This window comes from Micromonospora andamanensis, from assembly GCF_016863495.1.
In the GTDB taxonomy this organism is placed as follows: domain Bacteria; phylum Actinomycetota; class Actinomycetes; order Mycobacteriales; family Micromonosporaceae; genus Micromonospora; species Micromonospora andamanensis.
This window is the reverse complement of sequence record NZ_BOOZ01000010.1, coordinates 1-54,663: the sequence shown is the minus strand read 5'-3', so window position 1 is coordinate 54,663 and position 54,663 is coordinate 1. Positions and strand designations below refer to the sequence as shown.

At 72.0% G+C, this 54,663-nt stretch carries 62 protein-coding genes and 2 pseudogenes (1 of these 64 only partly in view); 38 read left to right on the top strand and 26 right to left on the bottom strand.

The features are described 5' to 3' along the window. Positions 1-335, top strand: partial view of a hypothetical protein gene (locus Van01_RS11235; RefSeq protein WP_239098997.1) — the 3' portion only. The gene continues 256 nt to the left of window position 1, outside the view; only the last 335 of its 591 coding nucleotides appear in the window; the start codon falls outside the window, past its left edge; its stop codon occupies positions 333-335. Between the two features lie 121 nt (positions 336-456). Here Van01_RS11235 and Van01_RS11230 read toward each other — a convergent pair whose 3' ends face one another. Both Van01_RS11230 and Van01_RS11225 read right to left on the bottom strand, forming a co-directional pair. Continuing rightward, a complete protein-coding gene (locus tag Van01_RS11230) occupies positions 457-1,044 on the bottom strand; it encodes a ClpP family protease (protein ID WP_099847697.1) in 588 nt (195 codons plus the stop codon). 177 nt (positions 1,045-1,221) lie between these two features. Next, on the bottom strand, positions 1,222-1,962 hold the full coding sequence (locus Van01_RS11225; RefSeq protein WP_204005445.1) for a helix-turn-helix domain-containing protein: 741 nt from the start codon (positions 1,960-1,962) through the stop codon (positions 1,222-1,224). A 163-nt stretch (positions 1,963-2,125) separates the two neighbouring features. On the opposite strand from Van01_RS11225, the gene Van01_RS11220 reads away from it, so the two are divergent. Beyond that, entirely contained in the window at positions 2,126-3,139 is a 1,014-nt protein-coding gene (locus tag Van01_RS11220; RefSeq protein ID WP_204005443.1) for a potassium channel family protein, read from the top strand. Between the two features lie 86 nt (positions 3,140-3,225). On the opposite strand, the gene Van01_RS11215 is transcribed toward Van01_RS11220, so the two are convergent. The 3 genes from Van01_RS11215 to Van01_RS11205 form a co-directional block, all read right to left on the bottom strand. Further along, a complete protein-coding gene (locus Van01_RS11215) occupies positions 3,226-4,263 on the bottom strand; it encodes a 2-oxoacid:ferredoxin oxidoreductase subunit beta (protein ID WP_204005441.1) in 1,038 nt (345 codons plus the stop codon). Then, positions 4,256-6,103, bottom strand: a complete 1,848-nt coding sequence (locus tag Van01_RS11210; protein ID WP_204005439.1) for a 2-oxoacid:acceptor oxidoreductase subunit alpha — start codon at positions 6,101-6,103, stop codon at positions 4,256-4,258. The genes Van01_RS11215 and Van01_RS11210 overlap by 8 nt, the downstream gene beginning before the upstream one ends. Before the next feature lie 257 nt (positions 6,104-6,360). Then, positions 6,361-7,857: a hypothetical protein gene (locus Van01_RS11205; protein ID WP_373306237.1), complete on the bottom strand. Its 1,497-nt coding sequence runs from the start codon at positions 7,855-7,857 to the stop codon at positions 6,361-6,363. A gap of 93 nt (positions 7,858-7,950) precedes the next feature. Here Van01_RS11205 and ndhC point away from each other — a divergent pair, with 93 nt between their 5' ends. After that, positions 7,951-8,328, top strand: coding sequence for an NADH-quinone oxidoreductase subunit A (gene ndhC / locus Van01_RS11200; protein ID WP_204005434.1), 378 nt, complete (start codon positions 7,951-7,953; stop codon positions 8,326-8,328). A gap of 22 nt (positions 8,329-8,350) precedes the next feature. Here the strand turns inward: ndhC and folP are convergent, their stop codons facing one another. After that, the gene (folP, locus tag Van01_RS11195; RefSeq protein WP_204005432.1) at positions 8,351-9,220 is read right to left on the bottom strand and encodes a dihydropteroate synthase; all 870 of its coding nucleotides are present in this window, start codon (positions 9,218-9,220) and stop codon (positions 8,351-8,353) included. A 210-nt stretch (positions 9,221-9,430) separates the two neighbouring features. Between folP and Van01_RS32965 the strand changes: the two genes are divergently transcribed. The 4 genes from Van01_RS32965 to Van01_RS11175 are packed head-to-tail and all read left to right on the top strand — an operon-like array spanning position 9,431 to position 11,828. Then, complete coding sequence (locus tag Van01_RS32965) at positions 9,431-10,072, top strand: DivIVA domain-containing protein (RefSeq protein ID WP_239098996.1); 642 nt, start codon at positions 9,431-9,433, stop codon at positions 10,070-10,072. Beyond that, on the top strand, positions 10,069-10,557 hold the full coding sequence (locus Van01_RS11185; protein WP_204005430.1) for an SRPBCC family protein: 489 nt from the start codon (positions 10,069-10,071) through the stop codon (positions 10,555-10,557). The genes Van01_RS32965 and Van01_RS11185 overlap by 4 nt, the downstream gene beginning before the upstream one ends. Before the next feature lie 52 nt (positions 10,558-10,609). Continuing rightward, positions 10,610-11,200: a DNA-3-methyladenine glycosylase I gene (locus Van01_RS11180; RefSeq protein ID WP_204005428.1), complete on the top strand. Its 591-nt coding sequence runs from the start codon at positions 10,610-10,612 to the stop codon at positions 11,198-11,200. A gap of 4 nt (positions 11,201-11,204) precedes the next feature. Next, a complete protein-coding gene (locus tag Van01_RS11175; protein ID WP_204005426.1) occupies positions 11,205-11,828 on the top strand; it encodes a hypothetical protein in 624 nt (207 codons plus the stop codon). A gap of 57 nt (positions 11,829-11,885) precedes the next feature. Here the strand turns inward: Van01_RS11175 and Van01_RS11170 are convergent, their stop codons facing one another. Then, the gene (locus Van01_RS11170) at positions 11,886-12,677 is read right to left on the bottom strand and encodes an enoyl-CoA hydratase-related protein (RefSeq protein WP_204005424.1); all 792 of its coding nucleotides are present in this window, start codon (positions 12,675-12,677) and stop codon (positions 11,886-11,888) included. Next, positions 12,674-13,498, bottom strand: coding sequence for a PaaX family transcriptional regulator (locus Van01_RS11165; RefSeq protein WP_204005422.1), 825 nt, complete (start codon positions 13,496-13,498; stop codon positions 12,674-12,676). The genes Van01_RS11170 and Van01_RS11165 overlap by 4 nt, the downstream gene beginning before the upstream one ends. A gap of 190 nt (positions 13,499-13,688) precedes the next feature. On the opposite strand from Van01_RS11165, the gene Van01_RS11160 reads away from it, so the two are divergent. Both Van01_RS11160 and Van01_RS11155 read left to right on the top strand, forming a co-directional pair. Next, complete coding sequence (locus Van01_RS11160; protein WP_013283866.1) at positions 13,689-13,856, top strand: DUF3117 domain-containing protein; 168 nt, start codon at positions 13,689-13,691, stop codon at positions 13,854-13,856. Positions 13,857-14,005: 149 nt separating this feature from the next. Beyond that, positions 14,006-15,472 (top strand): leucyl aminopeptidase family protein, encoded by a 1,467-nt coding sequence (locus Van01_RS11155; protein WP_204005420.1) that lies wholly within the window; start codon positions 14,006-14,008, stop codon positions 15,470-15,472. A gap of 32 nt (positions 15,473-15,504) precedes the next feature. Here the strand turns inward: Van01_RS11155 and Van01_RS11150 are convergent, their stop codons facing one another. Continuing rightward, on the bottom strand, positions 15,505-16,179 hold the full coding sequence (locus Van01_RS11150; protein ID WP_239098995.1) for an O-methyltransferase: 675 nt from the start codon (positions 16,177-16,179) through the stop codon (positions 15,505-15,507). Positions 16,180-16,362: 183 nt separating this feature from the next. Between Van01_RS11150 and Van01_RS11145 the strand changes: the two genes are divergently transcribed. Beyond that, on the top strand, positions 16,363-17,682 hold the full coding sequence (locus tag Van01_RS11145) for a S1C family serine protease (protein WP_204005418.1): 1,320 nt from the start codon (positions 16,363-16,365) through the stop codon (positions 17,680-17,682). Between the two features lie 74 nt (positions 17,683-17,756). Then, complete coding sequence (locus Van01_RS11140) at positions 17,757-18,167, top strand: twin-arginine translocase TatA/TatE family subunit (protein WP_204005416.1); 411 nt, start codon at positions 17,757-17,759, stop codon at positions 18,165-18,167. Between the two features lie 36 nt (positions 18,168-18,203). Here the strand turns inward: Van01_RS11140 and Van01_RS11135 are convergent, their stop codons facing one another. From Van01_RS11135 to Van01_RS11125, 3 genes are all read right to left on the bottom strand, one after another. Beyond that, positions 18,204-19,352, bottom strand: a complete 1,149-nt coding sequence (locus Van01_RS11135; RefSeq protein WP_204005414.1) for an Mrp/NBP35 family ATP-binding protein — start codon at positions 19,350-19,352, stop codon at positions 18,204-18,206. Positions 19,353-19,417: 65 nt separating this feature from the next. Further along, on the bottom strand, positions 19,418-20,047 hold the full coding sequence (locus Van01_RS11130; protein ID WP_204005412.1) for a DUF1003 domain-containing protein: 630 nt from the start codon (positions 20,045-20,047) through the stop codon (positions 19,418-19,420). After that, positions 20,040-21,347 (bottom strand): magnesium transporter MgtE N-terminal domain-containing protein, encoded by a 1,308-nt coding sequence (locus Van01_RS11125; protein ID WP_239098994.1) that lies wholly within the window; start codon positions 21,345-21,347, stop codon positions 20,040-20,042. Before Van01_RS11125 ends, Van01_RS11130 begins: the two co-directional genes overlap by 8 nt. 108 nt (positions 21,348-21,455) lie before the next feature. Between Van01_RS11125 and Van01_RS11120 the strand changes: the two genes are divergently transcribed. After that, on the top strand, positions 21,456-22,325 hold the full coding sequence (locus Van01_RS11120; protein ID WP_204005410.1) for a PhzF family phenazine biosynthesis protein: 870 nt from the start codon (positions 21,456-21,458) through the stop codon (positions 22,323-22,325). 82 nt (positions 22,326-22,407) lie between these two features. Further along, positions 22,408-22,872, top strand: coding sequence for a hypothetical protein (locus Van01_RS11115; RefSeq protein ID WP_204005468.1), 465 nt, complete (start codon positions 22,408-22,410; stop codon positions 22,870-22,872). Positions 22,873-22,965: 93 nt separating this feature from the next. Here the strand turns inward: Van01_RS11115 and Van01_RS11110 are convergent, their stop codons facing one another. Further along, on the bottom strand, positions 22,966-23,673 hold the full coding sequence (locus Van01_RS11110; RefSeq protein ID WP_204005408.1) for an HAD family hydrolase: 708 nt from the start codon (positions 23,671-23,673) through the stop codon (positions 22,966-22,968). 143 nt (positions 23,674-23,816) lie between these two features. On the opposite strand from Van01_RS11110, the gene Van01_RS11105 reads away from it, so the two are divergent. After that, positions 23,817-24,743 carry a DMT family transporter gene (locus Van01_RS11105; RefSeq protein ID WP_204005466.1) on the top strand — a complete coding sequence of 309 codons (927 nt, stop codon included), beginning with the start codon at positions 23,817-23,819 and terminating at the stop codon, positions 24,741-24,743. A 17-nt stretch (positions 24,744-24,760) separates the two neighbouring features. On the opposite strand, the gene Van01_RS11100 is transcribed toward Van01_RS11105, so the two are convergent. Both Van01_RS11100 and Van01_RS11095 read right to left on the bottom strand, forming a co-directional pair. Beyond that, entirely contained in the window at positions 24,761-25,480 is a 720-nt protein-coding gene (locus Van01_RS11100) for a GNAT family N-acetyltransferase (RefSeq protein WP_204005406.1), read from the bottom strand. A 61-nt stretch (positions 25,481-25,541) separates the two neighbouring features. After that, positions 25,542-26,366: an SDR family NAD(P)-dependent oxidoreductase gene (locus tag Van01_RS11095; RefSeq protein ID WP_204005464.1), complete on the bottom strand. Its 825-nt coding sequence runs from the start codon at positions 26,364-26,366 to the stop codon at positions 25,542-25,544. Between the two features lie 112 nt (positions 26,367-26,478). Between Van01_RS11095 and Van01_RS11090 the strand changes: the two genes are divergently transcribed. Continuing rightward, the gene (locus tag Van01_RS11090) at positions 26,479-27,435 is read left to right on the top strand and encodes an HpcH/HpaI aldolase/citrate lyase family protein (protein WP_204005404.1); all 957 of its coding nucleotides are present in this window, start codon (positions 26,479-26,481) and stop codon (positions 27,433-27,435) included. A gap of 54 nt (positions 27,436-27,489) precedes the next feature. Here Van01_RS11090 and Van01_RS11085 read toward each other — a convergent pair whose 3' ends face one another. Continuing rightward, a complete protein-coding gene (locus Van01_RS11085; protein ID WP_204005402.1) occupies positions 27,490-28,050 on the bottom strand; it encodes a DUF4190 domain-containing protein in 561 nt (186 codons plus the stop codon). A gap of 190 nt (positions 28,051-28,240) precedes the next feature. On the opposite strand from Van01_RS11085, the gene Van01_RS11080 reads away from it, so the two are divergent. After that, entirely contained in the window at positions 28,241-29,077 is an 837-nt protein-coding gene (locus Van01_RS11080) for an SDR family NAD(P)-dependent oxidoreductase (RefSeq protein WP_204005462.1), read from the top strand. 30 nt (positions 29,078-29,107) lie between these two features. Here the strand turns inward: Van01_RS11080 and Van01_RS11075 are convergent, their stop codons facing one another. Next, positions 29,108-29,584, bottom strand: coding sequence for a DUF4190 domain-containing protein (locus tag Van01_RS11075; protein ID WP_204005400.1), 477 nt, complete (start codon positions 29,582-29,584; stop codon positions 29,108-29,110). A 206-nt stretch (positions 29,585-29,790) separates the two neighbouring features. Between Van01_RS11075 and Van01_RS11070 the strand changes: the two genes are divergently transcribed. Further along, on the top strand, positions 29,791-30,987 hold the full coding sequence (locus Van01_RS11070; RefSeq protein WP_204005398.1) for an acyl-CoA dehydrogenase family protein: 1,197 nt from the start codon (positions 29,791-29,793) through the stop codon (positions 30,985-30,987). 50 nt (positions 30,988-31,037) lie between these two features. On the opposite strand, the gene Van01_RS11065 is transcribed toward Van01_RS11070, so the two are convergent. From Van01_RS11065 to Van01_RS11055, 3 genes are all read right to left on the bottom strand, one after another. Beyond that, positions 31,038-31,571, bottom strand: coding sequence for a DinB family protein (locus tag Van01_RS11065; RefSeq protein WP_204005396.1), 534 nt, complete (start codon positions 31,569-31,571; stop codon positions 31,038-31,040). Between the two features lie 42 nt (positions 31,572-31,613). Further along, the gene (locus tag Van01_RS11060) at positions 31,614-32,021 is read right to left on the bottom strand and encodes a CoA-binding protein (protein ID WP_204005394.1); all 408 of its coding nucleotides are present in this window, start codon (positions 32,019-32,021) and stop codon (positions 31,614-31,616) included. Positions 32,022-32,112: 91 nt separating this feature from the next. Further along, positions 32,113-33,153, bottom strand: a complete 1,041-nt coding sequence (locus tag Van01_RS11055) for an Rv2578c family radical SAM protein (RefSeq protein ID WP_204005392.1) — start codon at positions 33,151-33,153, stop codon at positions 32,113-32,115. Positions 33,154-33,244: 91 nt separating this feature from the next. On the opposite strand from Van01_RS11055, the gene Van01_RS11050 reads away from it, so the two are divergent. Continuing rightward, complete coding sequence (locus Van01_RS11050) at positions 33,245-33,643, top strand: thiol-disulfide oxidoreductase DCC family protein (RefSeq protein ID WP_204005390.1); 399 nt, start codon at positions 33,245-33,247, stop codon at positions 33,641-33,643. Here the strand turns inward: Van01_RS11050 and Van01_RS11045 are convergent. From Van01_RS11045 to trxA, 3 genes are all read right to left on the bottom strand, one after another. Next, positions 33,622-34,623 (bottom strand): HTTM domain-containing protein, encoded by a 1,002-nt coding sequence (locus Van01_RS11045; RefSeq protein WP_204005387.1) that lies wholly within the window; start codon positions 34,621-34,623, stop codon positions 33,622-33,624. The two genes, Van01_RS11050 and Van01_RS11045, sit on opposite strands and share 22 nt — an antisense overlap. Next, complete coding sequence (locus Van01_RS11040; RefSeq protein ID WP_204005379.1) at positions 34,620-35,060, bottom strand: hypothetical protein; 441 nt, start codon at positions 35,058-35,060, stop codon at positions 34,620-34,622. The genes Van01_RS11045 and Van01_RS11040 overlap by 4 nt, the downstream gene beginning before the upstream one ends. Before the next feature lie 146 nt (positions 35,061-35,206). Continuing rightward, a complete protein-coding gene (gene trxA / locus Van01_RS11035; protein ID WP_204005377.1) occupies positions 35,207-35,569 on the bottom strand; it encodes a thioredoxin in 363 nt (120 codons plus the stop codon). A 603-nt stretch (positions 35,570-36,172) separates the two neighbouring features. On the opposite strand from trxA, the gene Van01_RS11030 reads away from it, so the two are divergent. The 11 genes from Van01_RS11030 to Van01_RS10980 all read left to right on the top strand — a co-directional run bounded on the left by Van01_RS11030 (position 36,173) and on the right by Van01_RS10980 (position 44,769). Further along, positions 36,173-36,688 (top strand): MaoC family dehydratase, encoded by a 516-nt coding sequence (locus Van01_RS11030; protein WP_204005375.1) that lies wholly within the window; start codon positions 36,173-36,175, stop codon positions 36,686-36,688. A gap of 132 nt (positions 36,689-36,820) precedes the next feature. After that, the gene (locus tag Van01_RS11025) at positions 36,821-37,291 is read left to right on the top strand and encodes a hypothetical protein (protein ID WP_204005373.1); all 471 of its coding nucleotides are present in this window, start codon (positions 36,821-36,823) and stop codon (positions 37,289-37,291) included. A gap of 148 nt (positions 37,292-37,439) precedes the next feature. Then, positions 37,440-38,063, top strand: coding sequence for a TrmH family RNA methyltransferase (locus Van01_RS11020; RefSeq protein WP_204005371.1), 624 nt, complete (start codon positions 37,440-37,442; stop codon positions 38,061-38,063). Positions 38,064-38,217: 154 nt separating this feature from the next. Then, positions 38,218-38,916 (top strand): DUF6758 family protein, encoded by a 699-nt coding sequence (locus Van01_RS11015; RefSeq protein WP_373306236.1) that lies wholly within the window; start codon positions 38,218-38,220, stop codon positions 38,914-38,916. 116 nt (positions 38,917-39,032) lie between these two features. Then, positions 39,033-39,191 (top strand): hypothetical protein, encoded by a 159-nt coding sequence (locus Van01_RS11010; RefSeq protein WP_007455302.1) that lies wholly within the window; start codon positions 39,033-39,035, stop codon positions 39,189-39,191. A 6-nt stretch (positions 39,192-39,197) separates the two neighbouring features. Then, the gene (locus Van01_RS11005) at positions 39,198-40,073 is read left to right on the top strand and encodes a PH domain-containing protein (RefSeq protein ID WP_204005367.1); all 876 of its coding nucleotides are present in this window, start codon (positions 39,198-39,200) and stop codon (positions 40,071-40,073) included. A 99-nt stretch (positions 40,074-40,172) separates the two neighbouring features. After that, on the top strand, positions 40,173-40,991 hold the full coding sequence (locus Van01_RS11000) for a SigE family RNA polymerase sigma factor (RefSeq protein WP_204005365.1): 819 nt from the start codon (positions 40,173-40,175) through the stop codon (positions 40,989-40,991). Next, a complete protein-coding gene (locus Van01_RS10995) occupies positions 40,988-42,250 on the top strand; it encodes a hypothetical protein (RefSeq protein WP_204005363.1) in 1,263 nt (420 codons plus the stop codon). Before Van01_RS11000 ends, Van01_RS10995 begins: the two co-directional genes overlap by 4 nt. A 24-nt stretch (positions 42,251-42,274) precedes the next feature. Beyond that, a complete protein-coding gene (locus Van01_RS10990; RefSeq protein WP_204005361.1) occupies positions 42,275-43,135 on the top strand; it encodes a PHP domain-containing protein in 861 nt (286 codons plus the stop codon). 40 nt (positions 43,136-43,175) lie between these two features. Continuing rightward, entirely contained in the window at positions 43,176-43,790 is a 615-nt protein-coding gene (locus Van01_RS10985; protein ID WP_099847656.1) for a MarC family protein, read from the top strand. A 136-nt stretch (positions 43,791-43,926) separates the two neighbouring features. Beyond that, entirely contained in the window at positions 43,927-44,769 is an 843-nt protein-coding gene (locus Van01_RS10980; RefSeq protein ID WP_373306235.1) for a RecB family exonuclease, read from the top strand. 90 nt (positions 44,770-44,859) lie between these two features. On the opposite strand, the gene Van01_RS10975 is transcribed toward Van01_RS10980, so the two are convergent. After that, complete coding sequence (locus tag Van01_RS10975) at positions 44,860-45,723, bottom strand: oxygenase MpaB family protein (RefSeq protein ID WP_204005357.1); 864 nt, start codon at positions 45,721-45,723, stop codon at positions 44,860-44,862. A gap of 127 nt (positions 45,724-45,850) precedes the next feature. Between Van01_RS10975 and Van01_RS10970 the strand changes: the two genes are divergently transcribed. Further along, positions 45,851-46,336 (top strand): DUF2231 domain-containing protein, encoded by a 486-nt coding sequence (locus tag Van01_RS10970; RefSeq protein ID WP_204005355.1) that lies wholly within the window; start codon positions 45,851-45,853, stop codon positions 46,334-46,336. A gap of 27 nt (positions 46,337-46,363) precedes the next feature. On the opposite strand, the gene Van01_RS33625 is transcribed toward Van01_RS10970, so the two are convergent. Further along, positions 46,364-46,609, bottom strand: a complete 246-nt coding sequence (locus Van01_RS33625) for a hypothetical protein (protein WP_308442377.1) — start codon at positions 46,607-46,609, stop codon at positions 46,364-46,366. Positions 46,610-46,938: 329 nt separating this feature from the next. On the opposite strand from Van01_RS33625, the gene Van01_RS10960 reads away from it, so the two are divergent. Further along, entirely contained in the window at positions 46,939-47,112 is a 174-nt protein-coding gene (locus Van01_RS10960) for a hypothetical protein (RefSeq protein WP_373306233.1), read from the top strand. Positions 47,113-47,118: 6 nt separating this feature from the next. Then, positions 47,119-47,391, top strand: coding sequence for a hypothetical protein (locus tag Van01_RS32960; RefSeq protein WP_239098999.1), 273 nt, complete (start codon positions 47,119-47,121; stop codon positions 47,389-47,391). A 216-nt stretch (positions 47,392-47,607) separates the two neighbouring features. On the opposite strand, the gene Van01_RS10950 is transcribed toward Van01_RS32960, so the two are convergent. Further along, positions 47,608-48,264 carry a 5-formyltetrahydrofolate cyclo-ligase gene (locus Van01_RS10950; protein ID WP_204005350.1) on the bottom strand — a complete coding sequence of 219 codons (657 nt, stop codon included), beginning with the start codon at positions 48,262-48,264 and terminating at the stop codon, positions 47,608-47,610. A gap of 91 nt (positions 48,265-48,355) precedes the next feature. Between Van01_RS10950 and Van01_RS10945 the strand changes: the two genes are divergently transcribed. From Van01_RS10945 to Van01_RS33755, 6 genes and pseudogenes are all read left to right on the top strand, one after another. Further along, on the top strand, positions 48,356-50,617 hold the full coding sequence (locus tag Van01_RS10945; protein WP_204005347.1) for a GGDEF domain-containing protein: 2,262 nt from the start codon (positions 48,356-48,358) through the stop codon (positions 50,615-50,617). Positions 50,618-50,626: 9 nt separating this feature from the next. After that, positions 50,627-51,580 carry a UTP--glucose-1-phosphate uridylyltransferase gene (locus Van01_RS10940; protein ID WP_204005339.1) on the top strand — a complete coding sequence of 318 codons (954 nt, stop codon included), beginning with the start codon at positions 50,627-50,629 and terminating at the stop codon, positions 51,578-51,580. Then, positions 51,577-52,890 (top strand): molybdopterin molybdotransferase MoeA, encoded by a 1,314-nt coding sequence (locus tag Van01_RS10935; RefSeq protein WP_204005337.1) that lies wholly within the window; start codon positions 51,577-51,579, stop codon positions 52,888-52,890. The genes Van01_RS10940 and Van01_RS10935 overlap by 4 nt, the downstream gene beginning before the upstream one ends. A 61-nt stretch (positions 52,891-52,951) precedes the next feature. After that, positions 52,952-53,560 carry a GNAT family N-acetyltransferase gene (locus Van01_RS10930; protein WP_204005456.1) on the top strand — a complete coding sequence of 203 codons (609 nt, stop codon included), beginning with the start codon at positions 52,952-52,954 and terminating at the stop codon, positions 53,558-53,560. 178 nt (positions 53,561-53,738) lie between these two features. Next, a pseudogene (locus Van01_RS33760) lies at positions 53,739-53,999 on the top strand (divisome protein SepX/GlpR); the annotation flags it as partial. 96 nt (positions 54,000-54,095) lie between these two features. After that, a pseudogene (locus Van01_RS33755) lies at positions 54,096-54,638 on the top strand (divisome protein SepX/GlpR); the annotation flags it as partial. Positions 54,639-54,663 lie beyond the last annotated feature (25 nt).

Sequence of the window (54,663 nt, the reverse complement as noted above, 5' to 3'; positions counted from 1 at the left end):
CTCTGCTGGTCGTCCTCGCGGTTCTGCTCGTCACCCGGCAGACCGGGGCCCGGTTCGGGCCGGCCGCGCTCGTGGTCCGCGACGCCGCCGGCCTGCTGGGGCTGACCGCCCTGTGCGCCTCGGTGGTGGGTGCCGCCAGGTCGTGGTTCCTGCCGCTGGGCTGGACCGTTGTCGCGGCCATGTATCCCCAGCAGGGTGTCTGGGGTGCTACGGCGACCTGGCAGGGACAGCCGCCCGGGAGTGATGCCGCCATGCTGACGGCCGGGGTGCTCGCGCTCGGCGGGTTGATCGCCTACTCGATCGCCGGTCCGGCCCGCCGTGCGGCGTCCGAGTAGGTCCGGTGACCGTGGTGCCGCCCGCCGCCCGCCGCCCGCCGCCCGCCGCCCGCCGCCCGCCGCCCGCCGCCCCCTGAGTCCGGGACGGCGGGTCGCCCCGGCGGGGCTGACCGGAGCGGGATCAGCTCGTGGGTAGCTGGGTGGCGGCGGTCACCACCTTGTCGATCAGACCGTAGTCACGGGCCTCCTCGGCGGTGAACCAGCGGTCCCGGTCCCAGTCTTGCTGGATCTCGTCCAGGGTCCGTCCGCTGTGCTGGGCGATCAGCTCCTGCATCGTCCGCTTCACGTGCAGCATGTTCTCGGCCTGGATGGTGATGTCGGCGGCGGTGCCGCCCATGCCGCCGGAGGGCTGGTGCATCAGGATCCGGGTGTGCGGCAACGCCCACCGCTTGCCGGCCGCACCGGCGCAGAGGAGGAACTGGCCCATCGAGCCGGCGAGCCCGAGGGCCAGGGTCGCCACGTCGTTGCGGACGAAGCGCATGGTGTCGTAGACCGCCATGCCGGCGCTCACCGAGCCACCGGGCGAGTTGATGTAGAGGGTGATGTCCCGCTCCGGGTCCTCGGCGGCGAGCAGCAGGATCTGTGCACAGATCCGGTTGGCGATCTCGTCGTTCACCTCGCTGCCGAGGAAGACGATCCGCTCCCGCAACAGTCGTTCGAACACCTGGTCGCCGAAGGTCCGCTGGCCGTCGTCGAGCATCGTGATCATGGTCAACCTCCACCCGCCGGCGGCGACGTCGAGCGCTCGGGAACCGGCTCCCTTGAGCCTGCGGCACGGGTGCGGTCCCCAACGAGCCGTTCTGCCCCGGGCAGATCCGCCCACGGCAGAACGACGGAGACAGCCGCCGATCCGGGCCGTCCGGTCAGGCCCGGGGCACCTTCCTCGTCAGCCTGACGTCAGGCTGACCTGAAGGTTTCTGTGTGACATCGAGGCTCGGGAGGCAACAACGCCGGGGTGACCGCCGACGGTGGCCCGAACGGTCGCCGCCCGTCGGGCGGCTCGCCTACGTGCCCCGGCCCGGTGCCGCGGGCCGACGGACGAACGGCCGGGCGAACTGCGACGGAGCAGTGGCCCTCGGGCGACGAGGTGGACCGGGCCGATCGGATCGGCGAAGGCGACGACCCTGATCCCGCCGCTCAGCCGACCGCCGCTCAGCCCACCGCCGGTTGGGCCGGCGGTGCCGAACTGCCCGCCCGAGTGGGGCCAGGCCCGGTAGGGGTCGTTGCCGCCCAACCCTGCCGTCAGGTCCGAGGCGAAGCCGAAACCGACGGCGTTGAGGCGGGTGACGGGCTGGGCTGATCCGTCCGTACCGCGACCAGCGGGCGTGGCCGCAGGGTCGCCGGGCCGGGTGGCCGGGACACGACCGGCCGGGCCCGTGGCGGGCAGTCGGCGTTCGACCCGCCGGAGCTCGTCGCGGACCTCCTCCAGCAGATCCGAGAGATGCAGGCCGAGCGCCCGACAGATCGCCGCGAGGACCTCGGAGGACGCCTCCTTGCGTCCGCGTTCCACCTCGGAGAGGTACGGCACGGAGACTCCGGCGGCCCGGGCGACCTCCCGCAACGTGCGGCCCTGGTGCTGGCGCTCGCGGCGCAGCACCGCGCCGATCACCCGTCTCAGCAACGACATGTGGGCCTCACTCTCGCCGCTCCCTGCGCTGACCGTCCCATCATGCCCGTCCGCCGGCCCGCTCGCCGTACCGTGTCCGTTGAAACGGCACCCCGCCGTGCGGTTCCTGGATCAGCGGCTATGTTGTGGACGTGCAGGCGACCGAGGCGGGGCAGGTCCCCCGTTGATCCACTTTCCGGCGCAGCGGCGAGGCCCGCTCAGCGCGCTGAGCATCCGGCTGGCCGCCGCCCTCGGGTTGGTACTCGCCGTGGTCGTGGTGGTCTACCTCGAACGGGAGCAGTACCGCGACAACAACGGTGACGGCCTGACGCTGCTTGACTGCTTCTACTACGCGGTGGTCTCCCTCTCGACCACCGGGTACGGCGACATCGTGCCGGTGAGCCAGCAAGCCCGGCTGGTAAACATCCTGTTCATCACCCCGGCCCGGGTGCTGTTCCTGATCATCCTGGTCGGTACCACCCTCGAGGTCCTGACCGAGCAGTACCGGACCGGCCGTCGCCTGCACCGGTGGGAGAGAAAAGTGAAGGACCACGTCATCATCTGCGGCTACGGCACCAAGGGGCGTAGCGCGATCTCGGCCCTGATGGAGAACGGGCTGGACAAGTCCCGGATCGTGGTGGTGGAACGGGCCGGCCCGGCGCTGCGTCAGGCAACGTCGAACGGGCTTGTCGCCATCGAGGGTTCGGCGACCCGATCCTCGGTGCTCAACCAGGCCCACGTACGCACCGCCAAGGCGGTGATCATCGCGACCGACAGCGACGACGCGTCGGTGCTCGTGGCGTTGACCGTACGCCAGCTCACCGCCGGTCAGGTCCGGATCATCGCCGCGGCCCGGGAGGCGGAGAACGCCCCGCTGCTCAAGCAGAGCGGCGCGCACCACGTGATCGTCTCCTCGGCGACCGCCGGCCGGCTGCTGGGCCTGTCGACGTCGGCGCCGCCGCTCATCGACGTGGTGGAGGATCTGCTCACCCCGGGTCAGGGCATGGCGCTGGCCATGCGCTCCGCCGAGCGCAACGAGGTCGGCAGGTCGCCCCGGGAGCTCGACACCCTGGTCATCGCGCTGGTCCGGCGGGGCAAGGTGGTCACCCTGGCGGACCGGGCCGGTGCGGTCATCGAGACCGGGGACATGCTCGTGCACGTACGTGACGACCGTCCCACCGCGAACACCCTGCCCTGAGCGACGGGAGGCGACCACCGGGGCTGAAAGATCGACCGGGCCGCCCCCGAGGGAACGGCCCGGTCGTCGTCGCGGTCGCGGTACGGTCAGCCGACGATGGTCCAGGTGTCGCCGCTGCCCAGCAGCCCAGCGAGCTGCTGTTCCGGGGTCTCGCTGACGGTGGCCCGGGCATCGGCCAACTGCCCCTGCACGACGCTGTCGTACGACGGGCGGCGCACCGAGCGGAACACGCCGATCGGGGTGTTCCGTAGGTCGAAGCCGGGCAGCCGGGACAGCGCGAACGCGTATGCCGGGTCGGCCACCGTGGCATCGTGCACCACGATCTCCTCCGCCGGGGTCGACGCGGTCTCGCGTACCTCCAGGCCGAACCCGCCGGGCGGGTGGACGACGCAGAACTGCCCGTCCTTGCCGAACGTGATCGGCTGGCCGTGCTCCAGCCGGATCAGGTAGTCGTCGCGGGTGCCCGGCTCCTTGAGCTGCTCGAACGCCCCGTCGTTGAAGATGTTGCAGTTCTGGTAGATCTCCACGAAGGCCGAGCCCTCGTGCTCGGCGGCGGCGCGCAGCACCGACTGGAGGTGCTTGCGGTCGGAGTCGATGGTCCGACCGACGAAGGTGGCCTCCGCGCCGAGCGCCAACGACAGCGGGTTGAACGGCGCGTCCGCCGACCCGACGGGCGTCGACTTGGTGATCTTGCCGACCTCGGAGGTGGGGCTGTACTGCCCCTTGGTCAGGCCGTAGATCCGGTTGTTGAACAACAGGATCTTGAGGTTGACGTTACGGCGCAACGCGTGGATCAGGTGGTTGCCGCCGATGGAGAGGGCGTCGCCGTCACCTGTCACCACCCACACCGACAGGTCCGGCCGGGAGACCGACAGGCCGGTGGCGATCGCCGGTGCCCGCCCGTGAATCGAGTGCATCCCGTAGGTGTTCATGTAGTACGGGAAGCGCGACGAGCAGCCGATCCCGGAGACGAAGACGATGTTCTCCCGGGGGATGTTCAGCTCCGGCATGAACTGCTGCACGGCGGCGAGGATCGCGTAGTCGCCGCAGCCGGGGCACCAGCGCACCTCCTGGTCGGACTTGAAGTCCTTGGCGGTGAGCTTGAGGGCGACGGGCTCAGACATTCTTCAGGACCTCTTCCAGCATCGTCTCCAGCTCGGCGGCGGTGAACGGCAGACCGCGGACCTGGTTGTAGCCGATGGCGTCGACCAGGTAGCGACCCCGGATTACGTGGGCGAGCTGGCCGAGGTTCATCTCGGGGATGACCACCCGGTCGTAGGAGCGCAGCACCGCGCCGAGGTTGGCCGGCATCGGGGCCAGGTGTCGCAGGTGCGCCTGCGCGACTGGCAGGCCACGCTGGCGCAGGGCGCGGCAGGCGGCGCCGATCGGGCCGTACGTCGAACCCCAACCGAGCACCAGCACCCGGGCGTCGCCGTCCGGGTCCTCCACCTCCACGTCCGGCACCGGAATCGTCTCGATCCGGGCCGCCCGGGTCCGCACCATGTAGTCGTGGTTGGCCGGGTCGTACGAGATGTCGCCGGTCTTGTCGGCCTTCTCCAGCCCACCGATGCGGTGCTCCAGGCCCGGGGTGCCCGGCACGGCCCACGGCCGGGCCAGGGTCTGCGGATCGCGCAGGTACGGCAGGAAGGTGGTGCCGTCCTCGCCGTTGGGCGCGGTGGCGAACTCGACCCGCAGGTCGGGCAGGGAATCCACCTCGGGCAGCAGCCACGGCTCGGAGCCGTTGGCGACGTAGTTGTCCGACAGCAGGATCACCGGGGTGCGGTAGGTGAGCGCGATCCGCGCCGCCTCCAGCGCGGCGTGGAAGCAGTCGGACGGGGACTTCGGCGCGACCACCGCCACCGGCGCCTCGCCGTGCCGGCCGAACAACGCCATGTTCAGGTCGGCCTGCTCGGTCTTGGTCGGCATGCCCGTCGACGGGCCGGCCCGCTGCACGTCCACGATCACCAGCGGCAGCTCCAGGGCCACCGCGAGGGAGATGGTCTCGCCCTTGAGCGCCACGCCGGGGCCACTCGTGGTGGTCACGCCGAGCGCGCCGCCGTACGAGGCGCCGAGCGCCGCGCCGATCGCGGCGATCTCGTCCTCGGCCTGCATGGTGGTGACGCCGAACCGCTTGTGCTTGCTCAACTCGTGCAGGATGTCGGAGGCCGGCGTGATCGGGTACGCGCCGAGGAAGACCGGCAGGCCGGAGCGGACACCCGCGGCGACGAGGCCGAGCGACAGCGCGGCGTTGCCGGTGATGTTGCGGTAGGTGCCCGGCGGCATCTTGGCCGGCTTCACCTCGTAGCGGACGGCGAAGTCCTCGGTGGTCTCACCGAAGTTCCAGCCGGCCTTGAACGCCGCCACGTTCGCCGCGACCAGCTCGGGCCGCTTGGCGAACTTGCGCTCCAGGAACCGCAGGGTGGAGTCGTACGGCCGGGAGTACATCCAGCTCAGTAGGCCGAGGGCGAACATGTTCTTGGCCCGTTCGGCGTCCTTCTTGGACACGTCCAGCTCGGCCAGCGCGCCGATGGTCATCGAGGTCAGCGCGACCGGGTGCACCGCGTACCCGGCGAGCGTGTCGTCGTCGAGCGGGCTGCTCGCGTAGCCGACCTTGGCCAGGTTCCGCCGGGTGAACTCGTCGGTGTTGACGATGATGTCGGCGCCCCGGGGCAGGTCGGCGAGGTTCGCCTTGAGCGCCGCCGGGTTCATCGCGACGAGCACGTTCGGCGCGTCGCCGGGGGTGAGGATGTCGTAGTCGGCGAAATGCACCTGGAAGCTCGACACGCCCGGCAGGGTGCCGGCGGGAGCCCGGATCTCGGCGGGGAAGTTGGGCAGCGTGGAGATGTCGTTGCCCAGTTGGGCGGTCTCGGAGGTGAACCGGTCCCCGGTCAGCTGCATGCCGTCGCCGGAGTCGCCGGCGAACCGGATGACCACCCGTTCCAGCTGGCGGATCTGCTTGCTCACGGCCGCACCTCACTTTGTGGCGCGCCGTGGCGCGGCTGGCTGAACTGGATGGTGACCTCGCCTTGCCCGGCCACGAGACCTCCTTGACGCGCCGCTGCACCGGCCGTCCGCGAACGTCCGGCCCGCCTGTCCTTCCCTCACCGAGAGCCTACGTCGAATCAGTGAGGCACCCTGCCCGGAGGTCCGCCGACTGGGATCGAAACGTGAGGGTTTATGTGGTCACTTGCGGTGTTTCGCCAGGGCCGCCGTAATCCATATCACCGCACGTCCCAGCCAGGTCGGTCGTGTGTCCGGGCCGGTCGCCGGGCGCGGAACCAGATCCCACTGTCCGATTCCGGCGCGCCGCCGGTCGGGCCCGCCGCCTCGGCCGGCAGCGCCGCTCCGGTCGCCTGCCCGCCACCGGCCCCCGGCGCTCTGGCCCGACGCCGCCGCATCGCCGTGACCAGCCCGGCGGCGAGGAGCAACAGCAGCACCGACACGGTGATCGGCAGCACTGCCGCGCGATGCCCTGACGTCGGTCCGCCGGGTGCCCCGGCCGGGCGCAGGCCCGGCGACGTCACTGACGCGGCTGGCGGCGCGCCTACGGGCAGTTCCGGTGACGCGGTGATCCGGAAGCTGAGCTGCATCCGCCGGTCGGCACCGTGGCGCGGATCGAGCAGGCCGATCACCGCTCCGGACAGCGGCGCGGCACGTAACGCCGTCGCCATCGCCGTCACCGGCAGGCGCACCTCGTCGGTACGCCCCGCCGGCACCGTGCCGAGGTCGCAGCGGGTACGCGTCGCCGCCACGGCGACGCAGCCGGACGGTGGCGCGGTCACCGTCACCCCGGCGGGCAGCAGCACGTCGACCCGGCCGGTGGCGTCGGCCCGACCGGTGTTGCCGAGCCGGACGAGCAGGCCCTCGCTGGCGCCCTCGGCGTCGAAGGCGACCTCCTCGGCCGACATGGTGATTCCGGGTGCCGGTGGACCCGGCGGGAAGAGCACGGCGAAGCCTTCGTCGTCACGTGCGGTACCGGCCGGGCCGGTGGCCGTCACCCGCACGGAGCCGGCCAGCGGCATCTGCCGCCAGGCGTCGCCGTCAACCCGGATGCGCAGGCGGGTGCTGAACTGCGCGCCGGGTGCCGTGGTCCACTGCCCGCAGCGGTACTCGCGCCGCCCGGCGGTGGCGCAGCCGTCCGTACCGGCGTCGGTGAGCCCGGCCGGCAGGGTGTAGGCGAGCCGGACACCGGCGCTGGCGGTGCCGGTGTTGGCGACTGTCACGCGCAGGGTGGCCACCGTGCCGGCGACGTTCCAGTAGCCAACCGGCAGCGTGAGGTCACCTGTGGTGACAGTGACTCCGGCCGAGACGGGTGGCGCGATCGTGGGCGCGGGCGGCCGGGAGGGCGGGGAGTACGTGGGCCGGGGCGGTGCGCCGGTCGCGGCCGGCGGACCGCTGCTCGGGACCGGTCCGCCGGTGGTGGCACCCGGGGTGGGCGTGGTCGACGGTGACGCCGGTGCGCTCGTCTCGACCGGCGGCTCCACAGTGGGTGGGGGTGAGGTGGGCTCGGGTTCACCTGTCGGCTCCGCCGGTGGACTGTCCGGCACCGGCTCGGCGGCCCGGTGCGCCGTCGGCGCGGCCACCACCGCCCCGGGCGCCACCACCGCTCCGGCGGCCACCAGCAGGCCGAGGGCGCACGCGGACGCCAGGGTGCGGCGCCAGGCGCGTCGTCCGGGCAGGCGGCCCATTGCTCCTCCGGTGCTGGTGGTGGTCCCCATGGTGGGCACAAGTTGTCCTGAGACACTAGTCCCAGGTGAAAAGAAGTTCGCGACGCGGCGGTGGTCCGTCGGGGGACGGTAGGCTGACCGACCGTGACCGGTTACCTGGGCTCGTACGCGACGCTCGGGCTGTTGCTGCTCGCGGGCGTGCTCTTCCTCGTCGTCGCGTTCACCGCCAACCGGATCCTGCGCCCCGCCCGCCCGGCCGACCCGCCCGGCAAGCGCGCCAGCTACGAGTGTGGCCTCGACCCGGTGGGTGGCGACTGGGCGCAGATGCAGATCCGCTACTACGTCTACGCGTACCTCTACGTGCTGTTCGCGGTCGAGGCGGTGTTCCTCTTCCCCTGGGCCGTGGTCTTCGACAGGCCCGGGTTCGGGCTGGTCACCGTGGTCGAGATGGCGATCTTCGTGGGTGTCCTCGCGCTCGGCCTGCTCTACGCCTGGCGGCGCGACATCCTGCGCTGGACCTGACCGCCCCCGGCCCGGCGACAGCTCAGGCGAGGCCGCGCCGGCTGAGCGTGGGTGGGCGATCTCCCCGGACGGACGCGACCATGTCCAGCAGCCGGCGGGTGGGGCGGACCTGGTGGGCGCGGAAGACCCGGGCACCCAGCCACGCGGAGACCGCCGTCGCGGCGAGCGTTCCCTCCAACCGTTCGGCGACCGGCAGGTCCAGCGCCTCGCCGATGAAATCCTTGTTCGACAGGGCCACCAGCACCGGCCAGCCGGTCGCGGTCAGCTCGCCCAGCCGCCGGGTGATCTCCAGTGAGTGGCGGGTGTTCTTGCCGAAGTCGTGGGCCGGGTCGATCAGGATCCCGTCGGGGCGTACGCCCAGGGACACCGCACGGTCGGCGAGCCCGGTCACCGTCGTGACCACGTCCGCCACGACATCGTCGAAGGCCGCCCGGTGCGGCCTGGTACGCGGGCTGAGCCCGCCCGCGTGCGAGCAGACCAGCCCGACGCCGGTTTGGGCCGCCACCCGGGCCAGCGCCGGATCCGCCCCCGACCAGGTGTCGTTGAGCAGGTCCGCGCCGGCCGCCACGGCCTCCACCGCTACCTCGGCGCGCCAGGTGTCGATCGAGATGACGACCTCCGGGAAGGCCGCCCGTACCGCGGCGATGGTGCCCACCGTGCGACGGATCTCCTCGGCGACGTCGACCTCGGCGCCCGGCCCGGCCTTCACCCCACCGATGTCGACGATGTCCGCGCCCTCGTCCACCGCCCGTTCCACCGCCCGCAGCGCGCTGTCGGCCTGAAAGGTCGCGCCCCGGTCGAAGAACGAATCCGGAGTGCGGTTGACGATCGCCATCACCACAAGCTCGTCGGGACCGAACCGCCGAGCCCCGAGCCGCAGCACTCCGGCCACGCCACCTCCCACATCGCCGTACGCCGCCGGCCGATCACGCCGCCGCACCGGTGACGCTATCCGGTGGTTGGTCCGGCGCGGTGGCCGGGAACGTCTGCGGTGCCGCGTCGTCCGGGCCCGGCGCGTTCCGGACCGCCGCATCGGCGCCTCGTCCGGTACGCCGCGCCGGGTGGGGTCGCCCCGTTCCCTTCGGCGTGCCACGATCAGTACATGGGTCAGCTTCTGCTCCTGCTGGTCGTGGCGGTCACCGTCGCGGCGGTCGTGTTCGGCGTGACGGCGCTGGTTACCGGTCGGGATCCCGGCCTGGCCCCGGTCGAGGCGGACGGGCGGGCGGTGCCGCTGCCCGGCGATCGTCCGCTGCGCGAGTCGGACGTGAGCGAGGTGCGCTTCGACACCGCGCTGCGGGGGTACCGGATGACCCAGGTTGATCAGGCGATGCGCCGGGCGGCGTACGACATCGGCTACAAGGCCGAGCTGATCGGTGTGCTGGAGGCAGAGGTGACAGCGCTGCGGGACGGACGGACCGCCGACGCCGACGCGCTCCGCCGGGCCCGCGAGCAGGCGGCCAACCCGATCGAGGCCGGGGCCGCCCCCTGGGACTCTCCGGCGGCCGAAGGGGCGACGATCGAGCTTTCGGTGACCCCGGCGGTGGTCGAGGCCGGTGACCGGCCCGCCCCGGCTCCGGAGGCCACCGCCGCGTCGGCGGCGCAGCCGGAGGTTGCGCCGACCGCGCCGACCGATGACGCCTCGGCCGCCACCGCCGCTGACCCGGTCACCGATGTGGCGCCGAGCGACAGCGGGGCGCCGGGGTCCGGCACCCGTGGGCCGGCGGTCCGGTCGGAGTCGGCGTGAGCGGCCCGGACGATCTACGCGAGGCGGCCCAGCCCGGTGCTGGTGAGGTCACCGCCACGGTGATCGTCAACGCCCCGGCGGAGAAGGTCTTCGCCGCTCTGCTGGCCTGGGAGCGGCAGTCCGAGTGGATCCCGTTCACCACAGTCCGGGTGGTGGAGGGCGACGGTGGTGAGGGGAGCCTGGTCGAGGCGGTCACCGCCATCGGCCCGGCGGTGCTGCGGGACAAGATGCGGGTGGTCCGGGTGGACGCGCCGTACGAGATCGGCGTGGTGCACTGCGGCACGCTGCTGCGCGGCCCCGGGGTGCTTCGCTGCACCCCGCTGGAGAGCGGACGCAGTCAGGTGGTCTGGCACGAGTGGTTCCACCTGCCGGGCGGCCCGGCCGGCCGGGTGGCCTGGCCGGTGCTCTGGCCCGGCTCCAAGTTCAGCCTCACCCGGGCGCTGCGCCGCTTCGCCCGCCAGGTCGAGCGGGGCCGCCTGCCCTGACCGGCGCGCGGGGCGGCACCGGGTTGTCGGTCACCCCACTAGCCTTGACGCCGTGACTGAACTGGTGATCGGGGCCGACGGGCTGGCCCGGTGCGGGTGGGGAGCCAGCACCCCCGACTACGCGGTCTACCACGACACCGAGTGGGGCCGTCCGCTGCACGGTGACGACGCCCTCTACGAGCGGATGACGCTCGAGGCGTTCCAATCCGGGTTGTCCTGGCTGACCATCCTGCGCAAGCGAGAGGCTTTCCGGGCGGCCTTCGCCGGGTTCCGGATCGACGCGGTGGCCGGCTACGACGAGGCTGACGTGGCGAGGCTGCTCGCCGACGCCGGCATCGTCCGCAACCGGGCCAAGATCGAGGCTGCGATCGCGAACGCCCGCGCCGCGCAGCAACTCCCCGAAGGACTCTCGGCACTGCTCTGGTCCTTCGCCCCGCCCGCGGGTCGGGCCCGTCCGGGCTCCGGGGCCGCCGTGCCCGCGCTCACCGACGCGTCCACGGCCATGGCCAAGGCGCTCAAGAAGCGTGGCTTCCGGTTCGTCGGCCCGACCACGGCGTACGCGCTGATGCAGGCCACCGGGATGGTCGACGACCACCTTGCGGGCTGCCACGTCGTGACATCCAGGACGGGCGTGATGGGATGAGGGCATGACGACCGACACCGCACACCGGGTGAACGGGGCGAGCCAGGCGGACGGCACGGGCACCTGGGCCGTGCTCCTGCCCGCCGGACGGTACGACGCCGAGCGGCTCGTCCACCACGACACACTCGAACTGACCGGGCTGGACGAGAGCATCCTGCCCCGCCTCGGCGACCAGGTCGCGGTGCTTACCGACGAGCCGCCTCGGCTGGTGGCGGTGGGCCGGGTCGCCGGCCCGGCCGCCCGCCGTCCGGAGGATCCGGACGACCCGCAGTCCGACCGCGCGCCCGACGCGCTCGTCGTCGCGTACACCCGGCGGGCCTTCGACGAACCGGTGCCGGCGGACGAGCTGATTCTCGGCGGGCCGGTCACCGCGCTCGACGCGGCCACCTTCCGCGAGTTGGTCGACCGGCTCGGCCCGGCACCGCAGCGCCGCACCTGGCTGGTCAGCCTGGACCTGCCGATCGAGGCCGACTCGCCGGCGGAGGCGGTCCGGCTGTTCTGGGCGTACGTGCAGGAACTGGGCCCCCGGGAGCTGCCCGCCTTCGTCTCACCCTCCGGCGACGAACTGGCCATGCAGGCGTTCGTACTGGGCGCGGAGGCGAACCAGGACCCGGAAGAGGACGACTGACCGACCCCGGGTGGCCGGCGGGCTCCGGCCGGCCGGCAGGCAGGCGCCGGCGGCGGCTCAGCGGCCTTCGAAGACCGGCTGCTGCTTGTTGACGAAGGCCATCGTCGCCGCGCTGTGGTCCGCTGTCGCACCGCAGATCGCCTGCGCCTGCGCCTCGGCGGCCAGCGCGTCGGCGAGAGTGCCGGCGTCGGCGACGGAGAGCTGACGTTTGATCGCCCCGTAGGCGACTGTCGGTCCGGCGGCGAGTCGGGCGGCCAGTTCCTGCGCGGTGGGCAGTACCTGCTCGTCGTCGTCGGTCATCCGGTTGAGCAGCCCCAACCGGCAGGCCTCCTCGGCGCGTACCGGCTCGGCCAGCATCAGCAGCTCGACGGCCTTGGCGTGGCCGACGAGCCGGGGCAGCGTCCACGAGGCGCCGGTGTCGGCGGCCAGCCCGACCTTGGCGAACGCCATCAGGAAGCTTGTCGACGGGCCACCGATGCGGATGTCGGCCAGGAAGGCCAGGGAGGCACCCGCCCCGGCGGCCATGCCCCGGACCGCGGCCACCACCGGCTTCGGCAGGCTGGCCAGCCGGGCGGCGATCGGGTTGTAGTGCGCCCGCACCGTGTCCAGCTGCTTGCCGTCGCCCACCTGGAGGCTGCTGACGTGCTCGCGTAGATCCTGGCCGGCGCAGAACGACCCGCCGGCTCCGGCGAGCACCACCGCCCGGCAGCCACGGTCGGACTCCAGCTCGGCAAGGGTGTCCCGGAGCGCCTCCTTGAGCGCCACGTCGAGCGAGTTCATCGCCTTCGGGCGGTTCAGGGTGAGGGTGACGACCGCGTCGGTGCGGTCGACGAGCAGCGGCTCGGTCACGTCTGGCGACCCTTCTGTCGGGCTGTCCGGTGTCCACCGTCGAGGCACTGCTCGACGTACCGGTCGGCGGCCGGCCGGAGCCGGGCCGCATGGCGGTCGAAGAAACTGGCCGCGGCGATGCCGGGCCAACGTTCGGGCAGCAGCGCCGGTGGCAGCTGCGGGTCCCGGAAGAGGAACGTACGCCACGCGTGCACCAGCCGGAACCGGGCCGCGTACGCCTCCTCGTCGCCGCTGCGCGCCGTGACACCTGTCAGCAGCGTCCGCTGCTCGGCGACGAACTGCTCGTACGCCCGGCCGATCTCGGCCAGGTCCCAGGCTCGGCGGACCAGGCCCATCGCCCCCGGCGTGCCGGCGGTGTGCGCGGCGCTGAACCGCTCGAAGCGTACGCCCGCCTCGCTGAGCAGCAGGTCGACGTCCTCGGCCGGACGGGTGGCCACCCAGGTCTGCTCGTCGAGCGTGCCGTAGCCCAGGTACCGCAGGTTGGCGGCGAGTCGCTGGCGGTCCCGCCGTGCGCTCGGCGCGTCCAGCACCAGCAGGTCGAAGCGCCCGTCCCAGGTGACCCGGCCGGTGCGGTAGATCCGCGAGGCCGCCTCGTCCAGTCGGCGGGCCGCCTTCGGTGTGATCGAATATCCCGGTCCGGAGGTCAGTCTGGTCGGTTCGAGCCAGCCCTGGCGCACCATGCGGGAAACCGCCGTCCGTACGGCGGGTGGCGCGATCCCGAGCGGTGCCAGCAGCTTGACCAGCGCGGCAACGGGTGCGCGCCCACCCCGTGGCCGGAGGTGGTCGCCGTACAGGTCGAAGAGTGCCGACCGTGCCTGCATGACCGCACATTGTGACAGGCCATCTAAGGATAAGCTAGATGCTGTTACATCAATGCTGCTTCGGTTTGGGTCCGGCGGTGTTCATCAGGGAAAATCGTCGGTCGACACCCACGTGCAAGTTGCGGGTGGTCATGGCGAAGTGGCTGTGGGGCAACCCACCGACCCTGGTGTAGGTCTGAGGGGAGACAACATGGCGGCGATGAAGCCGCGGACGGGCGACGGTCCGCTGGAAGTCACCAAGGAGGGCCGGGGCATCGTCATGCGGGTCCCGCTGGAGGGCGGTGGCCGGCTCGTCGTCGAGATGACTCCCGACGAGGCGACTGCTCTCGGTGACGCGCTGAAGGCGGCTGCCGGCTGAGTGAGGCCGGTTCGTCGGCGACGCTCGCCACCGCGGACGGTTCGTCTGGTCCCTGGCTCTGAGCCACCGGTATCACCGGTGGCTCAGAGCCGTCACACCCGCGCGCGGCCGATCCACCGCGCGTCCGTCTCCAGGAGGTACGGATCCGCGTGCTCGCCATCCGTCTGACCGCCGAGCCGGAACGGCTCGACACCCTGGTCCTGCCCGTGCGGTCCGGTGCCGCCGAGGCCGCTGCGGCCGAGCCGGTCCCGACCGGAGTGACCCCACCCGAGGGGATCGCCGACGAGGTGGCCGCGCTGGTACCGGTGGCGCGGTTCAACGGCCGGGCCGGGGAGATGCACACCCAGCTACGGCCCGGAGGGACCCCCCGGAAGCTGCTGCTGCTCGGGATCGGTGCGGCGGATGAGGCGGCCTGGCGGGCGAGCGGCGCAGCGCTGGCCCGCGCGGCAAAAGATGAGACTCATATCACACTGGCGCTGCCGGCGGGTGCGCCGCCCGAGGCGGTGCGCGGTCTGGTCGAAGGTCTGCTGCTGGGGTCGTACCGGTTCCGGCTCGCTGCGGACGCCGACGGCCCCACGCTCACCGACGTCGACCTGGCGGTCACCGAGCCCGAGGCGTACGAGCAGGCCGTCACGGTGGCCCGGACCACCGCCCGGATGACCCGACTGGCCCGGGACCTGACGAACATGCCCTCCTCGGTGAAGAACCCGCAGTGGTTCGCCGAGCAGGTCGCCGAGGCCGTCACCGACCTGCCCGGGCTCACCTTGCGGGTCCGCGAGCCGGCGCAACTGACAGCCGAGGGCTTCGGCGGCATCCTCGCCGTCGGCGGGGGATCGGCAAGCGGCCCGCGCCTGGTCGAGCTGGACTGGCACCCCTCGGACGCCCGTACCCACGTGGTTCTGGTGGGCAAGGGCATCACCTTCGACACCGGCGGCATCTCGATCAAGCCCGTACCGGCGATGAAGCTGATGCGCAAGGACATGGCCGGCGCCGCCGCCGTCGTGGCGGCCACCCTCGGAGCCGCGGCGCTGCGGCTGCCGGTACGGGTGACCACGCTCGCGCCGCTGGCCGAGAACATGGTCAGCGGGGCCGCGTTCCGGCCCGGGGACATCGTCCGGCACTACGGCGGGCTGACCAGCGAGACGACGAACTCCGACGCGGAGGGCCGGCTGGTCCTCGCCGACGCGCTGGCGTACGCCGTGCAGGAACTCAAGCCCGACCTGCTTGTCGACCTGGCCACCCTGACCGGCGCGAACGCGGTGGCCCTGGGTACCCGCACCGGTGCCCTCTACAGCGACAACGACCAGCTCGCCGAGGACCTGCTCACGGCGATCAGGTCGGCCGGCGAGTCCGCCTGGCGGATGCCGCTGCCCAGCGACTACGTCGAGCACCTCGGCAGCGACCTGGCCGACCTGCACAGCGCGCCGACGCAGGGCGGCGGCTCCGTGCTGGCCGCTCTGTACCTGCGGGAGTTCACCGGCGAGCTGCGTGACCGCTGGCTGCACATCGACATGTCCGCCCCCTCCTGGTGCGAACGCGACGACGCTGAGCTGACCCGGGGCGCGACCGGTTGGGGCGTACGCGGGCTGCTGCGCTGGCTGGCCGCGCTGGACTGACCCGTCCCGGGCCGGATCGCGGGTGGGTCGGCTCAGCAGCGCACCGCGGCCAGCAGCCCGTGACCGACCGGCAGCAGCGCCGGGATCCAGTGCTCCGACTCGCGGATGGCCTTCACCGTCTCGCGTACCGTCACCGTCTCCGGGTCGCGGGCGGCCGGGTCACCGATCCGCCCGCCGGCCAGCGCACCGTTGAGCACCAGCACCCCGCCCGGCCGCAGCAGCCGCAGCGCGGCGTCCACGCAGGCGGTGAAGCCTGTCACCTCGGCGTCGACGAAGACCAGGTCGTACGCGCCGTCGGCGAGCCTGGGCAGCACGTCCAGCGCCCGGCCGGTGATGATCCGGGTGCGGCCGGAGATGAAACCGGCTTCGGCGAAGATGCGCCTGGCGATCCGCTGATGCTCCACCTCGACGTCGATGGTGGTGAGTACCCCGTCGACCCGCATACCGCGCAGCAGCCACACACCGCTGACCCCGGTGCCGGTGCCGATCTCGACCACCGCACGGGCGTTGCCGGCGGCGGCGAGCAGGCGCAACGCGGCTCCCGCGCCAGGTGTGACAGCGGCTAGACCGACCTCGTGGGCGAGGCTGCGCGCGGTCCGCAGGACGAGGTCCTCGGTGACGTACGACTCGGCGAACTGCAGGGCCGGGTTCGTCGAACTGCCGGAACCGGCGACCGTGGCGATGAGGCACCTCCGGGCGACGAGCATGATGCGCAGGGCGGTTGGGCACTGTGACTCTAAAGGCGGCCCGCCCCGAGCGCAGCGGGGCATCCACCCGCAGTGACAACCGCTGACCCCGCGCGGCGCATCCGTGCAATCCTGGAAGCGGTGTCCGTCGGCCGCGCCTGGCGCGGACGCGTGGACACCGGGGACGGGAGTGGGAGGCACCGAGTGACCGACGGCTGGGACTGGCGCCAGCCCGGCGTGGGCGGAGCACCGGCCGGGCAGCCGGCGGCCGGGCATCCGCCAGCCGGTGTGCCGGCGACACCACAGGACGGCGGCCACGCCGCGTCGCCGTGGTGGTCCGACGCGCTCGCCGACCCATGGCGGGATCCGTACGCACCGACGGCTGTGGTGCTGCCGGCGGCACCGGTGGCCGGTAGCGAGCCGGAACCTGTCACCGACCCGGACGCGGCCGGCCGGCCGAGGCTCCACCAGCTCCTGGTCATTCCGCTTGTGACAGCCCTGCTCGCCGGTGCGCTCGGCGGTGCGCTCGGCTACGCGTTCGCGATCCGTGGTGGTGCCGGTGGGGCGGTCCTCGGCGCGGTCCCCGGTACGGTGCCCACGCTCGCCCAGCGTCCGCCGGAGTCGCTGGCCGGCGTCGCCGAACGGGTCCTGCCCAGCGTGGTCACCGTGCGGGTCGCCGGCCTGGGTGGCACCAGCGAAGGCTCGGGCTTCATCGCCAGTGCCGACGGGCATGTGATCACGAACGACCACGTGGTGGCCGGCGGTACCGGCAAGGCGTCGGTGATCTTCAACGACGGCAGCTCGGCCGCCGCGACGGTGGTGGGACAGGACGCGGAGTCCGACATAGCCGTGATCAAGGTCTCCCGCACCGGGCTGCGTCCGGTCGAGTTCGGCGACTCGGACACGCTGGCCGTGGGCGACCCGGTGCTGGCGATCGGCTCACCGCTGTCGCTGGCGAACACGGTGACCGCGGGCATCGTCAGCGCCCTGGACCGGACGATGCACGCCGGCGAACCGGGTGGCCCGACGCGCTACTACGCCGCGATCCAGACCGACGCTGCGGTCAACCACGGCAACTCGGGCGGTCCGCTCGTCGATTCGGCCGGGCGGGTCATCGGCGTCAACTCGACGATCAAGTCCCTGGTCGCCGAGGGGCAGGAGGCCGGCAACATCGGCCTCGCCTTCGCCATCCCGATCAACCAGGCGAAACGGATCACGCAGGACATCATCGGCACCGGGAAGGCCCGCCGCACGGTGATCGGTGCCCAGGTCGGCGGGCCCGGTTCGGGCACCAACGGCACCGGGGTACGCCTCGCGACTGTCGAGCCGTCCGGCCCGGCCGCCGGTGCGGGACTGCGCGCCGGTGACGTGATCCTGAAGCTCAACGGCCGTCCGATGACCGAGCCGACCGACCTGATCGCCCTGGTCCGCAAGTACGCGCCCGGATCGGTGGTGACCGTGGAGTACCGCCGGGGTTCCAGCCGGCAGAACGCCTCGGTCACCCTGGCCGCGGACGCGAAGTGACCTCTCACCCTCTTCTGGCAGCGGCACCTACGTGCGTACTCTGGCTGCGGTAGTCAGGGGAAGGGGGACCGAGGGTGTTCGAGAACCTGAACGTGTGGGAGGTCGGCGCGCTGCTGCTGCTCGCGCTGCTGATCTTCGGCGACCGGCTGCCGGTGGTGATCAGCGACGGACTGCGAATGGTGCGCAACCTGCGCACCATGGCCCGCAGCGCCACCACCGACCTGAGCAAGGAGTTGGGCACCGACATCCAGTTGGAGGACCTGCACCCCAAGGCGTTCATCCGCAAGCACCTGCTCAGCGAGGAGGACGAGCAGGCGATCCGGAAGCCGCTCCAGGGTGTCTACGACGGCCTCCGGGCGGACGTCACAGGCGTGCACGACGAGCTCAAGGACGTCGCGAACGCGGCGGACCCGCGCCGGCCCGGCCCGGCCCCGGCGAGCGCCGCCCCGGCTCCCCGCGCGGTCAGCTACGACGACGTCACCTGACGCCCACCACCCCGGTCGAGCAACCGACCGGCCGGTTCAGCGATCGGCCGGCTTGAGGCCCAGCGGCTTGCCGAGCAGTGACTCGCGGCGTAGCGCGAGCCGGTCGGCCACCTGGCCCAGCGCCTTCGCCGCCGGGGAGTCCGGCTCGGCGAGCACGATCGGGTTGCCCTCGTCGCCCGCCTCCCGGACCCGGGTGTCCAGCGGCACCTGGCCCAGCAGCGGCACCTGCGCGCCGATGGTCTGGGTCAGCGAATCCGCCACCGTCTGACCACCGCCGGCTCCGAAGATCTCCATCCGGGAGCCGTCGGGCAGTTCCAGCCAGGACATGTTCTCGATCACGCCGACCACCCGCTGGTGGGTCTGCAGGGCGATCGCGCCGGCCCGCTCGGCCACCTCGGCGGCGGCGGCCTGGGGGGTGGTGACCACCAGGATCTCGGCGTTCGGCAGCAGCTGGGCCAGGGAGATCGCCACGTCGCCGGTGCCCGGGGGCAGGTCGAGCAGGAGCACGTCGAGATCGCCCCAGTAGACGTCGGCGAGGAACTGCTGCAAGGCGCGGTGCAGCATCGGCCCCCGCCAGACCACTGCGGCGTTGCCGGCGGTGAACATCCCGATCGAGATGACCTTCACCCCGTGCGACTGCGGCGGCATGATCATGTCTTCGACCCGGGTGGGCAGGCCGTCCGCGCCGAGCATGCGCGGCACCGAGTGCCCGTAGATGTCCGCGTCCACCACGCCTACGGCGAGACCTCGGGCGGCCAGCGCGGCGGCCAGGTTGACAGTCACGCTGGACTTGCCGACGCCGCCCTTGCCGCTGGCCACCGCGTAGACCCGGGTGCGGGAGCCGGGCTGGGCGAACGGGATGACCGGCTCCTCGGTCGCGCCGCCGCCGCGCAGCTTCGCCTGAAGCTCCTTGCGCTGGTCGGTGCTCATCACCCCGAAGTCGATCTCGACGCGGCTGACTCCGCTCACCGCGCCGACGGCGGCGGTGATGTCGCTGCGCAGCTTGTCCTTCAGCGGGCAACCGGCCACGGTCAGCAGCAACTCGACCCGGACCACACCGTCCTCGCCGACCTCGGCGGAGCGCACCATGCCGAGTTCGGTGATCGGCCGGCGGATCTCCGGGTCGTTGACGGTGGCCAGGGCGGCCATGACGGCGTCGTTGACGGTGCTGACGGGAGCTGACATGCCCGCAATGCTACGTCGGCAGGGTGCCGCCGCCGGTGGCGGTCGCAACGATGTGAGCGGGTCGATCAGCTCTCCGGGCGGCGGGAGGTCGCCCGGTCGTGACGACCGTCACCCGGCGGATCGCCGTCCACCTCGTCGCGGGGCTCGTCCAACCCGTCGCCACCGGTCCGGGCGGCCGGGTCGTCCCGGTGCCGGCGTTCCAGCCGCTGACGCCGCTGCGCCGCCTCGTCCAACTCCTCGGCCAGCCGGGTCAGCTCGGACCGGACGAAGTCCCGGGTGGCCACCTCGCCCAGCGCGATCCGCAGCGCGGCGATCTCCCGGGCCAGGTACTCCGTGTCGGCCTTCTGCATGGTCGCCCGACGCCGATCCTCCTCCATCCCCACCCGGTCGCGGTCGGCCTGGCGGTTCTGTGCCAGCAGGATCAGCGGCGCCGCGTACGACGCCTGGATGGAGAGCACCAGGGTGAGGAAGGTGAAGGTGTACGGGTCGAAACGCATCCCCGCCGGGGCGAGGGTGTTCCAGAGGAACCACGCGCTGATCACAAGCGTCATGTAGACGATGAAGTTCGCGGTACCCATGCCCCGGGCGATGCCCTCGGCCCAGCGTCCGAACGTCTCCTGGTCCACCCGGGGCAGCTTGAAGCCCCGGGGCTCCCGTGGCAGGTCCAGCCGTTCCGCGCGCCGTTGCTCAGTCATGGTCACCGCCCGTCGCCGAGTCCGCGACGGCTGACGCCGTCGCCCCGTTCTGGGGGCCGCTCACCGCGTCCCGGTCCCGCCAGTCCCGGGGCAGTGAGTGATCCAGCACGTCGTCGACGGTGACGGCGCCCACCAGCCGGTTGTTCCGGTCGATCACCGGCATGGCGACCAGATCGTAGGTGGCCATCCGGCGGGTGATCTCCGGAAGTGGCGTGGTCGGGCGCAACGGGTCGATGTCGTTGACCACCACGCCACCGAGCAGGTCGGCCGGGGGCTCGCGGAGCAGCCGCTGGAAGTGCACCATGCCCAGGTAGCGCCCGGTGGGGGTGGCCATCGGTGCCCGGGCCACGAACACCTGCGCGGCCACCGCCGGGGAGAGCTGGGGCTCCCGGATCCGGGCCAGCGCCTCGGCCACCGTCGCGTCCGGAGGCAGGATGACCGGTTCGGAGGTCATCACACTGCCCGCCGTGCCGGGCGTGTACTTCAGCAACTGTCGTACCGAATCGGCCTCGTCCGGCTCCATCAGGTCGAGCAGCACGTCCTGCTCCGGCGGCGGCAGCTCGCCCAACAGGTCGGCGGCGTCGTCCGGCTCCATCTCCTCCAGGATGTCGGCGGCCCGCTCGCGGTCCAGCGCGGCGAGAATCTCCACCTGGTCGTGCTCGGGCAGCTCGCTGAGCACGTCGGCGAGCAGATGGTCGTCCAGGGCCGCCGCGACCTCGTTGCGTCGGGCGTCGGGCAGATCCTGGAGCGCGTTGGCCAGGTCGGCCGGGCGCATGTCCTCGAGTACGGCAAGCAGGTTGGCGGTGCCCCGGGTCTCCGCCACCCCGCTGAGCCCGCGTACCTGATTCCACTCGACCTGGTGCAGATGGCCCCGGCGGGCCAACCGACCTGTCTGTTCGCGGACCGCCACCCGGGTCAGCGACCACTCGCCGCCGCGACTGCACTCCATCGCCACGTCGACCACCGACGCGGCCCGACCTTCCGGGGCGACCTGCACCCGGCGGTCCAGCAGCTCCTGGAGGACGAGCAACTCGTTCGGGCGCTTCTCGAACCGGCGCAGGTTCAGCGTGCCGCTGCCCAGCACGATGGCGTCGGCGTCGATCGAGGTGATCCGGTTGATGGAGAGGAAGATCCGTCGGCGCATCGGCATCTCGGCGACCAGCCCCACCACCTCGGGCGGTCGCTGGCTCGCGCGCAGCCGGGCCACCGCGTCGCGTACCCGGCCCACCTGGTCGCCGTTGGGATCGAAGACGGCGACTCCGGCGAGGCGGGCGATGTAGACCCGGGTCGGCGTGCTCACGGGCACCAGCCTAGGGGGTATGTCGACGCCCCGGCCCACCATGGTTCAGGACCGGCACGGCCGGGCAGTGACCCCGACAAACGCCCCGAGGGCCTAGTGTCTATCAACATGTCGACCTTGGCTTACGAGATCGTGGACGTCTTCACCGACCGTCCGTACGCCGGGAACCCACTCGCTGTGGTCTTCGGCGCCGAACGGCTGGCGACCGACCAGATGCAGGCTCTGGCGCGGGAGTTCAACCTCTCGGAGACGGTCTTCGTGCTGCCCGCGACCCAGGCCGGGGCCACCTACCGGGCCCGGATCTTCACGCCTGTCGACGAGTTGCCGTTCGCCGGTCACCCCAGCGTCGGCGCAGCGGTCACCGCCGCCCGCCGGGGCGTGTTCCCGGTGGGGCAGGTCACCCAGGAGTGCGGTGCCGGGGTGCTGCCGATCGAGGTCAGTGCCGGTGCCGCGACCCTCACCGGTGGCAGTCCCACCCTCGGACCCGAACTGGAACCGGAGCCGCTGCTGGAGATGGTCGGGCTCGCCGCTGAGGACCATCTCGGTCCGGCACCGCGGGTCGCCGGCTGCGGCCTGGAGTTTCCGTTCCTGCCGGTACGCCCCGACGCCCTGGCCCGGGCCCAGGTGAACCCGGTGACGGCCGGGCGGTACGGCATTGAGCATGTCAGCGTCTTCTCCTGGGACGCCGTCAGCCAAACCGCGCAGGCCCGGGTCTTCGTCCCCGGTCTCGGCGTACCCGAGGACCCGGCGACCGGGTCGGCCGCGCTCGGCCTCGGGGTGTGGCTGGTCGCCAGCGGCCTGTTGCCCGGCGAGGGACGATCGTCGTACACCGTCCGGCAGGGCGTCGAGATGGGCCGCCCGTCCTCGCTGGCCTGCACCGTGACCGCAGCCGGTGGCGTGGCGGTGGGCACGAGCGTCGCCGGTCAGGTGATGCCTGTGGCGCGCGGGGAGATCCTCGTCCCGCCGTTCGTCGGCTGACAACCGACGCGGACCGGCCCGGATACGAGAGGATGCCGCGGTGACCGACGAGCACGAGAACCACCCCCTGGTCGACGAGGCGATGAAGAAGGCCTCGGTGGCCTGGGTCGCGGTGGCCGACGGTCCGCCGCTGGCCCTGTGGTGCGTACCCCTGGAGGCGGCGCTCTTCGTGGTCGTCGGCCCCGGCGAGCAGGCCGCCCCGGGGTTGGCCGAAGCCGACCAGGCCCAGGTGACGCTGCGCGGCGACCACGGAGGCCGGATCGTCACCTGGCCGGCGCGGGTCAGCCGGGTGGCACCCGGCACCGAGCAGTGGGACACCCTCGCCCCGTTGGTGGGCGCCAAACGGTTGAACGCGCCCGGGCCGACCGCTGAACTCGTCGCCCGCTGGGCCGCCGACGGATGTGCCCTGATGCGGCTCGCCCCGGCCGGCCAGCCCGCGCACGGAGCCGAACTGCCGGCCGGCTCGCTTGCCGAACCGCCCCGGCCGACGCCGGCCGTGCGGGTCACCCGCCGGCCGTTCCGGTTGCACCGCGTCCGACGCCGCTGACCCGTCCCACCGGGGCCGGGTGGACCGTCGACGGCGGGCCTGATCGGCGACGCGCGAGGCCCATCTGTGGCGCGGGCGTCCGACGCCGCCCGGTTACGACGGGGTGCCGACCGGGGCGACCGCCTCGACCAGGTCGACCACCTCGGTGAGGGACCTCAGCGTCCGCCCGGCCCAGTCGACGTCGAGGTTGAACACCAGGTGATCGGCCAGGTCGGGCGAGGCCAGCCGAGCGGCGCTCAGGCCGGCACGCTGCGCGCCGGTCAGCTCCTGGCTACCGCCGTCGCCCACGTAGAGGCAGTCTCGTGGCGGCAGACCCAGCCGCGCGCAGGCGGCCAGATAGAGGGTGGCGTCCGGCTTGCATCGCCCGACCTGGACGGAGAACACCCGGACGTCGAGCAGCGGAGCGATCGCCAGTTCCGGCAGGAACGCCGGCAACTCGTGGGTGCAGTCACTTATCACGCCGGTCCGTACGCCCTGTCGCCGTAACGCCCGCAGGGTCGGCAAGGCCTCGTCCCGCAGCCGGGTGTCCGCGCGTACCGCCCGGTGCCGAGCGGCGGCGGCAGCCCGTAACGCCTCCGCCGGAGGGTGTACGCCGGCCTGCTCGCACACCCAGCGCAGGGTCGCCTCGACGCTGCCGAACCGTCCGCTGGCGCGTTCGTAGAAGCTGCGGTCGAGCACCTCCAGGAAGGTGTCCGGCGGACAGCCGAGCAGCTCGGCGGTGCTGAGGTGACCTTTGCCACGCTGGACCGGACGGGTCAACGTGCCGAAGAAGTCGAACAGCACCGCTCGGAACCTGGTCATGGGTACTGACTCCGGGCGGATGAGAGGAGCCCCGACGGGGACGCGCATGATCGTAACCGACCGTTGACGGAATGTGGTCACCGCAGGACATGTGAAGATTGCATCTCGTGGTCCCCGAACCCCATCGTCCGCCGCTTGACCTGATGACCGGCGCGGCCCTGGCCGTGGCCGTCCTCGCCGTCTCGTCATCCGCGCCGCTCATCGCCTTCGCCGCCGCGCCCGCCCTGGCTGTCGCGTTCTGGCGCAACGTGCTGGCGGTCGCCGTGCTGAGTCCGTTCGCGCTGGTCCGCCGGCGGTCCGAGTTCCGTGCCCTGACCACAGGCGTCGGTCGCCGCGAGGGCATGTACTGCGTCCTGTCCGGGGTGGCGCTGGCGGCGCACTTCGCCACCTGGATGCCGAGCGCCAAGCTCACCTCGGTGGCCGCCGCAACCGCGCTGGTGGCCACCCAGCCGGTCTGGCAGGGGCTGATCGCCCGGGCCCAGGGCCGCCGACTGCCGGCGGGTGTCTGGGCGGGCATCGGGGTGGCGGTGGCCGGGGCGGTGCTGGCGACCGGAGCCGACTTCACGGTCTCCGGTCAGGCCTTCACCGGGGACCTGCTGGCACTTGCCGGTGGTCTGTTCGCGGCTGTGTACACCGCGTTGGGGGAGCGCGCCCGGGTCACCGTCAGCAACGCCACCTACACCACCATCTGCTACGGCGTGTGCGGGCTGATCCTGCTGGTGATCTGCCTGGTCGGCGGGGTGCCGCTGAGCGGCTTCGACACCGGTACCTGGCTGGCCGTGCTCGCCCTGGTCGGCGGCGCGCAGTTGCTCGGCCACTCGATGTTCAGCTACGCCCTGCGGCGGGTCTCCGCCACCACGGTCAGCGTGCTGATCCTGCTGGAGGCACCCGGTGCGGCGCTCATCGGCTGGGCGTGGCTGGGCCAGCTGCCCGACCTGGTGACCCTGCCCGGCCTGTCGTTGCTGCTTGTCGGCGTCGCGGTGGTGGTGCTCTCCAGCGCCCGCACGGCCCGGCGTACGGCACGGGTCAGCACGGCGGTGCCGGCGGACGCGGCACCGGTCCGCGACTGACACCGGCCCCTCGCCGGTCAGACCTCGTGCACCTCGAGCACCCGGGTCTGCGGGGCGGCGTCGCCGAGCCCCGCGCGTAGCGCCACCCGCTCCGGGTCGGCCAGGAACGCCTCGTAACCGGCCCGGGTGTCGAACCTGATGACGTGCACCTCGGCACACCCGTCCCCGGTACGCAGCCGCCGTTCCAGCCGGCCGCCGTGGCGTGGCAGCAGGGCGAGCACCGTGTCCTCGTACCGTTGCCCGGCCTCGACCGCGTCGTCGGGCAACTCCACGAGCGCGACCAGGCGCACCGCGGCGGCCGGGTCGGTGACCAGCGACTTCCAGAAGTGGTGGTCGACGTGACCGCCCGGGATGCCCTCCCGCCGGCCGGTGTCGAGGTAGCCGTGCCGGCGGTAGAAGCCCGGGGCCTGGAACGAGAACGAGGCGACCGAGATCTCGGTGCAGCCGCGCTGGCGGGCCTCCTGCTCGGCCGCCGCCAGCAACCGGCCGCCCCAGCCTTCGCCGCGACGGTCCGCGCGTACCCAGACCATGTTGATCCCGGCGCAGGTGCCCCAGCTCCACCCGGTCAACCCGGCCACCAGCTCACCGTCCGCGTCGGTGACCCGGACAGCCAGTTCCGCCTCGTCGGCGACGCCGGTGGCCTGGTTGTTGAAAGCGGTCAGCTCGGCGTCCAACCGGGCGGCCAGGTCCTCGTCCTTGCCGAGCACCCGCAGGCTGGTGCCTTCCGTGACGGTCATGGCGCGGAGTATCGCAATGTTTCCCGACCACGGCGACCCGGTTGTCCCACCCGACGGACGGTCAGCCCGGTACGCCGACAGCGGCGGCGCTCGCCGCCCAGAGTCGTTCCGCGAGTCGCGGATCGGCTGCCTTCGGCCACGGTCGGCGGGGCCGGCAGTCGAAGTAGTAGCCGCCGGCGCGCAACCGGGACCGGTCCTGGTTGGCGAGCCACACGAGCGTCTGCGCCCCCTTGACCGGGCTGCGGAAGGGCAGCAGACGCATGCCGAGGGCGACCAACCGGCTGTCGTTGCCGAAGCGGGTCCGCACCACCCCGGGATGGAAGCAGTACGACTCGACCTGCGGCCACCGTCGGGCCGCCTCGGCGGTGAAGAGGATGTTCGCCTGCTTGCTGGTGCCGTACGCGGACAGCGGCCGGTAACGGCGCAGCGGCGCGTTGAGATCGTCCGGATCGAGTCGGCCGCTGCGGTGCGCGCCGGAGGCGGTCACCACCATCCGACGCACCCGGTCGGCCAGCAGGTTGGCCAGCAGGAACGGTGCCAGGTGGTTGGCCTGGATGGACAGCTCGAACCCGTCGACGGTGGTGACCGGCTGGAGCACTATCGCACCGGCGTTGCTGGCCAACACGTCGATCCGGTCGTACGCGGCACGCAGACGTCCGGCCATCTGCCGGACGTCGTCGAGGACGGCGAAGTCGGCGCGGAACACCTCGGGCCGCTCCCCGGAGGCCTCGCGTACCTCGGCGGCTGCGGCGCGCAGTCGGGCCGGATCCCGGCCGACCAGGACGACCTGGTCGCCCCGGCAGGCCAGGTTCGTGGCAGCGGCCAACCCGATGCCGGAACTGGCGCCGGTGATCACGACCAGTCGACGGTCAGTGACATCTTCCACAGGTCCATTCACCGCGGTCACGGGACGAGGTTACCGTGGCGTCACAAGCACCTTTGGGATCGTTAAGTCAGGGGTGGCGGCCCCCGGCCGTACCCCGGAAGGAGCGCCGTCGATGGCCGTTGTTGGGCGTTCCCGCCGGTCCTGCCTGGCCGTACCTGGATCGAGCGTCAAGATGCTCGGCAAGGCCCAGGGACTCCCGGCCGACCAGGTCTTCCTCGACCTGGAGGACGCGGTCGCCCCGCTGGCCAAGCCGGACGCCCGCAAGAACATCGTGGCCGCGCTCAACGAGGGCGACTGGGCCGGCAAGACCCGGGTGGTCCGGGTCAACGATCTCACCACCCCGTGGACCTACCGGGACGTCATCGACGTGGTGGAGGGCGCGGGGGCCAACCTCGACTGCGTGATGCTGCCGAAGGTCCAGAACGCCGCGCAGGTGCAGTGGCTGGACATCACCCTCACCCAGTTGGAGAAGACCCTCGGCCTGGAGGTGGGCCGGATCGGCATCGAGGCGCAGATCGAGAACGCCGCCGGCCTGGTGAACGTCGACGCCATCGCCGCCGCGTCGCCCCGCGTCGAGACGATCATCTTCGGCCCGGCCGACTTCATGGCGTCGATCAACATGAAGTCACTTGTGGTCGGCGCGCTCATCCCCGACTACCCGGGCGACCCGTACCACTACATCCTGATGCGGATCCTGATGGCCGCCCGGATGCACGACAAGCAGGCCATCGACGGCCCGTTCCTGCAGATCCGGGACACCGACGCGTTCCGCGAGGTGGCGAAGCGGTCGGCGGCGCTCGGCTTCGACGGGAAGTGGGTTCTGCATCCCGGGCAGATCGACGCCGCGAACGAGGTCTATTCGCCGGCCCAGGCCGACTACGACCACGCCGAGTTGATCCTCGACGCGTACCAGCACTACACCTCGGAGGCGGGTGGCCGACTGGGCGCGGTCATGCTCGGCGACGAGATGATCGACGAGGCGTCCCGCAAGATGGCTCTCGTGATCGCCGCCAAGGGCCGGGCGGCCGGCATGACGCGTACCTCGACGTTCACCCCGCCGGCCGAGTAGCCGTACCACTCGTCACCCGCCCGCCCCGACCGAGGTCGGGGCGGGCGGCACAGGTCAGGTGGTGGAGGACGAGTTCGCGATGGCGAAGGCGATCGCGACGGCGTAACCGATGATCACCAGCGCGAGCAGGCCGGTGAGAATCCAGCCGACGATGATGGCGGCCTTGGCCATCCCCTCGCCGCTCTCGCCGGTCTCCCGGATCTGGCGCATCGCCACGTGTCCCATGATGGCGCCGATCGGGGCGGTGATGCAGGATCCCACCCCGATCAGGGAGAGGACCAGGGCGACGATCGCCATCGAGTTCGTCTTCTGTTGCGGATAGCCGTACCCGGGCGGGGGATACCCGTAGCCGGGCGGAGCCTGCGGGTAACCGGGCGGCTGGGCCGGCGGGTAGCCAGCGGGCGGGTAGCCGGCGGGCGGGTAGGGCGCGGCGGCCGGGTCCGACTTCATGCCGGCGTACGAGTCGGCAACCGGCTGGTACGGGTCGTAGCCGGACGGCTGCGGTGGAATCGGTGGCTGGGGGTGGACCGGCAGGGTCGGATCAGCGGGCGGGCCGGACGGCTGGCCTGTCGATGCGGGCTCGGGCCAGCCGCCCGCCTGCGGGGGTTGCGTCATCGGGCTTCTCTTCCGTCGCGATGTTGTGGCGCAGTCAGGGTAGTCACCGCCGCGTACCCCGCGACGCGCCCGGCATCGGGCGCGCGTTGCCCGACAGCGGCGGTAAGGGCAGGATCTCGGCATGGGGATTGACGCGCGCGCGGCGGACCGTTCCGGCAACAGACCGAGACGGGACGTCAGCCGGCCGGGCATGGGCCGCCGCCCACGCTCGGCTGTGACACCTGAGCCCGGTGACCAGGACGCACCGGCGCCACTGCCGGAGCCGGTGACGATGCGGTTGGACGGCAAGGTGGCGCTGGTGACGGGGGCGGGCAGCCCGGACGGCATCGGGTACGCCACCGCCCGCCGGCTGTCCGACCTCGGCGCCCGGGTGGCGATCGTGTCGACGACGCGGCGCATCCACGAGCGGGCCGGTGAACTCGGGGTGACAGGTTTCGTCGCCGACCTCACCGACGAGTCGGAGGTGGGCGCGCTGGCCGATGCCGTCACCGAGCAGCTCGGCGATGTCGAGGTGCTTGTCAACAACGCCGGACTGGCCAGTCGGGCCAGCCCGGAGGTGCTGCGCCCGGTCGCACAGCTCAGCTACGACGAGTGGCGTGGCGAGATCGACAGGAACCTGACCACCGCGTTCCTGTGCAGCCGGGCCTTCATCGGCGGCATGGCCGAGCGGGGTTGGGGACGGATCGTCAACCTTTCCGCCACCGCGGGGCCGGTCAACGCGCTGCCCACCGAGGCGGCGTACGCGGCGGCCAAGGCTGGCGTGGTGGGCCTGACCAGGGCGCTGGCCATGGAGATGATCGCCGACGGGGTGACTGTCAACGCGGTGGCCCCGGGCACCATCTACACCGCGGCGTCGACAATGGCGGAGATCAAACAGGGCCTTGGTACGCCGGTCGGGCGTCCCGGCACGCCGGACGAGGTCGCCGCGGCGATCACCTTCCTCTGCTCGCCGGCCGCGTCGTACATCACCGGGCAGATGCTCGTGGTCGACGGCGGCAACAGCGTCCGGGAGGCCCAGTTCCGCTGAGTGCGGCCTCCGGGACCCTCGGTCCCGGCTCTAGGTGCTGGTGCCGTCGGAGCCGGCCCAGATCGCCAGTGCCAGCCAGCCGCAGCAGGCCAGCAGGAACAGGCCAGTGAAGACGTAACTGAGGATCAGGCCCCAGGTGGCGAGCTGGTCACCGTCCTCGCCGCTGGTGCGCAGCTGCCGCTTGGCCAGGTGGCCCAGGGCGATGCCGGCGGGAGCGAAGACGAAGGCGAAGACCAGCGACAGGATGGCGAGCACGTTCGTGCCGCCGCCGCCGCCGCTCTGGCCGGCTGGCGGTCCGTACTGTCCGTAGGGCACCTGCGGGGCGTACGGCGGTTGCTGGCCCCACTGCTGGCCGTGGGGCGGTTGACCCGGATGCTCGTACGACGGCTGCCCGTACGCCGGCTGTTCGCCCTGCTGTCCGTACGGCTGGCCGTACTGTGGCTGCTGCCCGCCCGGCGGCGGCTCGTAGGGCGACGGCGGCTGGTCCGGCTCCGGTGGTTGGCCCACGTTCTCCTCCTCCGTACCGCCTCACGGTCCCCCGCAGGGCGTCCGCCCTGGTGGGAAGGCCCTCATTGCGGGACGCTACCCGCAGCGGTGAACCTTTTCACAGCGGTTGTGTGGACTGGTCACCTTGGCCGCCGAGGCCCGCGCGACCGATACTGATCGAGCGTTTAGTTACCAGTGAGTAAGGCGCCGATTCCCCGGAGGCTGAGATGGCTCGACTCGCCCAGACGCCCGGTCTGACCGACGAGCAGCGGTCGATCCTGGAGACCGTCCGGGAGTTCGCGGACAAGGAGATCATCCCGCACGCGCAGCGCCTGGAGCACGCCGACGAGTACCCGACCGACATCCTCGACGGGATGAAGGAGATGGGCCTGTTCGGGCTCACCATCGCCGAGGAGTACGGCGGTCTCGGCGAGTCTCTGCTCACCTACGCACTTGTGGTGGAGGAACTCTCCAGGGGCTGGATGTCGATCTCCGGCATCGTCAACACGCACTTCATCGTGGCCTACCTCATCTCCCAGCACGGCTCCGCCGAGCAGCGGGCCCGACTGCTGCCGAGAATGGCCACCGGCGAGGTGCGCGGCGCGTTCTCCATGTCGGAACCGGAGTGCGGCTCCGACGTCTCAGCGATCAAGTCGAAGGCGGTCCGCGACGGCGACCGCTTCGTCATCAACGGCCAGAAGATGTGGCTGACCAACGGCGCGTACTCGTCGGTGGTGGCCACCCTGGTCCGGACCGAGACCGGCGCCGACTCGGTCTACGGCAACATGAGCACCTTCCTGCTGGAGAAGGAACCCGGCTTCGGTGAGACCGCACCGGGCCTGACCATCCCCGGCAAGATCGAGAAGATGGGTTACAAGGGCGTCGAGACCACCGAAATGGTTCTCGACGGCGTCACAGTCCCCGACAGCACCGTCCTCGGCGGCGCCGACCAGGTGGGCCGGGGCTTCTACCAGATGATGGACGGCATCGAGGTCGGCCGGGTCAACGTCGCCGCCCGGGCCTGCGGCATCTCCATCCGGGCCTTCGAGCTGGCCGTCGGGTACGCCCAGCAGCGCCGGACCTTTGGCCAGCCGCTCGCGAAGCACCAGGCCATCGCCTTCAAGCTGGCCGAGATGGGTACGAAGATCGAGGCGGCGCATGCCCTGATGGTCAACGCGGCCCGGCTCAAGGACGCCGGCCAGCGCAACGACGTCGAGGCCGGGATGGCGAAGCTGCTCGCCTCGGAGTACTGCGCCGAGGTCGTCCAGGAGGCGTTCCGCATCCACGGCGGCTACGGCTACTCCAAGGAGTACGAGATCGAGCGGCTGATGCGGGAGGCCCCGTTCCTGCTCATCGGCGAGGGCACCTCGGAGATCCAAAAGACGATCATCTCCCGGGGTCTGCTCCGCGAGTACAAGCTCTGAGCGGTACGGAAAGGACGCCTCGTGGGGTCAGGGTTCCCGCCTGACGTGGGTCACGCCGAGGGGGCCTGCGCCGCGCGCATCAGCCGGAGCTGACCGATCTCGGCCACGTTCTTCATCAGCTCGGCGTTGACCCAGCCCACCAGGTGCCGGACGGTGTGCCCGCTCTCGGCCGGCCACGGAAACGTGGCAGCGGCCTCAAGATCGCCGTCGGTGAGGTCGTCGAGCACCGCCAGCCACCGGGTACGCAGGTCCCGCAGCCACGACACGGTCTCCGCGCCCGGTCCGGGCCAGTCGACGTCCTCCCGCGCCGGCACCGGGCGTCCGCTCAGGTGATCGGCAGCCGAGGTCCACCACCAGCCGAGGTGCCAGCTCAGCCAGCCGATCGTGGGCACCGGGACCGGATCGGGTTCAGCGTCCGCCCAGTCCGGTTTCCACAGGCCCTCGGAATCGCGGCGCATGGTCCACAGATGCTCGGCCGGCTGCCACCCGAAATCCGCCGGCTCCAACCGTTCGAGGTGGTACTCGAACAGCGACCAGGTGAGGTCGAACTGCCACCGGAGGAGGCTCTGGCACGACGTGGGCATCCGCACAGGATGCCGCTGATCGCCGCCCGGGTCGACTGGTATTCAGCTCCGCCGGGTCAGCCCGGCGGCGGCCCGCTCCACGATCAGGCAGCGGTCCTCCACGTAGTCGATGCCGGCCTCCTCGGCGATCCGCCGGGCCTGCGGCGAGACGATGCCGAGCTGCAACCACACCGCCGGGGCGCCGATCGCCACCGCCTGCCGCACCACATCGACGGCGTCGTCGGCCGGCCGGAAGACGTCGACCAGATCGACCGGGTGCGGGATGTCGGCCAGGGACCGGTACACCGGCTCGCCGAAGAGTTCGTCGGCGGACGGGTTGACCGGGATGATGCGCCAGCCGTGCCGCTGCATCTCCAGCGGCACGCGGTGGGCAGCCTTGACCGGATCGCGGGACGCGCCCACGACGGCGATCACGCCGGCGTCGGCGAGGATCTGCTTGGCGGAACGCATCCGACGACTGTAGCCGCGTCGCTGTCAGGCTGCCCCCGATCGACAGTTCGGGAACCTCACCGGCGACTGCGTCGCGCTCAGCCCGCCCCGTTCAGAGCAGGCTCAGCTGCTCCGACGCTGGTGCTGGCTGCGGCGCGTCACGGTGCTCGCCGGCCCCGGACCGGATCAACCCGTGACGGCGGGCGGCAATGCGGACCCGGGCGGTCAGCTCCCGCTGGTAGAACTGCGGCGCGTACGCGCCGGCCCGGAACAGCTCCCGGTAACGCGGAACCAGCCGGGGGTGCTCCCGCCCGAGCCACCGCGCGTACCACTCGCGGGCACCGGGGCGCAGGTGCAGCGCAAGCGGCGTCACGCTGGCGGCGCCCGCGGCGGCGATCGCCGCCACGGTGGCCTCGATGGACTCGTCCGAGTCGGAGAGGCCGGGCAGGATCGGTGCCATCAGTACGCCCACCTCGAAGCCGGCGTCGGCGAACCGGCGTACCGCGTCGAGCCGCCGGTGCGGGCTCGGCGTGCCGGACTCGACCGAGCGCCACAGTTGCTCGTCGAGGAAGCCGACCGAGAAGGAGACGTTCACCGGGGCGGCCTCGGCCGCCTGCCGCAGTAGCGGCAGGTCACGCTGGATCAGCGTGCCCTTGGTCAGGATCGAGAACGGGTTGGCGAAGTCGCGCAGCGCCTCGATGATCGGCGGCATGAGCCGGTAACGCCCCTCGGCCCGCTGGTAGCAGTCGACGTTTGTGCCCATCGCCACGTGCGCGCCGCGCCAGCGCGGCGCGGCCAGCTCACGACGCAGCAGCTCACCCGCGTTGACCTTGACGACCACCCGGCTGTCGAAGTCCGCCCCCGCGTCGAAGTCAAGGTAGGTGTGGGTGTTCCGGGCGTAGCAGTACGAACAGGCATGACTGCATCCCCGGTACGGGTTGATCGTCCACTCGAATGGGACGCGGGAGGTGCCCGGGACCTTGTTGAGGATCGACTTGGCGTGTATCTCGTAGAAGGTCATGCCGGCGAAGTCGGGGGTGTCGAAGGTGCGGACGACCGCCTCGGGCAGCGCCAGCGGCAGGGGTGGCGTCGCTGGCGCTGCCCGTCCGGGATCTCCCTCGACCGGGGGAGCGGTCAGGTTCTCCCAGCGCATGGCCAGTATTCGAACACATGTCCTAGTGGCGTGCAAGTGACTCGCCGGACACCCGCGTGTGGGTCGGGCGGCGTAGGGGGAGGATGAAGGCATGTCGACCTTCGTCTACGACGGTGACTGCGCCTTCTGCACAAGCTGCGCGGAGTTCATCGAGCGCCGGATCCCGACCGGTGCCCGGGTGGTGCCGTGGCAGTTCGCCGAGCTCGACCGGCTCGGCCTGACCGAGGCGGAGTGCGAGGAGGCGGTGCAGTGGGTCGGCTCCGACGGCAGCCGGGCCGCAGGCCCGGACGCCATCGCCGCGCTGCTCGCCAGCAGCGGCCGTGGGTGGCGGATCGCCGGAGCCGGGCTACGGATTCCGCCGGTACGCGCCGCCGCCTGGCCCGCGTACCGCTGGGTGGCCCGCAACCGGCACCGGATGCCGGGCGGTACGGCTGCCTGCTCGCTGCCCCAGGAGACCCGGGACCGCCTCTACGGCCCCTCCGCCGGCTGACACTCGCCGACCACATCCGTTTCCGGCCGCCCGGTGGCCGGGACAGCGGCCGGCTTCCCGGTCGGCGGGGCAGGAGTGACGCCCGGTGGGTCGGCGCCGAGTTGCGTGGCGACAACCGGGGGATGCGGGTCGAGGCCAGGTCGGTCGGACGGTGACCTGCGGGCGAGCAGCCGTCGGAGCGCGATCACCGGGCGGACCTTCTCCAGCGGCAGGAAGCTGGTCATGGCGACCAGGTGTGGTGCGAACGAGATGGTGATGGTCGCGATCGTCACCAGGTGGAACGAGTAGAAGAAGCCGACGGTGGCGAGCCGCCAGCGCTCGGGCAGCACGAAGACCAGCGGACTCAGCAGCTCGAAGGCGAGGATGCCGAACTGGGCGACGAGCAGCAGATGGGGTACCTGCGCGATCAGGTCGGCCAGGTCGGTGCCGCGTCGGATGATCGCTTTTGCGAGCACCGACCCGGTCGCCCAGTCCAGGCCGCCGAAGCGGAACTTCGCCCAGGCAGCCAGGAAGTAGGTGCAGATCACCGAGATCTGGGTGACCCGCAGCGCCCAGCCGCCGGCCTCCGACCTGGTCAGGTCACCGTGCCGGGCCCGGCCCGCAGTGGGCAGCACGGCCAGCGCGACGAGCAGGGCGAACCGGTCGTGGTCCACCTTGCCGTAGCTCATCGCGATGATCATCCACTCCAGGTAGAGCGCGAAGACCGTCCAGCCGAGCAGTCGGGGAGCGCGTCCGGTCGCGGCGAGCAGGGCCAGCAGCAGCAGGGCCCAGAAGATCACGCTCACCAGCGTCGCGGTGGGGGTGGGCAGCGGCAGTACGCGCCCGACGAAGAGCGGTTGGTACAGGTTGCCGGGCACGTCGACGCGGTCGCGTACCCAGGGGGTGAAGAAGACCAGGTCGGCGGCGACGAAGAGGTAGACGAGCGTGCGGAACGCGGCGACGCGACCGCGCGGCACCGCCTCGGTGAGCCAGCGGGTCACCGGGTGACCTGCCAGCTGACGACTGTCTCGTCGATCCAGCGGCCGGTGGGCCGACGGTCGGTGATGTCGTGCCACCGGATCACGATCCGCACCTCGGCCAGCTCCGGTGCGTCGGGATGGCGTCGGCCGTACGCCTCGGCGACCTCGCGCAACCGGCTGGGGTCGTCGACGTACCGGCTCTGCTGACCTTCGATCTCGGCCCGGCGGATGCCTGTCGCCCGCTCGCCCAGGTCGACGAGGTTACCGCTGAGGTCGACCCCTTCCACCCGGGTGTCTGGGGCGTCCGCGTCGGCGGGATCGGAGGTGGAGTACATCCGGAAGGGGCCGAACGGGAAGTGGTCGTCCGCGCCCCAGGTGGTGCCGGCGAGCAGGACGGCGAAGCCGAGTGCCGTCACCACCACCCGGACGGTGCGGCCACGGCTCGTCAACACATCCATCGCGTGCCGAAGATACGGCACCTTTGCTCGTCGGAGTGGCCCGAGCGGCGGGCCGTGTCCCAGCTGTGACAGGTAGGTGTCGCGGCAGGAGCGCGGACGTTGATGGCCGGGCCCGCAGCGGGCCCGGCCATCGTGTCCTGGTGAGGTCAGTGCTTGTGCTCGGCGAGCTTCTTGCGTACGTCGTCCATGTCGAGCGCCTGGACCTGCTCGATAAGGTTCTCCAGGGCCGACTCCGGCAGCGCGCCCGGCTGGGCGAAGACGATCACGCCGTCGCGGATCGCCATGATGGTGGGGATGGACCGGATGTCGAACTTGGCAGCGAGCGCCTGCTGCGCCTCCGTGTCCACCTTGCCGAAGGTGATGTCCGCATGCTTGTCGGACGATCGCTCGTAGACCGGAGCGAACCGCTTGCAGGGACCGCACCAGTCGGCCCAGAAGTCGACCAGGACGATGCCGTCGCCCTCGGTCACCTGGTCGAAGTTCGCCGTGGTCAGCTCGACGGTTGCCATGTGAGTCTCTCCGATCACGCGGAACAGCTACGTCTGGTGGAACCCGGGCGTACCCCTTCGCATTCCCGCCGTGGTGCCACCGTAACCCTGGTCGCAGTCCGGGTGGGGCCTTTGTCCACATCGATTGTTGTCGGTCTTCGAGGGTGTCCGCAGATCGCACATGCATGTCGCATTTGCGTGACCGCCCGTAATGGGAGCGTTTCCAATGAGATCAACGCTCTGACCCGGTACGACGCGGTAACTTTGGCGTTGACTAGCGGGGATTCGACCTGCGGAGATCGCTTATTGGCCGATGATCGGTCACTCAAAGTAATGTAACAAAAAGATAAATGTGACCTCGGTCTCTGTGCCGCCGGGCGGGTGTGGGGCAGAATCTTGAGGCATCAGAGCGTGGGCGGCGGGTGCCGGGGAGGGCCCCGCCGCTCATTGCGTCCGGCCCCAGGTCGACCCGCCGGCACCGCACCTGTCGCTCATGCGTTGATCAACAATCGTCCCGGTGCCGTCGGTGTGAGATTTCGACGCCCGCCGCGCCCCGCGCCTGGCCTTAACCCTCGATAAGGCATGCTGTGCCGAACTCCGTCGCCTCCGTCGAAGGGGACCAGGATGCAGTTCGGCCGCTACTACGAGGAGTTCGAGGTCGGCGCGGTCTACCGGCACTGGCCGGGCAAGACGGTCACCGAGTACGACGACCACCTCTTCTGCCTGCTCACCATGAACCACCATCCGCTGCACATGGACGCGCACTACGCCGGGACGGCGAGTCAGTTCAAGCGCAACGTCGTGGTCGGCAACTACATCTACTCGCTCCTGCTCGGGATGTCGGTGCCGGACGTGAGTGGCAAGGCCATCGCCAACCTGGAGATCGAATCGCTGCGGCACGTCGCACCCACCTTCCACGGCGACACGATCTACGGCGAGACCACGGTGCTGGACAAGCGGGAGTCCGCGTCCAAGCCGGATCGGGGCGTGGTGGCGGTGGAGACCCGCGGCTACAACCAGGACGGCACGTTGGTCTGCGTCTTCCGGCGCAAGGTGATGGTCCCCAAGCAGGAGTACGCGGCGGCAGCCGTGCCTGACGGCGTCGACCTTGAGCGGCCCAGCTTCCCCGAGCCCCGCTGACCCGTACCAGGCACGCCAGGCGGCATGCGGTAGCCGCCACCGACGTCGTCGCGGGGCGCGCTGTGGCGGGTTATCCCCGGGATGGGTCCGGTCCCGGGTGCGGGCGCATATGCTGGCGCCGGAGGTTCCGCCATGAGCGAGCGAATCACCACCACCGCCACCGCCTATTCCGCCACGGAGTGGGACCTGCTCACGTTTCTGCCCGGGCAGGTGATCGTGGCGGCGGCCCAGCCCGCTCCCGGGCGTCCGCACCGGAGCGTGGCAGCGGGCCTGGCCGGGTTGGACGCGGTGGCGGCCGGCCGGGCCTTCGACAGTGATCTCGTCCGGGCGGTGGTGGCTGCGATCTACGCCCGGGACGACGGCACGTCCCCGCCAGCGGCCCAGCCCACCGATCTGGTGGACGTGCTAGCCGCCTGCCGGGCCGTGGTGCGGGTGCTCGATCGCCACACCGACCCGGCCGACTCGGCCGCCTACCGGCAGTGGGTGCAGTCGGTGGCCGCCCGCGTCTGTCGTACCGCCTCCTCGGCGGTCATCGGCGACGCGCTGGCTCCCGTCGACCGCCGTTTCCTCGACCGACTCGGCGACGCACTGGCGCTGCGCTGACCGGCGTGCCGCCCTCACGCCGACCGGCGCGCTGGCGCTGCGCGCGCACCCGTTGCGTGGTCGGGGCGCCGCGCGGCGGGCGTGAAGCCGGGCGGCGGTGGCCGGGCGGCGGATGGCGGTCGGGCGGTGCGGCGTAACCTGCGTGACCGTGACCGATGAGCAGCCCGACGTCGGCGTGGGGCCCTGGCCCGGGGAGCCGCCGGAGGATCCCCGCTACGACCCGGAGTTGCTCGCTGCGGGGGACCGGCGCAACGTGGTCGACCGCTATCGCTACTGGCGGCGCGAGGCGATCGTCGCCGACCTGGACCGGCGGCGGCACGGCTTTCACGTGGCGATCGAGAACTGGCAGCACGACCTCAACATCGGCACGGTGGTGCGCAACGCGAACGCCTTCCTCGCGGCCGAGGTGCACATCGTGGGCCGGCGCCGCTGGAACCGGCGCGGTGCCATGGTCACCGACCGCTACCAGCACGTACGCCATCACGAGACGATCGACCAGTTGGTCGCCTGGGCGGCGGAGAACGACCTACCGCTTGTCGGCATCGACAATCTGCCCGGCTGCCGACCATTGGAGACCACCACGCTGCCGCGGCGCTGTGTCCTGCTGTTCGGTCAGGAGGGTCCGGGGCTCTCCGCAGCGGCACATTCCGCCTGCGACCAGATCTTCTCCATCGCCCAGTACGGCTCGACCCGCTCGATCAACGCGGGCGTGGCGAGTGGAATCGCCATGCACGCATGGATCCGCACTCACGCCACCCCACCCCCCACCTGACCCCCACCCCCTTCCCCGGGCGATCATGAAGTTGTTGTCACGACACGCCGGCTGGGGGCGCAACAACTTCATGATCAGCCGGCGCTGGCCGGGGCCGGGTGGGGGGAAAGCGGCGGCTCGGCTTGACGGGGGGGCGTTACGGGGCGACGGTGGAGTGGTGACGGTTGCGGTGAGTTGTCCAAGATGCGGCGGGTCGGTCCGACCGCCGGACCTCATGCACGCGGAATCCCGTTGCCCTGACTGCGGGCCTGTCGCCCCGCTGCACGTGCCCGAGCACATCGGCGCGGAGATCGTGGCCAGCGTGGTCGGTCACATCCAGGCCGCCGCCCAGCCGCAGCAGCCGGCGGTTCCGCTGTGGTGCCCGTGGCCGCTGCCTCCGGGTTGGACCACCACCGGTGTGGCGTGGGCCGGTGACGACCGGCTCGGAGTGCGCGCCACAGCGGTCGCCTGCGCCGGGCCCGCACCGCTGGGCGGTGGGCCGGCGGACCTGGTCTTCGTGGCTGAGGAACCGGGCGTGGGCCTGGGCGCGCGATACGCCGGGGTGCCGGGCCCGGACGCCGGACCGGAGTTGGCGGAGGCGCTCACCGACCCCGGCCCGGGGCATCCCGGCCATGTCGGACGCGCCGGGATCAGGGTGGCTGGTCACCCGACTCCACTGTGGTTGGTGAACTCGCTGCCGGATCGAAGCGCGTACGCCGGCGAGGCTCGGGGAATGTGGCTCTATGCGATAGCCTGGCCGGCGAGTGCGGGGCATCTGCTCGCTGAGGACGTGCTGCTGCACGACCTTGTCGAGTGGACGCCGTCCGAGCTCGTGTATGGCGCACCATCTCCGTACCTGCACGGGAAGGCTTGACAAGTCTCCCGGAATGTCGGAGAACGGACGCAGATATTCACGGTAAGACACCACGCTGATACTCTGGGTGCCGCTGCGGTAATGGGACCCGGCGCCGCGCGAGAGGATGGCCCGCCATGGTCAAGAAGGTCCTCACCTGGGCCGGAATCGCATTCTTGATCTTTTTCGTCGCCTACCGGCCAAACTCTGCGGCGGATGTGTTCAAGTCGCTGGGTGGCGGCATCATGGACATCGCCCAGGGCTTCGGTGACTTCTTCACCTCACTGGTCGCCTAGCCTCCGATGGGAAGCCCCTCCGGCCCACCCTTCGATCCCGACGATCCCGACCGGGCCCGCCGGGAGCGTGACACAGAGCCGATCCCCCGCATCGATCCTGACGACGGGCCGGGTTACGGCTCCGGCGCCCGCCTCTCCGATGGTCCGTCGTTCTCCGACGACGCCGGCTACGGCGACGGTCCCGGGTACGCCGGCGAGGGTCGGTCGGGTCGGTCCTGGGTGCGTGATCCGGAGGCGGGTTATCTACGCCCGGAGATCTCCGAGGAGGAACTGGCCGGTCTGCGTGCCGACGCCAGCGGTGCCACCCCGCGCCGGGTGCTGCCGCTGGAGGACGAACCCAGCTCCCTTGTCGCCCGCTATCTGTTCCCGACCGAGCGTTACCGGGGCGAGTGGAAGCGGCACTGGGTCCACCTGGTCACTCCGATCATCATCGGCGTCGCCGCCACCTTCGTCCTCGGCTACCTCTCCGGCTTCCTCGCCGGTCAGGACGTCGGCGCGCTCACCACGATCGCGGTGCTGCTCTGGTTCGCGGTGATGGGCTGGGTGGCGTGGCGGGTCGCCGACTGGTGGTACGACCGGTTCATCCTGACCAACAAACGGGTCATGGTGGTCAACGGGATCATCACCCGTCGGGTGGCGATGATGCCCCTGGTCCGGGTGACGGACATGAAGTACGAACAGACGCCGGCGGGCAGGGCACTCAACTACGGCACCTTCGTGCTGGAGTCCGCCGGCCAGGAGCAGGCGCTACGTGAGGTCAAGAACCTGCCAAACCCCAACGAGCTCTATCTACGTGTCGTCGAGGAAATGTACGAGCCGCAGGCGGTCGAGGCCCGGCTGGGCAAGGAGCAGGACGAGGCCAAGGCCGACGACGGAGCCTGAAACTTTCGACCGAACATCGGAGATATTGCGCACCTTCCGTCCTCGACCTGCTGGTCACGCTCTGGCAGGCTGCGGCAGGATCAGGCACGGAGGTGGCGTGTGGCCAGCAGCAACCCGCTGGAAGAGGAGTTCCGCGACTTCGTCGCGGCCCGCTCCGGCGCTCTGCTGCGGACCGCGTACCTGCTCACCGGTGACTGGGGTACGGCGGAGGATCTTCTCCAGACCGCGCTGACCAAGACGTACCTGGCGTGGAAGCGACTGGGCGGGATCGAGGCGATCGAGCCGTACGCCCGCCGGGTCATGATCAACACCTCGACTAGCTGGTGGCGGCGTCGCTGGCACGGCGAGCGCCCGACCGAGGTACTTCCCGAACAGGCCGCGGCCGACGAGATCGAACGCCAGTTGGATCGGGACGTGCTCTGGCGGCACCTGCGCGCGTTGCCCGCTCGGCAGCGTGCGGTGTTGGTGCTGCGCTTCTACGAGGACATGTCGGAGGCGCAGACCGCCGCCCTGCTGGAGATCTCGCCGGGCACGGTGAAGAGCCAGACCTCCCGGGCGTTGGCCACGCTGAGACGGCGGATGGGCACCGAGGACGCCTTCGGTCTGCGCGACGGGAGGTCGGAGCCGACCGAGCCGCCGACCGGGAAGGTGGCGCCCGCCGGGCAGGCGGCCAACCGGACCGGGACCGGGCGTCCGCAGCCCGAGGGCACCGGACGGGTACTTCGACACCGGCCGGACGCAACTCCCACCGGCGGGATCGTCCCGGCCCAGGCAGCCGGTGGCGCGACGTCGTCCCGTGGCGCGGCTGCCTCGCTCGGTACGACCGCCTCGACAGGCAACGTCGACCGCGGCGACGCGAAGCCGGGACCCGAGTCGTCGGCGCAGCCGGGCGGCGCGCTGGTCGGAGAGCGACGGTGAAGCAGAAACCACCAGCTCATGACAACCAGAGCCGGTTCCCGGATCGTTCATTGGACGTGCCGCCCGACGAGCTGGAAGGTGCCCTGCGGGAGATGCTGTCCCGGCGGGCGGCTGTGCCACGCGCGGTCGCCGCTGATCCAGCCGGTGCAGCGATCCGGCGGGCGAACCGCGTCCAACGCCGCCGCACTGTGGCCGGGATGGGCCTGGCACTGGCGGCGATCGTGACGGTCAGCGCGGGCAGCCTGCAGCTGCGCGACGACCGGCCGCCGGAGGGCGGCACCGTGGTGATCGGCGACCCGGACCGGCCCCCGTTCGTCGAGCGCACCATTCCGCCACCGGGCCCGGACACCGCACCACCGCTCGCCGAGGTCGATCTGATCTTGGACGGGGCGATCGCCACCGCGCAGGGCCGACGGGTGCCGCTGCACGGCACCGGCGACGTGGAACGGGTACACCGACTCACCGACGGCCGTGGCTGGTTGGCGATCGGGGCGCCGAACCTGGCCGGGCGCGTGCTCTGGGCGATCGCCGCGGACGGCACCGCGCAGGTGCTGCTGGCCGGTGCCGACGAGATCGTTCTCGATGCGGACGGCCGGCAGGTCGCCTGGAAGCAGGGCACGGTGCTGGCCGCCGCCGGCATCGTCAACGGCGAACTCGCCACCACCGTACGGGCCGAGGTGCCGGACGAGGCGGTGCCGCTGCGGTTCGTCAACGGTGCCGTGCTGGTCAGGCTGACCACCGACGGCCCCGGGCACGCGCTGTGGCCGCTGCGGCCCGGCCCGCTGGACCAGGGCACCGACCGGGCGAGTACGCACATCTTCGGTGCCCTGCCCGACGGCCGCCTGGTCGGTGGGATCACTCCGGGTGCCGGGCGGTCCGCCTGTCTGACGCTGCTCGACCCGGCCCGGGGCCTCGCACCCGCCAGACCGGGCTGCGGGCCGGAGCTGGCCGGCGACAGCCGGGGCGCGGTGTCACCGGACGGGCGCTGGCTGCTGGTCAACGGACGCTCGGCAGGTGAGGACTCGGCGTTGCTTGTGGACCTGACGAAGCTCGACACGCCAACCGGCGTCCGGCCTGCCGGGCCGCCGATGACCGGCACCGTGGTCTGGCGTACGCCTGACACGGCCTACTACGCCGACGCTGCCGGTGGCCTGGTGCGGGTGGCCGTCGACCTGGTGGCCGCGGGCCGTCCCGCCGTGCCGAACGCCCTGCCCGGACTTCCCCCCGGTGAACTGCCGGTGGTGGTGAGCGGTGGCTGACCGGGCACCCGGTGACGGCGGCCGATGACCCACCGGATCGACCTGCACACGCATTCCACGGCCAGCGACGGCACGCTCACCCCCGCCGAGCTGGTCCGTGCCGCGGCGGCGGCCGGACTCGACGTGGTGGCGATCACCGACCACGACACCACCGACGGCTGGGGACCGGCGCTGCGCGCGCTACCGCCCGGGCTGCGGCTGGTCCGTGGCGCGGAGCTGTCCTGCCGGTGGGACGGAGACCAGCCCCCGGTGCCGCTGCACCTGCTGGCCTACCTCTTCGATCCGGCGCACCCGGAACTGGTCGCCGAGCTGACCCGGGTACGGGCAGCGCGGCTGGCCCGGGGCGAACGGATGGTAGCCCTGCTACGGGCCGACGGCATCGACGTGGACTGGCCACAGATCCTGGCCCTGGCCGGCGGTGGGACGGTGGGGCGACCGCACATCGCCCAGGCGCTCATCCGGGCCGGTCTGGTGGCCACCACCAGCGAGGCGTTCGGGCCGGAGTGGCTGGGGGAGCGGTACCGGCTGCCCAAGGACGACATCGACGTGTTCCGGGCCGTACGGCTGATCCGGGCGGCCGGCGGGGTGGCGGTGTTCGCTCATCCCCGGGCCAGTCGACGCGGCCGGATCGTGCCGGACGAGCTGATCGCCGAGCTGGCCGAGGCTGGGCTGGTCGGCCTGGAGGCCGACCACGAGGATCATTCGCCCGCCGAGCGGGCCCACGTACGCGGTCTCGCCGCCGAACTGGGTCTGCTGGTGACCGGCTCGTCCGACTTCCACGGCAGCCACAAGACGGTGCAACTGGGTGCCTTCACCACAGGCGTCGAGGCGTACGAACGGATCGTCGCCGCCTCCTCCGGGGTGACCGCCGTCGCTTCCGGCTGACCTGGGTTTCCCCGCCGACGGCCACGGCTACGGTGACCGGGTGGATCTCAAGCTCTTCGGCGAGGTCTTCGTGACCCTGCTGGTGATCGTCGACCCGCCCGGCATGATGCCGATCTTCCTGGCGCTCACCGGCCCGCTGTCCGCGCGGGAACGCAACCGGGCCGCCTGGCAGGCGGTCGCGTTGGCGCTGGGTGTCATCGTGATCTTCGCGGTGGCGGGTCAGACGCTGCTCGCCTACCTGCACGTCGACCTGCCGGCGTTGCAGGCGGCCGGTGGGCTGCTGCTGATCCTGGTCGCGCTGGAACTGCTCACCGGCAAGACCGACGACCCGACCAAGCAGGCCACCGCCAACATCGCCCTGGTGCCGCTGGGCACCCCGCTGCTGGCCGGGCCGGGCGCGATCGTGGCGACGATGCTCTTCGTCCAGCGGGCCGACGGGGCGGCCGACTTCTCCGCGATCGCCGCCGCCATCGTCGCGGTGATGCTCACCGTCTGGATCGTGCTGCGATTCTCCGGAGGCATCGTGAAGGTCCTGCGTCCGGGTGGGATCGAGGTGCTCACCCGGATCGCCGGCCTGCTGCTCGCGGCCATCGCAGTACAGCTCATCGCGGACGCGATAGCGGCGTTCGTGGCGCAGTACAACGGCGCCGGCTGACCGGCTCGTCCGGTCTGTCGGAGGTGGATGGCAGGATCAGGTCGTGCGACGAGCCTCCCCAGCCGGACGACCCGCCGCCGGTGGCCGCCCGCCCCGGCCCCGCGACGCGCAGCCCGAGCAGCTCGGCTTCGAGGGCATGCCGGAGCGACTGTTCGTCTGCACACCGAGTCGACTCGGTGCTTACGCGGACTGTCCACGGCGTTACCGCTACTCCTACGTCGACCGTCCGGCCCCGCCGAAGGGCCCACCCTGGGCGCACAATTCGCTCGGCGCCAGCGTGCACACCGCCCTGAAGAACTGGTATGCGCTGCCGGCCGACAGGCGTCGCCCGGAGGTGCTGCCCACCCTGCTCAAGGGCACCTGGGTACGCGAGGGCTACCGCGACGACGAGCAGGAGCGTGACGCCTACCGGCGGGCGCTGGGCTGGCTGGAAGCGTACGTGGGCGGGCTCGACCCGGCCGACGAGCCGGTCGGGGTGGAGCGGGTGGTGGCGGTGAAGACCGGGGTGCTGGCCTTCAACGGTCGCGCCGACCGGATCGACTCGCGGCCCGGCCCGAGCGGTCCCGAGCTGGTCATCGTCGACTACAAGACCGGCCGTGCCGGGCTGGACGGCGACGACGCGCGCGGGTCGCAGGCGTTGGCGCTCTACGCGTACGCGGCGGAGCGGGTGTTCCGCCGACCGTGTCGCCGGGTCGAGTTGCACCACCTGCCGAGCGGCACCGTCGCGGCGCACGAGCACAGCGTCGATTCACTGGCGCGGCAGGTGACCCGGGCCGAGGAGACAGCCCGCGACATCATGGCCGCCGAACGGTCGGTCACCGACGGCGCTGATCCGGACGACGCCTTTCCGACCGCCCCCGGCCCCCGCTGCGCCTGGTGTGACTACCGGCGCAGCTGCCCGGCGGGCGCCGCGGCACCGGGCAAGGAACCGTGGGCCGCAGTGGAACGCTTCACCGCGCCGGCAGCCGACGAGGATTGACCCGAGCCGTTTACCGGTGCCCTGCCGGTGATGCACCTAACCCGCGACGCCACTCGGCGGGCCGGCCCCGCGAACGCGCCGACGCCGTGATCAGGAAGCGGTGGCGGAGGCGGTGAGTCGGGCCGCACGTTCCTTGGCGGCGCGCTGCATGGGACCTTCCCGCCAATCACGCGGCAGGGCGGTGAGGGCGAGCCGCAGCGCGCGGACCGTCACGTCGGCCGACAGCGCGGTGGTCGGCAGACCGAGCCCGCCGTAGAGCCGCCGCGCCCATGGCGGCAGCAGGGCGAGCGCGGTCCCGGCGACACCCAGGTACGCCCACCGGGGCGGGCCGAGGTTCAGCCCGATCCGGGCCGGCAGGCTGAGTTTCCACGGCAGCGGCGGTGCGGTCAGGAACAGAGCCGTCTCGGCGGCCTCCCGGGTCATCCGTAGCTCGGGTCGGATCCGCTGGTAGTACTCGGCCACCTCGGCGGCGGTGCCGGGCACGGTCTCCGGAGCCAGGCCGACGAGGGCGGCGGTGCGCCGTTGCTCGGTGTAGTAGCGATCCACCTCGTCGGCATCCAGCGGTACGCCGGCCCGCCTCGCGGTGTCGAGGAACGATTCCACTTCGGTGACGTGTACCCAGCGAAGCAGGTCGGGTTCGTCGATCCGGAACCGCTCGCCGGTGGTCGGGTCGACAGCTGCCATCCGGGCGTGCAGTCGACGGAGCCGCCGACCGGCCCGCTCCGCCTCGTCGGTGGTCCCGTAGACGGTGGTCCCCACATAGTCGGCGGTGCGGATCAGACGCCCCCAGGCGTCCTTGCGGTAGTTGCTGTTCTGCGCGACCCCGGCCATCGCCCGTGGATGCAACGCCTGGAGATAGAGCGAACGCAGACCGGCGACGAACAGGATCGGCTCCTGGTGCAGCTTCCAGGTGACCGAACCGGGACCGAACAGGCCGACGTCGACGGTATCCACCCGTCAAGGGTGCCACGCCTGCCGGCGTGAACCCGGGCGGTCGGGGCTGCGTATGGAGCAACAGGGCGTTGGGTGGATCAAACATCGACCCGTACGCTGACACCCACGATCACCTTCGGAGGTGCCGATGTTCGAGAAGGCGCTGGGCCTGCCCCTACACGTACTGGTCGTGCACGCCGTCGTGGTGTTCGTGCCGCTGCTGGTGCTGCTCGCCCTCGCGTACATCGCGTTGCCCCGGTTCCGTGCTCGGCTGGACTGGGCGGTGGCGTTGCTCGCGGTGGTCGCCCCGATCACCGCGTGGGTTGCCAAGAAGTCCGGCGAGGCGCTGGAGGCCCGGCAGATCGAACGGGGCTTCTCCGGCGAGATCCTCGACAAGATCAACGATCATGCGGCGCACGGCGAGATGCTGTTCCGCGTCACGTTGGCGCTCGGCCTGGTGGTCATCCTGCTGCTGGTCGCCACCAGCAACCACCCCCGGGTGCCGAAGCTGCCCGGTTGGGTGCCTGTGGTGCTGTCGATCGTGGTGCTGGGGTTGGGCGTCGCCGCCCTCGTCTACGTCTGGCTCACCGGTCACTCCGGCTCCGAGATGGTCTGGGGCAACACCTACGAATAGGCGGACCCGGTCGGGCCGGGCGTCGGCTCAGAACAACAGCCGGGTGCAGAGCAGACAGGTCAGCACCACGAGCACGGCGCCGGCGATCGCGCCGATGGCCCAGGTCACCCGCTGCGCCCGCTGCTCCTGCGCGTCCAACGCGATCATGTCCTGGCCCGGCAGTTGCCGGGGCGGTGCCGGTTGCAGGTGCACAGGTGGCCGCCAGCCGGGCGGCGGCGCCGTGGTGGGTGGCGGCCCGCTGTAGCCGCCCACGTCGCCTGAGGGTCCCGCCACGTCGGAGGCTGCGTCCGGTACGGATGAGCCTGGTGACGAAGGCTGACTGGCGTCGGCCGGTGCCGGGGTGCGCTCCGCCGGCGGGCCGGAGGGGGATCCTTCGCCGGAGTCGGGCCGGCGCCACGGATCGTCTGGGTCCGGACCGGTTCGGGGGATCGTCACGCCGTCCGACGCTACCAATCACCCCATCACCGCACCGTCAGGCCGCGCCCGACCGGTCATGATCCGGACAACTTCGGGGATAGTGCTGCCTCGCGCGAACGAGACCCAGCACTATCCCCGAAGTTGCCAGGATCTTGAGTGCCGTGGCTGCGCTAGTCTTGCCGCTCGTGAGCACTCGCGAACCCGATGGCCGGGCCGATGACGATCGCGCGGTCGAGTTGACCGACGACTTCGTGGTGCTGCCGGAGCAGACCGCCGACGACACCGACCACGGGTGGGGCGAGCGGGCCGGCGGCAACGACGACTGGTTGCTCGCCGAGCGCCCGCCGCACTGGGGCTGACCGTCCGTGTTGCCGGGAGACCGGCCGGACAGTTCCGGTACGGGTGTCGGTCAGGCGGGGCTGGTCGAGGCCGCCGCCTTGCTCGCGCCGCCGGAGGAGCCTCCGGAAGACCCGTTGCCCGAGCCGGACGAGGCGGAACCGGACGAGGCGGAGCCGGACGATGAGGAACCGGACGACGAGGAGTTCGCGCCGGTCGAGCTGGAGGATGACGACTCCGACTTGCCGCTGGACCCGTTGGACGTGGTGTCCGAGCCGGAGGAGCGGGAGTCGGTGCGGTAGAAGCCCGAGCCCTTGAAGACGATGCCTACCGAGTTGAACAGCTTCCGCAGTCGTCCCTCGCACGCCGGGCAGTCGGTCAGCGGCTCGTCAGAGAAGGACTGCACCGCCTCGAGCTGGTGACCGCACGCGGTGCAGGCGTACTGGTACGTGGGCACGTTCTCCTCCGGATCTGGCACGGCCGGTTGGCACTCGACGTATTCGAGTGCCAATGGTGCGTCATTGCCCCCCGGTTCGTCCAGCGGAAGTGTGGGGCACGACACCTGGGAGGGTCACCAGGCCGTGGGTCGGGGTCACCACCGCCCGTACCGGCTGGTCGTGCGGTTCGCCGGGCAGCTCGTCCAGCAGCTCGCCGTCGTGCAACGGCACCACCGTGAGCACGGTCGCCGGCACCCGGGCCAGGGCCCGATCGTACGATCCACCGCCGCGACCCAGACGGACGCCCCGCTTGTCCACCGCCAGTGCCGGCACCACCACCAGATCGGCGGTGGCCACCGCGGTGACCCCCAGCCGGGGCCCGGCCGGCTCGCGGATGCCCCGTCCGGCGGCGACCATCGCCTGCGACCGGTCCCAGGCCGCCCAGTCCAGGTCGAGGTCGTCGCGGAGCACCGGCAGCAGCAGGTCCGCGCCGGGGGGCAGCGCGTCGGCGAGCACCGCCGGCAGGTCCGGGCCGCCCGGTTCCCCACCGACCGGGGCGTACGCGGCCACCCGGCCGGGCCGCAGCCGGCGTACCAGGGCGGTCAGCTCGGTCTGCACGCGGGCCGCTGCGGCGGCGCGCTCAGCTTCGGTGCGGGCGCGGCGGCGGGCGAGCAGCCCGACCCGGGCGATGCGCTTCGCGTCATGCGCCACTTCCGCTCCTTCAGCAAATTCCGGCACGCAACACTCCTCACGCAACGCTCGTCAAGCCGTCGCTCTGTGTCAGCATCGCAGGCAACTGTCGCGCAACTTCCGGGGGGAAGGGGAAGCGTTGACGCTACGCGGGCGGTTGACCGCAGCCTTCCTGGCGGTGGCGTTCGGCCCGGTCCTGCTCGGTGCCGTCTTCGTCGCCGCCACGGTGGCCGCGGTCGACCGCAGCCGTGCCACCGAGCGACTGGCGGTGGCCGCCACCGCCGTCCGTACCTCGGTCGACGCCCTCTGCCAGCAACTGCGCGCCGCCGCCGACGCGGTAGCCGTCACCACCGACCACGCCGGGACCGCCGCGCAGGTGGTCAGTCGGGGTCTGGCCAGCGCCGTGCTCGTCACCGACGAGGCCGGTCGGGTCAGCTACGCCACCCCGGACCCGCCCCCGGCACCGTGGCGGGACTGCGCGGCGCCGGAGCCGCCCGGCGGAGCGGTGAGTGCCCTCGTGGTGCGGGTGCAGCTACGCGACGCCGCCGGCTCGGCACTGGGTGCTGTCGCCGCCGCCCAGCCGGTCGACCCCGCCTTCGTCGGGCGGTTGGCCGCGGTGACCGGGGTCGCGGTGACCCTGCTCGACGGGGCCGCGCCCGTCCAGGTGGCCCACACCACCGAATCCGGCAACGGCCGTGACGCGGTGCTTGCCGCCGCCGCCTCCCTACGGGGCGAACGCGTCACCGGCACGACCGACGGACGGTACGTGCGTCGCGCCGGCCCGACCGCCGGGCAGCCGTTGCCCCTGGTGTTGTCGGTGCCCAGTGACCAGCCGCCCGGTCTGCACGCGGTGCTGGTCGCCGTGGTGCTGCTGGCCGCACTGCTCGGCGTGGCGGTCGCCTGGCGGCTGGCCCGGGTGACCACCCGGCCCCTTGTGGAACTGGCCGGTGCGGCGGACCGGGTCGCCACCGGCGATCTCACCACTCGGGTACCGGTACGCAGCAACGACGAGATCGGTCGGCTGGCCGTCGCCTTCAACCGGATGACCCGCGAGACGGGCGGCTACCTGACGGCGCTGGCCAGCAGCCGTGATCAGCTTCGCGGGCACCTCGCCGTCCTCGGCGACACCCTGGCCAGCACCCACGACCTGCCCCGGATCCTGTGGGTGATCCTGCACAGCGCGCTCGCCGCGACCGGGGCCCGGGCCGGGGCCGTGCTCCTCACCGAGCAGGGTGAGCAGCTCGTCGCCAGGTGCAGTGTCGGGCTCGACGACCGCTGGGTGGGCACCGGGCCGCTGCGGGTGCCACTGGGCAGCGGGGTGGTCGGCGCGGTCGCGGCGACCGGTCAGCCCCGCCGAGGTCGGGTGGAGCCGACGGGCGTCGCCTCGGACGAGCCGCGCTGCCGCACGTACATCGCGGTGCCGTTCGCGGCCCCCGACGCGACTGGCGGCGACGCGCCGGGCGTGGCCTCGGCGGCTGTCGCTCCGGGCCGACCGGCGGAGGTGGTGCTGGGCGTCCTGGCCCTCTACGACCGTCTCGGCGGGGAGGAGTTCGACGACGACGACCTGGCCACCCTGCGCACCTTCGCCCGGCACGCGGCGGTGGCAGTGGACAACGTACGGGTGCACGAGGAGGCGCAACGGCTGTCGCTCACCGACCCACTGACCGGGCTGTGGAACTACCGGTACCTGCGCGAGTCGCTGCGCCGCGAGGTGGAGCGGGCCAGCCGGTTCGGCCGGATGGTGAGCGTTCTCGCCCTCGACCTGGACCGCTTCAAGAGAGTCAACGACACGTACGGGCACGCGGCAGGTGACACAGTGCTCGCCGAGTTCGCTCGGCGGGTACGTGGCGAGATCCGGGAGGTGGACCTGGCCTTCCGCCGGGGCGGTGAGGAGTTCGTGGTGCTGCTGCCGGAGACCGACGCCCATGGCGCGACGATCGTCGCCGAGCGGCTCGGCGCGGCTGTCCGCGACAGCCCGGTCACGGTGGTGGGGCACGCCGGTGTCCGGGAACTGGTCCCGGTGACCGTGTCCATCGGCATCGCCGTCTTCCCGGACCACGCCGACACCGGGCCGCAGGTGTTGGCGGCGGCGGACGAGGCGCTCTACGCCGCGAAGACGGCGAGTCGGGACACCTGGCGACTGGCCCCGCCCCGGGAAACCTCGCCGACCCGTGAGGTTCCGGTGCCACCGGCGGCCCGCAGTCCCGCCGACGGACTGCCCCGGGCCGGACCTGACGGGCCGGCCGTCGGCGTCCCACCGGCTGGCCCGGAAGCCGCTCCAGGCGTACCGACCACAGGTGAGGCGGCAGCTGGATCCGGCACCGTCGGCACCGGCAGAACCGGTCCGGCGGGCGGCGCGTCTTCTGGTCCTCACCCGCCGCGGCGTGGCCATGGCCGATAGTCTCGCGACATGTCGGAGCACTCAGCGCACCCCTCAACGGCCGCCGCCACCGGCCGTCCCCGTGCCGTCAAGGCCGTCATCCCGGCCGCCGGACTGGCCACCCGGTTCCTGCCGGCCACCAAGGCAGTGCCCAAGGAACTGCTGCCGGTCGTCGACCGGCCGGTGTTGCAGTACATCGTCGAGGAAGCCGCCCAGGCCGGCATCGGCGACGTGCTGCTGATCACCGGCCGGGGCAAGACGTCGATGGTGGACCACTTCGACCGTCGCCCCGACCTGGAGGAACGGCTCGCGGAGAAACCGGACCTGCTGGCCGCCGTCAAGCGGACCGAGGAACTGGCGTCCATCTACACCTGCCGCCAGCCGGAGCAACTGGGTCTCGGGCACGCCGTCGGGTACGCGGAGTCCCACGTCGGCGACGCGCCCTTCGCGGTGCTGCTCGGCGACGAGTTCGTCAACCTCAGCGAGCCGCTGCTACCGGCCATGCTGGAGCTTCAGGCGCGTACGGGTGGGGTGGTGCTCGCCTTCTTCGAGGTCGACCCGGCGGAGACGAAGCGGTACGGGATCGCCTCCGTCGAGCCGGCCGAATCCGAGCTGACCGACATCGGCGAGGTCGTGAAGGTGACAGGCATGGTGGAGAAGCCGAAGCCGGAGGAGGCACCGAGCAACCTCGCCGTGCTCGGCCGGTACGTGCTGCCCGGCAAGATCTTCGACGCCATCCGCCGGACGAAGCCGGGCAGCGGCGGGGAGATCCAGCTGACCGACGCGATGGAGATCCTGCGTACCGAGGGCACGCCTGTGCACGCGATCGTCTACCGCGGCATCCGCTACGACACCGGAATGCCCCTGGGCTACCTGCAGACCGTGGTCCAGATCGCCGCCGACCGTGAGGACCTGGGCGGCGAGTTCCGCAAGTGGCTCGCCGAGTTCGTCAACTCCGACGCGTCGGGCGGTCCGAATACATGACCACGACGGCCGACGCCGAGGCGGCCGAAAACGGGTTGACGCCGCTCGCCGACTACCTGGGCAGCGTGCTGCGCAGGTTGCGCGCGCTGCCTCCGCTCGACCTCGACCTCACCCAGGCGTACGGCAACGTCCTCGCCGAGGACGTCGTCGCCCCGCACTCGTTCCCGGCCTTCGACCAGGCGGCCGTGGACGGGTACGCCGCGCGCTGGGAGGACATCTCGGGCGGAGGCCGGGGCGTGGGGTACGTCCCGGTCCAGTCCAGCCGGCCGGGCGGTCGCACGGTACGGCTCAACGTCGTAGGTGATCTCGGTGCGGCGAGTTGGCGGCCGGTCCGGCTCACTCCGGGCTCGTGTTTCTCGGTGGCGGCCGGCGCGCCCCTGCCGATCGGCGCTGACGTGGTCGTTCCGGTCGAGTGGACCGACCAGGGCATGGCGGCGGTGGAGATCTTCCGGGTGCCGAAGCGGGGGTACGGCGTCCGTCGCACGGGCGAGGAGGTGACCGCCGGTGCACTGCTCGCCCACTCCGGCACGTACGTCTCGCCAGCGCTGGTGGCGGTGCTCGCCGCGACCGGCATCGGCCACGTGGTGGTGCGACCGAGCCCCCGGGTGGTGATCGTGGCCACCGGTGACGAACTCGTCGACGTGGGCCGGGGCAGCCAGCCCGGCCAGGTCGTCGACGCGAACTCACACGCCCTGACGGCCGCGGCGGCGGAAGCGGGGGCGTTGGCCTACCGGGTGGGCATCTGTGACGACGACCCGGAAGGGCTGCGCGGGCTGCTGGAGGACCAGACCCTGCGCGCCGACCTGATCATCACGACCGGTGGTACCGGCACCGGGCCGGGCGACATGGTCCGCCGGATCCTGTCCCGCCGGGAGGGCAGCCGGGCCGGTCCGGTCACCTTCACCGATGTGGCGCTCTATCCGGGTACCGCCCTCGGTTTCGGCACTGTCGGCGCCGAGGAGGTGCCGGTGGTCTGCCTGCCCGGCGACCCGGGAGCCGCGATGATCGGCTTCGAGGTGCTGGCTCGACCGGCGATCAACCTGTTGGCCGGGGCGGAGCCGGTGTTCCGGCCCAGCGTACGGGCGCACCTGCTGGAGACCGTCTCGTCACCTGTCGGGCTGCGTGAGTTCCGGCCCGCACACGTCGCCGAGCGGCGTGGCGGGGGTTACACTGTTCAGCCGCTCAACGGCGGCCCGTTCACGCTCTCCGGTCTGGCGGAGGCGAACGGACTTCTCGTTCTCGGCGAGCGGGTGACCGCCGCCGCCGCCGGCTCCACCGTCGACGTGTTGCTGCTGGACCGCCGCCGGTGACCCACCGGTGACGCGCGGGAGTGGAGGTTCGGTGTTCCGACGGGCGCCTGGCTGGCCGGCGGTGCTCTCCGACGGCCCGGTGCTGCTGCGGCCGTACCGGCGGTCGGACGCGGCGGCCTGGTCGCAGGTGCGCCGGGCCAACCGGGAGTGGCTGGCCCCCTGGGAGTCGTCCGTACCGGGTGACTGGGACGAGCTGAACTCGCCAGCCACCTTCCGCTGGGTCTACCGCGACCAGCGGCGCTCGGCGCGTACCGGCGAGGGAATGCCGTTCGCGGTCTGCCTGCACGAGAACGGTGCGGAGCGGCTCGTCGGCCACATCAACGTGGGCAACATCGTGCGCCGGGCCTTCTGCTCCGGGTACGTCGGCTACTGGGTGGACCGGCGGGTCGCCGGCCGGGGTGTCATCCCGACCGCGCTGGCGCTGGCCGTCGACCACGCCTTCAACTCCGGCGGTCTGCACCGGATCGAGGTCAACATCCGCCCCGAGAACCTGCCGTCCCGCCGGGTGGTGGAGAAGCTGGGCTTCCGCGAGGAGGCGTACCACGCGCGCTACATGCACATCGACGGTGCCTGGCGCGACCACATCGGGTACGCGATGACCAGCGAGGAGATCGCCGCCGAGGGTGGCCTGCTGGCTCGTTGGCACCGGCTGCGCGCCCGTACCCCGTGAGCCGTCCCACGTGCGGGATCGGCGCGGCGCGGCGGATCCCGCGACGGTGACCCGTAACCTCAGGTAACTGCAAGCTGCGGCAGGCGCTGCCCGCCCCGCATGATTCACGTCGCCGACGCCGATCGGTGGAAGATCCTGCGGCCGGTCGGCGCTTGCACCGAATCTGGTGACGGGAGGGGTGAGGGTGCCGACCTCGGTGCTCCTCGCCGTCCTCGCCGCCGCCGGGCTGCTCGCCCTCGCTCCGGCGCTGGTTCGCCGGTACGACGCCGCCGAGCGGCTGGTGGCGGAGCGGGCGCAGTCGACGGCGCGGGTGCTCCAGCGCCGTCGACGCCGTCGCACTGTCCCGGGGCGGCGACCGGTAAACCCCTCCCGCGCCCTGGTGATCACCCTCAGCGAGGACCGCGACTCGGGGGAACTCGCCACCCCGGTCTCCGGCCCGCCCGCCCTGCGCCGCTCGGTCCCGCCCGCGCCTCGCCGGGCAGCCGACGCAGCCGGGGCACCGTTACCAGGTGAGCCGGGCTCGGACTCCTCCCGCGCGTCGGGTGCGCGCCGCTCCGGACGGCCGAGCCGGCTGCGCGCCGTACCGGTGGGCGGGAGCCGACCCCGCCGCCGCCCCGACCGGCGGCACCACCACACCCCCGCCATCTACCGCCGCCGTCGAGTGCTCGCCGCGCTGGTGCTGCTCAACGCCGTCGAGCTGATCGGCGTGCTGGTCGTGGGCCCCGGATTCTGGATCAGCTTCGGCGTCACCGCCACCCTGCTGATCGTGTACGTCGTACACCTGCGCGCCCGCGCGTTGGCCGATCGCCGGCGGCGCCGGGCCCGGGCTCGGGAGGCCGCGTGGCTGGCCGCCCGCCAGGCCGAGGTACGCCGGGAGCAGGCCCGCCGGGCGGCGGCCCGCCGGGAGGCGCAGCGCCGCCTGGCGGCTCAGCGGGAGTCCGTCCGACGCAGCGCGATGGGCCTGGACCGCCCCGCCGACCTGCCGCAGGCTGCCAACGGCGGCTCGGTCTCCTACCGCCGCACCGGCGGCCTACGCGGCCGCCCCTACGAAACCGGCCCTGGCTCCCACACCGCCTGACCCACCCGACGTCGGGTGGGCGAGG

What these genes read in the sequence shown, in the direction of transcription:
- Van01_RS11230 (WP_099847697.1), bottom strand. Translation starts at nt 1,044, where the DNA reads ATGATCACGATGCTCGACGACGGCCAGCGGACCTTCGGCGACCAGGTG.
- Van01_RS11225 (WP_204005445.1), bottom strand. Translation starts at nt 1,962, where the DNA reads ATGTCGTTGCTGAGACGGGTGATCGGCGCGGTGCTGCGCCGCGAGCGC.
- Van01_RS11215 (WP_204005441.1), bottom strand. Translation starts at nt 4,263, where the DNA reads ATGTCTGAGCCCGTCGCCCTCAAGCTCACCGCCAAGGACTTCAAGTCC.
- Van01_RS11205 (WP_373306237.1), bottom strand. Translation starts at nt 7,857, where the DNA reads ATGGGGACCACCACCAGCACCGGAGGAGCAATGGGCCGCCTGCCCGGA.
- Van01_RS32965 (WP_239098996.1), top strand. Translation starts at nt 9,431, where the DNA reads ATGGGTCAGCTTCTGCTCCTGCTGGTCGTGGCGGTCACCGTCGCGGCG.
- Van01_RS11175 (WP_204005426.1), top strand. Translation starts at nt 11,205, where the DNA reads ATGACGACCGACACCGCACACCGGGTGAACGGGGCGAGCCAGGCGGAC.
- Van01_RS11165 (WP_204005422.1), bottom strand. Translation starts at nt 13,498, where the DNA reads ATGCAGGCACGGTCGGCACTCTTCGACCTGTACGGCGACCACCTCCGG.
- Van01_RS11160 (WP_013283866.1), top strand. Translation starts at nt 13,689, where the DNA reads ATGGCGGCGATGAAGCCGCGGACGGGCGACGGTCCGCTGGAAGTCACC.
- Van01_RS11150 (WP_239098995.1), bottom strand. Translation starts at nt 16,179, where the DNA reads ATGCTCGTCGCCCGGAGGTGCCTCATCGCCACGGTCGCCGGTTCCGGC.
- Van01_RS11135 (WP_204005414.1), bottom strand. Translation starts at nt 19,352, where the DNA reads ATGTCAGCTCCCGTCAGCACCGTCAACGACGCCGTCATGGCCGCCCTG.
- Van01_RS11130 (WP_204005412.1), bottom strand. Translation starts at nt 20,047, where the DNA reads ATGACTGAGCAACGGCGCGCGGAACGGCTGGACCTGCCACGGGAGCCC.
- Van01_RS11120 (WP_204005410.1), top strand. Translation starts at nt 21,456, where the DNA reads ATGTCGACCTTGGCTTACGAGATCGTGGACGTCTTCACCGACCGTCCG.
- Van01_RS11115 (WP_204005468.1), top strand. Translation starts at nt 22,408, where the DNA reads ATGAAGAAGGCCTCGGTGGCCTGGGTCGCGGTGGCCGACGGTCCGCCG.
- Van01_RS11110 (WP_204005408.1), bottom strand. Translation starts at nt 23,673, where the DNA reads ATGACCAGGTTCCGAGCGGTGCTGTTCGACTTCTTCGGCACGTTGACC.
- Van01_RS11105 (WP_204005466.1), top strand. Translation starts at nt 23,817, where the DNA reads ATGACCGGCGCGGCCCTGGCCGTGGCCGTCCTCGCCGTCTCGTCATCC.
- Van01_RS11100 (WP_204005406.1), bottom strand. Translation starts at nt 25,480, where the DNA reads ATGACCGTCACGGAAGGCACCAGCCTGCGGGTGCTCGGCAAGGACGAG.
- Van01_RS11090 (WP_204005404.1), top strand. Translation starts at nt 26,479, where the DNA reads ATGGCCGTTGTTGGGCGTTCCCGCCGGTCCTGCCTGGCCGTACCTGGA.
- Van01_RS11085 (WP_204005402.1), bottom strand. Translation starts at nt 28,050, where the DNA reads ATGACGCAACCCCCGCAGGCGGGCGGCTGGCCCGAGCCCGCATCGACA.
- Van01_RS11080 (WP_204005462.1), top strand. Translation starts at nt 28,241, where the DNA reads ATGGGCCGCCGCCCACGCTCGGCTGTGACACCTGAGCCCGGTGACCAG.
- Van01_RS11070 (WP_204005398.1), top strand. Translation starts at nt 29,791, where the DNA reads ATGGCTCGACTCGCCCAGACGCCCGGTCTGACCGACGAGCAGCGGTCG.
- Van01_RS11065 (WP_204005396.1), bottom strand. Translation starts at nt 31,571, where the DNA reads ATGCCCACGTCGTGCCAGAGCCTCCTCCGGTGGCAGTTCGACCTCACC.
- Van01_RS11060 (WP_204005394.1), bottom strand. Translation starts at nt 32,021, where the DNA reads ATGCGTTCCGCCAAGCAGATCCTCGCCGACGCCGGCGTGATCGCCGTC.
- Van01_RS11055 (WP_204005392.1), bottom strand. Translation starts at nt 33,153, where the DNA reads ATGCGCTGGGAGAACCTGACCGCTCCCCCGGTCGAGGGAGATCCCGGA.
- Van01_RS11050 (WP_204005390.1), top strand. Translation starts at nt 33,245, where the DNA reads ATGTCGACCTTCGTCTACGACGGTGACTGCGCCTTCTGCACAAGCTGC.
- Van01_RS11040 (WP_204005379.1), bottom strand. Translation starts at nt 35,060, where the DNA reads ATGGATGTGTTGACGAGCCGTGGCCGCACCGTCCGGGTGGTGGTGACG.
- trxA (WP_204005377.1), bottom strand. Translation starts at nt 35,569, where the DNA reads ATGGCAACCGTCGAGCTGACCACGGCGAACTTCGACCAGGTGACCGAG.
- Van01_RS11030 (WP_204005375.1), top strand. Translation starts at nt 36,173, where the DNA reads ATGCAGTTCGGCCGCTACTACGAGGAGTTCGAGGTCGGCGCGGTCTAC.
- Van01_RS11025 (WP_204005373.1), top strand. Translation starts at nt 36,821, where the DNA reads ATGAGCGAGCGAATCACCACCACCGCCACCGCCTATTCCGCCACGGAG.
- Van01_RS11010 (WP_007455302.1), top strand. Translation starts at nt 39,033, where the DNA reads ATGGTCAAGAAGGTCCTCACCTGGGCCGGAATCGCATTCTTGATCTTT.
- Van01_RS11005 (WP_204005367.1), top strand. Translation starts at nt 39,198, where the DNA reads ATGGGAAGCCCCTCCGGCCCACCCTTCGATCCCGACGATCCCGACCGG.
- Van01_RS10990 (WP_204005361.1), top strand. Translation starts at nt 42,275, where the DNA reads ATGACCCACCGGATCGACCTGCACACGCATTCCACGGCCAGCGACGGC.
- Van01_RS10980 (WP_373306235.1), top strand. Translation starts at nt 43,927, where the DNA reads ATGCCGGAGCGACTGTTCGTCTGCACACCGAGTCGACTCGGTGCTTAC.
- Van01_RS10970 (WP_204005355.1), top strand. Translation starts at nt 45,851, where the DNA reads ATGTTCGAGAAGGCGCTGGGCCTGCCCCTACACGTACTGGTCGTGCAC.
- Van01_RS10940 (WP_204005339.1), top strand. Translation starts at nt 50,627, where the DNA reads ATGTCGGAGCACTCAGCGCACCCCTCAACGGCCGCCGCCACCGGCCGT.
- Van01_RS10935 (WP_204005337.1), top strand. Translation starts at nt 51,577, where the DNA reads ATGACCACGACGGCCGACGCCGAGGCGGCCGAAAACGGGTTGACGCCG.